This is a genomic window from uncultured Flavonifractor sp. (assembly GCF_944385615.1).
Taxonomy (GTDB): Bacteria; Bacillota; Clostridia; order Oscillospirales; family Oscillospiraceae; genus Flavonifractor.
The window spans coordinates 1-57671 of the sequence record NZ_CALWXV010000003.1 but is presented as its reverse complement, the minus strand read 5'-3'; the positions used below and the strand labels follow the sequence as shown (position 1 = coordinate 57671).

Annotated in this window: 51 protein-coding genes, 1 pseudogene, 1 riboswitch and 1 other annotated feature (1 of these 54 running past the window's edge); of the genes and pseudogenes, 23 read left to right on the top strand and 29 right to left on the bottom strand. The window is 60.0% G+C overall.

Features of this window, described 5'->3' with window-relative positions; translation table 11 throughout:
* From Q0J75_RS01995 to Q0J75_RS01985, 3 genes are all read left to right on the top strand, one after another.
* Positions 1–665, top strand: partial view of an electron transfer flavoprotein subunit alpha/FixB family protein gene (locus Q0J75_RS01995; protein WP_087338814.1) — the 3' portion only. 340 nt of this gene lie to the left of the window's left edge; the window shows 665 of its 1005 coding nt (coding positions 341–1005); its start codon lies beyond the left edge, outside the window; the stop codon is at positions 663–665.
* 135 nt (positions 666–800) lie between these two features.
* Complete coding sequence (locus Q0J75_RS01990; RefSeq protein ID WP_297196275.1) at positions 801–1943, top strand: acyl-CoA dehydrogenase; 1143 nt, start codon at positions 801–803, stop codon at positions 1941–1943.
* A 238-nt stretch (positions 1944–2181) separates the two neighbouring features.
* Positions 2182–2895 (top strand): FadR/GntR family transcriptional regulator, encoded by a 714-nt coding sequence (locus Q0J75_RS01985; protein WP_297196272.1) that lies wholly within the window; start codon positions 2182–2184, stop codon positions 2893–2895.
* 79 nt (positions 2896–2974) lie between these two features.
* Here the strand turns inward: Q0J75_RS01985 and Q0J75_RS01980 are convergent, their stop codons facing one another.
* On the bottom strand, positions 2975–4345 hold the full coding sequence (locus Q0J75_RS01980; protein WP_297196270.1) for a radical SAM protein: 1371 nt from the start codon (positions 4343–4345) through the stop codon (positions 2975–2977).
* A gap of 200 nt (positions 4346–4545) precedes the next feature.
* Positions 4546–5784, bottom strand: a complete 1239-nt coding sequence (dinB, locus tag Q0J75_RS01975) for a DNA polymerase IV (RefSeq protein WP_297196251.1) — start codon at positions 5782–5784, stop codon at positions 4546–4548.
* 168 nt (positions 5785–5952) lie between these two features.
* Here dinB and Q0J75_RS01970 point away from each other — a divergent pair, with 168 nt between their 5' ends.
* Both Q0J75_RS01970 and Q0J75_RS01965 read left to right on the top strand, forming a co-directional pair.
* Positions 5953–6492: an RNA polymerase sigma factor gene (locus Q0J75_RS01970; RefSeq protein WP_297196248.1), complete on the top strand. Its 540-nt coding sequence runs from the start codon at positions 5953–5955 to the stop codon at positions 6490–6492.
* A 5-nt stretch (positions 6493–6497) separates the two neighbouring features.
* Complete coding sequence (locus tag Q0J75_RS01965) at positions 6498–7571, top strand: hypothetical protein (RefSeq protein ID WP_297196246.1); 1074 nt, start codon at positions 6498–6500, stop codon at positions 7569–7571.
* 50 nt (positions 7572–7621) lie between these two features.
* Here the strand turns inward: Q0J75_RS01965 and Q0J75_RS01960 are convergent, their stop codons facing one another.
* A complete protein-coding gene (locus Q0J75_RS01960; RefSeq protein ID WP_297196244.1) occupies positions 7622–8227 on the bottom strand; it encodes an ECF transporter S component in 606 nt (201 codons plus the stop codon).
* 83 nt (positions 8228–8310) lie between these two features.
* Positions 8311–8439: riboswitch (FMN riboswitch) on the bottom strand.
* Positions 8440–8594: 155 nt separating this feature from the next.
* Between Q0J75_RS01960 and Q0J75_RS01955 the strand changes: the two genes are divergently transcribed.
* Positions 8595–9092: an SLOG family protein gene (locus tag Q0J75_RS01955; RefSeq protein WP_297196242.1), complete on the top strand. Its 498-nt coding sequence runs from the start codon at positions 8595–8597 to the stop codon at positions 9090–9092.
* Positions 9093–9137: 45 nt separating this feature from the next.
* Here Q0J75_RS01955 and Q0J75_RS01950 read toward each other — a convergent pair whose 3' ends face one another.
* The 7 genes from Q0J75_RS01950 to Q0J75_RS01920 form a co-directional block, all read right to left on the bottom strand.
* Positions 9138–9692, bottom strand: a complete 555-nt coding sequence (locus tag Q0J75_RS01950; protein ID WP_297196240.1) for a transcriptional regulator — start codon at positions 9690–9692, stop codon at positions 9138–9140.
* 110 nt (positions 9693–9802) lie between these two features.
* The gene (locus tag Q0J75_RS01945) at positions 9803–11413 is read right to left on the bottom strand and encodes a potassium/proton antiporter (RefSeq protein ID WP_297196237.1); all 1611 of its coding nucleotides are present in this window, start codon (positions 11411–11413) and stop codon (positions 9803–9805) included.
* 80 nt (positions 11414–11493) lie between these two features.
* Positions 11494–12366: an ABC transporter permease gene (locus Q0J75_RS01940; RefSeq protein WP_297196235.1), complete on the bottom strand. Its 873-nt coding sequence runs from the start codon at positions 12364–12366 to the stop codon at positions 11494–11496.
* A gap of 4 nt (positions 12367–12370) precedes the next feature.
* Positions 12371–13330: an ABC transporter permease gene (locus tag Q0J75_RS01935; RefSeq protein ID WP_297196233.1), complete on the bottom strand. Its 960-nt coding sequence runs from the start codon at positions 13328–13330 to the stop codon at positions 12371–12373.
* A gap of 98 nt (positions 13331–13428) precedes the next feature.
* Complete coding sequence (locus Q0J75_RS01930; RefSeq protein WP_297196231.1) at positions 13429–15003, bottom strand: ABC transporter substrate-binding protein; 1575 nt, start codon at positions 15001–15003, stop codon at positions 13429–13431.
* A gap of 27 nt (positions 15004–15030) precedes the next feature.
* Positions 15031–16863: a glutamine--fructose-6-phosphate transaminase (isomerizing) gene (glmS, locus tag Q0J75_RS01925; protein ID WP_297196229.1), complete on the bottom strand. Its 1833-nt coding sequence runs from the start codon at positions 16861–16863 to the stop codon at positions 15031–15033.
* Between the two features lie 98 nt (positions 16864–16961).
* Entirely contained in the window at positions 16962–17231 is a 270-nt protein-coding gene (locus Q0J75_RS01920; protein WP_297196227.1) for a YlmC/YmxH family sporulation protein, read from the bottom strand.
* A gap of 131 nt (positions 17232–17362) precedes the next feature.
* Here Q0J75_RS01920 and Q0J75_RS01915 point away from each other — a divergent pair, with 131 nt between their 5' ends.
* From Q0J75_RS01915 to Q0J75_RS01895, 5 genes are all read left to right on the top strand, one after another.
* Positions 17363–18310, top strand: coding sequence for an AEC family transporter (locus tag Q0J75_RS01915; RefSeq protein ID WP_363315695.1), 948 nt, complete (start codon positions 17363–17365; stop codon positions 18308–18310).
* 135 nt (positions 18311–18445) lie between these two features.
* Positions 18446–19798 carry an MATE family efflux transporter gene (locus Q0J75_RS01910; protein ID WP_297196224.1) on the top strand — a complete coding sequence of 451 codons (1353 nt, stop codon included), beginning with the start codon at positions 18446–18448 and terminating at the stop codon, positions 19796–19798.
* A gap of 21 nt (positions 19799–19819) precedes the next feature.
* On the top strand, positions 19820–20674 hold the full coding sequence (locus tag Q0J75_RS01905) for a patatin-like phospholipase family protein (protein WP_297196222.1): 855 nt from the start codon (positions 19820–19822) through the stop codon (positions 20672–20674).
* Positions 20675–20813: 139 nt separating this feature from the next.
* Positions 20814–21422 (top strand): DUF4230 domain-containing protein, encoded by a 609-nt coding sequence (locus Q0J75_RS01900; protein ID WP_297196220.1) that lies wholly within the window; start codon positions 20814–20816, stop codon positions 21420–21422.
* A gap of 13 nt (positions 21423–21435) precedes the next feature.
* Positions 21436–22092: a DUF4230 domain-containing protein gene (locus Q0J75_RS01895; protein WP_297196217.1), complete on the top strand. Its 657-nt coding sequence runs from the start codon at positions 21436–21438 to the stop codon at positions 22090–22092.
* 55 nt (positions 22093–22147) lie between these two features.
* On the opposite strand, the gene Q0J75_RS01890 is transcribed toward Q0J75_RS01895, so the two are convergent.
* Positions 22148–23476, bottom strand: coding sequence for an MATE family efflux transporter (locus tag Q0J75_RS01890; RefSeq protein WP_297196215.1), 1329 nt, complete (start codon positions 23474–23476; stop codon positions 22148–22150).
* A 177-nt stretch (positions 23477–23653) separates the two neighbouring features.
* Between Q0J75_RS01890 and Q0J75_RS01885 the strand changes: the two genes are divergently transcribed.
* Complete coding sequence (locus tag Q0J75_RS01885; protein ID WP_297196214.1) at positions 23654–24838, top strand: M20 family metallopeptidase; 1185 nt, start codon at positions 23654–23656, stop codon at positions 24836–24838.
* A 53-nt stretch (positions 24839–24891) separates the two neighbouring features.
* Here Q0J75_RS01885 and Q0J75_RS01880 read toward each other — a convergent pair whose 3' ends face one another.
* The 5 genes from Q0J75_RS01880 to Q0J75_RS01860 form a co-directional block, all read right to left on the bottom strand.
* Positions 24892–26136 (bottom strand): phosphotransferase, encoded by a 1245-nt coding sequence (locus Q0J75_RS01880; protein ID WP_297196211.1) that lies wholly within the window; start codon positions 26134–26136, stop codon positions 24892–24894.
* A gap of 122 nt (positions 26137–26258) precedes the next feature.
* The gene (locus Q0J75_RS01875; RefSeq protein ID WP_297196209.1) at positions 26259–27071 is read right to left on the bottom strand and encodes a histidinol-phosphatase HisJ family protein; all 813 of its coding nucleotides are present in this window, start codon (positions 27069–27071) and stop codon (positions 26259–26261) included.
* A 95-nt stretch (positions 27072–27166) separates the two neighbouring features.
* Entirely contained in the window at positions 27167–27352 is a 186-nt protein-coding gene (locus Q0J75_RS01870; RefSeq protein WP_297196207.1) for a hypothetical protein, read from the bottom strand.
* 140 nt (positions 27353–27492) lie between these two features.
* On the bottom strand, positions 27493–29340 hold the full coding sequence (locus tag Q0J75_RS01865; protein ID WP_297196205.1) for a family 10 glycosylhydrolase: 1848 nt from the start codon (positions 29338–29340) through the stop codon (positions 27493–27495).
* A 22-nt stretch (positions 29341–29362) separates the two neighbouring features.
* Positions 29363–31150 (bottom strand): ABC-F family ATP-binding cassette domain-containing protein, encoded by a 1788-nt coding sequence (locus Q0J75_RS01860; RefSeq protein ID WP_297196203.1) that lies wholly within the window; start codon positions 31148–31150, stop codon positions 29363–29365.
* Positions 31151–31301: 151 nt separating this feature from the next.
* Between Q0J75_RS01860 and Q0J75_RS01855 the strand changes: the two genes are divergently transcribed.
* The 7 genes from Q0J75_RS01855 (at position 31302) to Q0J75_RS01825 (ending at position 38388) form a co-directional block, all read left to right on the top strand.
* Positions 31302–31691: a GntR family transcriptional regulator gene (locus tag Q0J75_RS01855; protein ID WP_297196201.1), complete on the top strand. Its 390-nt coding sequence runs from the start codon at positions 31302–31304 to the stop codon at positions 31689–31691.
* The gene (locus Q0J75_RS01850) at positions 31688–32503 is read left to right on the top strand and encodes a hypothetical protein (RefSeq protein ID WP_297196200.1); all 816 of its coding nucleotides are present in this window, start codon (positions 31688–31690) and stop codon (positions 32501–32503) included. The genes Q0J75_RS01855 and Q0J75_RS01850 overlap by 4 nt, the downstream gene beginning before the upstream one ends.
* Positions 32490–33017: a hypothetical protein gene (locus Q0J75_RS01845; protein ID WP_297196197.1), complete on the top strand. Its 528-nt coding sequence runs from the start codon at positions 32490–32492 to the stop codon at positions 33015–33017. Before Q0J75_RS01850 ends, Q0J75_RS01845 begins: the two co-directional genes overlap by 14 nt.
* Positions 33010–33756, top strand: a complete 747-nt coding sequence (locus tag Q0J75_RS01840) for an ABC transporter ATP-binding protein (RefSeq protein WP_297196195.1) — start codon at positions 33010–33012, stop codon at positions 33754–33756. The genes Q0J75_RS01845 and Q0J75_RS01840 overlap by 8 nt, the downstream gene beginning before the upstream one ends.
* The gene (locus Q0J75_RS01835; protein ID WP_297196192.1) at positions 33753–35093 is read left to right on the top strand and encodes a hypothetical protein; all 1341 of its coding nucleotides are present in this window, start codon (positions 33753–33755) and stop codon (positions 35091–35093) included. Before Q0J75_RS01840 ends, Q0J75_RS01835 begins: the two co-directional genes overlap by 4 nt.
* Positions 35094–35136: 43 nt before the next feature.
* Positions 35137–35370 (top strand) — a binding site (T-box leader).
* A gap of 80 nt (positions 35371–35450) precedes the next feature.
* Entirely contained in the window at positions 35451–37142 is a 1692-nt protein-coding gene (gene leuA, locus Q0J75_RS01830) for a 2-isopropylmalate synthase (protein WP_297196190.1), read from the top strand.
* 31 nt (positions 37143–37173) lie between these two features.
* Positions 37174–38388, top strand: a complete 1215-nt coding sequence (locus Q0J75_RS01825; protein WP_297196188.1) for a MalY/PatB family protein — start codon at positions 37174–37176, stop codon at positions 38386–38388.
* A 51-nt stretch (positions 38389–38439) separates the two neighbouring features.
* On the opposite strand, the gene Q0J75_RS01820 is transcribed toward Q0J75_RS01825, so the two are convergent.
* The 11 genes from Q0J75_RS01820 to Q0J75_RS01770 all read right to left on the bottom strand — a co-directional run bounded on the left by Q0J75_RS01820 (position 38440) and on the right by Q0J75_RS01770 (position 50146).
* Positions 38440–38823 carry a NifB/NifX family molybdenum-iron cluster-binding protein gene (locus Q0J75_RS01820; protein ID WP_297196186.1) on the bottom strand — a complete coding sequence of 128 codons (384 nt, stop codon included), beginning with the start codon at positions 38821–38823 and terminating at the stop codon, positions 38440–38442.
* A 146-nt stretch (positions 38824–38969) separates the two neighbouring features.
* Positions 38970–40436: a GH25 family lysozyme gene (locus tag Q0J75_RS01815; RefSeq protein WP_297196359.1), complete on the bottom strand. Its 1467-nt coding sequence runs from the start codon at positions 40434–40436 to the stop codon at positions 38970–38972.
* Between the two features lie 223 nt (positions 40437–40659).
* Positions 40660–43167 (bottom strand): ATP-dependent Clp protease ATP-binding subunit, encoded by a 2508-nt coding sequence (locus tag Q0J75_RS01810; RefSeq protein ID WP_297196184.1) that lies wholly within the window; start codon positions 43165–43167, stop codon positions 40660–40662.
* Between the two features lie 127 nt (positions 43168–43294).
* The gene (locus Q0J75_RS01805; RefSeq protein ID WP_297196182.1) at positions 43295–43834 is read right to left on the bottom strand and encodes a CDP-alcohol phosphatidyltransferase family protein; all 540 of its coding nucleotides are present in this window, start codon (positions 43832–43834) and stop codon (positions 43295–43297) included.
* A 39-nt stretch (positions 43835–43873) separates the two neighbouring features.
* Positions 43874–44578, bottom strand: coding sequence for a CvpA family protein (locus tag Q0J75_RS01800; RefSeq protein ID WP_297196179.1), 705 nt, complete (start codon positions 44576–44578; stop codon positions 43874–43876).
* Between the two features lie 16 nt (positions 44579–44594).
* Positions 44595–45827 carry a DUF5711 family protein gene (locus Q0J75_RS01795; RefSeq protein ID WP_297196177.1) on the bottom strand — a complete coding sequence of 411 codons (1233 nt, stop codon included), beginning with the start codon at positions 45825–45827 and terminating at the stop codon, positions 44595–44597.
* Between the two features lie 40 nt (positions 45828–45867).
* The gene (truA, locus tag Q0J75_RS01790) at positions 45868–46617 is read right to left on the bottom strand and encodes a tRNA pseudouridine(38-40) synthase TruA (protein ID WP_297196175.1); all 750 of its coding nucleotides are present in this window, start codon (positions 46615–46617) and stop codon (positions 45868–45870) included.
* A 47-nt stretch (positions 46618–46664) separates the two neighbouring features.
* Positions 46665–47477 carry an energy-coupling factor transporter transmembrane component T family protein gene (locus Q0J75_RS01785; RefSeq protein ID WP_297196173.1) on the bottom strand — a complete coding sequence of 271 codons (813 nt, stop codon included), beginning with the start codon at positions 47475–47477 and terminating at the stop codon, positions 46665–46667.
* 1 nt (position 47478) lies between these two features.
* Complete coding sequence (locus Q0J75_RS01780; RefSeq protein WP_297196171.1) at positions 47479–48345, bottom strand: energy-coupling factor transporter ATPase; 867 nt, start codon at positions 48343–48345, stop codon at positions 47479–47481.
* 36 nt (positions 48346–48381) lie between these two features.
* Positions 48382–49242 (bottom strand): energy-coupling factor transporter ATPase, encoded by an 861-nt coding sequence (locus tag Q0J75_RS01775; RefSeq protein WP_297196169.1) that lies wholly within the window; start codon positions 49240–49242, stop codon positions 48382–48384.
* A 37-nt stretch (positions 49243–49279) separates the two neighbouring features.
* Positions 49280–50146, bottom strand: a complete 867-nt coding sequence (locus Q0J75_RS01770; protein ID WP_297196168.1) for a class I SAM-dependent methyltransferase — start codon at positions 50144–50146, stop codon at positions 49280–49282.
* A gap of 139 nt (positions 50147–50285) precedes the next feature.
* On the opposite strand from Q0J75_RS01770, the gene Q0J75_RS01765 reads away from it, so the two are divergent.
* From Q0J75_RS01765 to Q0J75_RS01750, 4 genes are all read left to right on the top strand, one after another.
* Complete coding sequence (locus tag Q0J75_RS01765; protein WP_297196166.1) at positions 50286–50987, top strand: hypothetical protein; 702 nt, start codon at positions 50286–50288, stop codon at positions 50985–50987.
* A gap of 165 nt (positions 50988–51152) precedes the next feature.
* Positions 51153–53531: a phosphoketolase family protein gene (locus Q0J75_RS01760; protein ID WP_297196357.1), complete on the top strand. Its 2379-nt coding sequence runs from the start codon at positions 51153–51155 to the stop codon at positions 53529–53531.
* Between the two features lie 66 nt (positions 53532–53597).
* Complete coding sequence (locus tag Q0J75_RS01755; protein WP_297196164.1) at positions 53598–53966, top strand: metal-dependent transcriptional regulator; 369 nt, start codon at positions 53598–53600, stop codon at positions 53964–53966.
* The gene (locus Q0J75_RS01750; RefSeq protein WP_297196162.1) at positions 53963–56086 is read left to right on the top strand and encodes an ATP-dependent helicase; all 2124 of its coding nucleotides are present in this window, start codon (positions 53963–53965) and stop codon (positions 56084–56086) included. Before Q0J75_RS01755 ends, Q0J75_RS01750 begins: the two co-directional genes overlap by 4 nt.
* 47 nt (positions 56087–56133) lie before the next feature.
* Here Q0J75_RS01750 and Q0J75_RS01745 read toward each other — a convergent pair whose 3' ends face one another.
* Together Q0J75_RS01745 and Q0J75_RS01740 are read right to left on the bottom strand one after the other, a co-directional pair.
* Positions 56134–56961, bottom strand: coding sequence for a TrmH family RNA methyltransferase (locus tag Q0J75_RS01745; protein ID WP_297196160.1), 828 nt, complete (start codon positions 56959–56961; stop codon positions 56134–56136).
* Between the two features lie 68 nt (positions 56962–57029).
* A pseudogene (locus Q0J75_RS01740) lies at positions 57030–57515 on the bottom strand (O-acetyl-ADP-ribose deacetylase); the annotation flags it as partial.
* Positions 57516–57671: the final 156 nt, after the last annotated feature.

Below are 57671 nucleotides of genomic sequence, written 5' to 3'. Positions count from 1 at the left end.
CCAGCCGCCTGCAAACCGGCCTGACCGCCGACTGCACCGGCTTGGCTATTGACGAGGAGACCGGCTGTGTGGCCTGGACTCGTCCCGCCTTCGGCGGCAACCTGATGGCCACCATCCTGTGCACCGATCACCGGCCCCAGTTGGGCACCGTCCGCCCCGGTGTGTTTAAGAAGCCCGCCGCCGGTGAGGCCAAGGCCGAGATCACCAAGGTGGACTTCTCCTTCCCCGCTGAGGGCATCCGCACCGAGATCCTGGAGGTCATCAAGGAGACCGCCGGCGAGCTGGTGGATCTGGAGGGCGCCGACATTATCGTGGCCGGCGGCCGCGGCGTGGGCAGCGCTGAGGGCTTTGCCCCCGTCCGTGAGCTGGCCGAGGCCCTGGGCGCCACCGTGGGCGCTTCCCGTGCCGCTGTGGACGCGGGCTGGATCTCGCACTCCCATCAGGTGGGCCAGACCGGCAAGACCGTGGGCCCCAAGCTGTACATCGCCTGCGGCATCTCCGGCGCCATCCAGCACCTGGCCGGCATGAGCGCCTCCGATGTGATCGTGGCCATCAACAAGGATGCCGACGCCCCCATCTTTGGTGTGGCCGACTATGGCATCGTGGGTAACCTCTTTGAGGTCCTGCCCGCCCTCACCGCCGAGATCAAGAAGCGCAAGGGCTGATCCAGATTTTCCAAATCACCTATGCGGACCTGGGGCCCAACGTTTGGGCGGCACCTTCTCTTCCCTTCTCCCCCATCCCCTTCCCGCCGGAACCATCCGGGCCGGGCCCGCGCCATTCATAAGGAGTGCTGCGTTATGGATTTTAAGTTTAACGAAGAAGAGCAGGAAATCATTGATATGCTCCATGACTTTGCTGTCAAGGAGGTGGCTCCTCTGGCCGCCGAGATCGACGAGCAGGAGCGTTTCCCTGAGGAGACCTGGCACAAGCTGGCTGACATGGGCATGATGGGCATCGCCTATCCTGAGGAGTACGGCGGCGCCGGTCTGAGCTATCTGACCTATATCGCCTGCTGTGAGGAGCTGGCCAAGCACTGCGCCACCACCTCCGTTATGGTGTCCGCCCACTCCTCCCTGTGCTGCTGGCCCATTGAGCACTTCGGCACCGAGGAGCAGAAGCAGAAGTACCTGCCCGCTCTGTGCTCCGGCGAGAAGCTGGGCGCTTTCGGCCTGACTGAGCCCGGCGCCGGTACCGATGCCGCCATGCAGAAGACCACTGCCGAGGACAAGGGCGACCACTGGCTCATCAACGGCTCCAAGATCTTCATCACCAACGCCGGCTATGCCTCCGTGTTTGTGATTTTCGCCATGACCGACAAGTCCCTGGGCACCAAGGGCATCTCCGCCTTCATCGTGGACCGGGACACCCCGGGCTTCAGCGTAGGCGCCCACGAGAAGAAGATGGGCATCCGGGGCTCTTCCACCTGCGAGCTGATTTTCGATAACTGCAAGGTGCCCAAGGAGAACCTGCTGGGTGAGGTCGGCAAGGGCTTCAAGATCGCCATGATGACCCTGGACGGCGGCCGCATCGGCATCGGCGCCCAGGCGCTGGGCATCGCTCAGGGCTGTATCGATCAGACCGTCAAGTACACCCAGGAGCGCATCCAGTTCGGTAAGCGGATCAGCCAGTTCCAGAACACCCAGTTCCAGCTGGCCGATATGCAGACCAAAGTGGACGCCGCCCGGCTGCTCATCTACCGCGCCGCCCAGGCCAAGCAGGACGGCGAGCCTTACAGCCATCTGGCTGCCATGGGTAAGCTCTTTGCCTCCGAGACTGCCAGCGATGTGACCCGCCGCTGCGTACAGCTGGTGGGCGGCTACGGCTATACCCGTGAGTATCCCTTTGAGCGCATGATGCGCGACGCCAAGATCACCGAGATCTACGAGGGCACCAGTGAGGTCCAGCGTATGGTCATCTCCGGCTGGATGGGCGTCAAATAATTTCCTTTTGTGAATAAACCGCTTGCCCGGTTTATTCTCGCGGACCTGCTCCGCGTATCGTCTTCCTCCATATGTAACGCAGAGACACCGACAAGGCCGATCCATCCTTGCCGGTGTCTCTGTCTTTCTCCCCCTCCCCTTCCGGTTGGTTTCAGTTGTAAGCACACTTGTTTTATGTTATACTTTGCCTTACGCAAGCCATGACGAGATGGCATATTATGCACCTAGGAGAGGCTTCATGAACGAACGATCGGAACGCACCTATGAAAAGGTAGTAAATTATATCCAAAGCGAGATTTGGAAAGGCACTCTTCAGCGGGGAGAGCGGCTGCCGCCGGAGCGGGAACTGGCGGAGCTTCTGGGGGTGAGCCGCAATTCCGTGCGGGAGGCCCTGCGTACCATGAGCCTGATGGGCTTTGTCTCCAGCGTACACGGCGCGGGCAACTTTCTCACCTGCGATCTGGAACAGAATCTCAGTGCCAGCTTCTGTATGATGCTGCTGCTGGGCGAGACCAACTATCTCCAGGTCAGCCAGCTGCGCCGCGGTCTGGAGAGCGAGACCGCCCGCCTGACCGCCAACCGTATCCTGCCCGGACAGGCCGCCCGGTTGATGGAGCTGGCCGTCAAAATGCGGGACGAGACAGACGCGGCCAAAGCCTCCCTTTATGACCAGGAATTTCACAACCTGCTGTGCGAGGCCTCCGGCAATAAGCTGATCCGCTCGGTGTTTGGCGCGATTCGGGCCACTGTCAACGATTTTATCGGCACAGTCTATGTCCGTATCATGGACGACAAAGAACAGGCTGTTCTGCTCCACGACGCCCACATCCAGCTGGCCACCGCCCTGACAAATCACGATGAAATGGGCGCCATCCGGGCTACTTTTACCCATTTTGAAATCGTCAATGCCTCCATTCAAAAATATGAACTGGCAGGCCGCAAGATCCTGTAGCTCTGTCACAACCAGATGTTCCATAAAAATGAGGCCCTGCCGCAACATCGCGACAGGGCCTCATTTTTATGGATGTAAGTTACTTCCCGCTGCACGCGGTGCAGCCGGCACAGCCGGGATGGGACTCCGCCCACAGCTTATCGGCGGTGGGCTTCCAGTTGTCGGCATAGGGATGGGTCTTTTCGGTCAGGTGCTCCACCGTCTCAGGAGACTGGGGATCGGTGGAGTGCGCGCCGGTCTCCTGGACCATCTTCTCGATGCACTCGGGATTCTCCAGCATGGGACAGGGCCGCAGCATGTTGTCGTTGAAGGGCTGGTTGTCATGGTAGGCCATGAACAGCGGAGACTGCAGGCACTCCAGCAGGGTCTTTTCATGAATGTTGCTGTCGGAGTAGTGGATAAATACGCAGGGGTCCACGTCGCCGTTGGCGTTGATGTGCAGGTAACGGCGGCCGCCGGCGATACATCCGCCCACATACTCACCGTCGTTCTGGAAGTCCATGGCAAAGATAGCCTTGGTCTGACGGAAGTGGCGGATGCGGTGATAAATCTCCTCCCGCTGCTCGGGAGTGGGCATCAGCTCGGGCGCGGCGTCGTTGCCCACGGGCATATAGTGGAAGAACCACACAAAGTAGGCGCCCAGGTCGATGATCTTGTCATAGAACTCCTCGCTGGTAATGTCCTTGTAGTTGACGCTGGTGTAGCAGGTGGAAATACCGAAGGGCAGGTGGTGGCTCTTCAGCAGGGCCATGGCGTTGGTGACCTTCTCGTACACACCCTGGCCGCGGCGGCTGTCGTTGGCCTCTTCAAAGCCCTCCAGGCTGATGGCGGGAATAAAGTTCTTCACCCGCAGCAGATCCTGGCAAAATTCCTCGTCAATCAAGGTAGCGTTGGTAAAGGACAGGAAGGCCACGTCATCATGCTTCTCACACAGGGCAATGATGTCCTTCTTACGCACCAGAGGCTCGCCGCCGGTGTAGATGTACATATAGATACCCAGTTCCTTGCCTTGGGTGATGATGGAGTCGATATCGTCAAAGGTCAGGTTCAGCTTGTTGCCATACTCCGCCGCCCAGCAGCCGGTACAGTGCAGGTTACAGGCAGAGGTGGGGTCCAGCAGAATGGCCCATGGAATGTTGCAGCCGTACTTCTCCCGCATCTTCTCCTGCTTGGGCCAGCCCACCAGGTTGGCGTTGACAAAGAAGTTGTTGAACACAGTCTTGAGCACATCGGGATCGGTCTGGGTCCACACCTTCTCGATCAGCTGATGCCAGCAGGAGTTCTTATCGTTGATGGCATTATCAAACGCCTCACGCTGGGTGGTCAGGGTGTCTCCCGAAAATTTATTGACCAGCTCCATGACCTTACTCATGTTGTTCATGGGATCTTTATCCAAATAATCGAACACCTTGGCCAGGCCGTAGCGCTTCAGACTGTCAGGAATCTTCATTCTTTCTTTTCCCCTTTCACGGCATAACAATACCTAGCATTGTGGTCATAATACCGTTTTTGTTGAAAAATGAAAATAGACAAAACCCGAATCCTGTCCAAACTCTATACAAAAACGGCAGTTTGCTTAAAAAGCATTCAGAATCCTTCCGTTGTTTTATATAGTTTTATCCATTTTATTATATGGTATAAAGGATTATGTCACTTGATTGACGGAAGGCGCTGGTCCTCCCGTGTCCCCTCCCCTTCCGAATAAACGGCGGAAGCAATGGAAATGGCCTTCCGGCCATATCTGTCCCGGATGGCATCCATGGCCTTTTCCAGCTTTTCCAGCTTGTCACGGTGGGGAATGGCGCCGGTGGCAAACAGGTCCAGCTGCTCCCCTGCCTCTCCCTCTTCCACTAAATTCTGGGCGGTGATGGTAAGCGCCCGCACCGGTTTATGCTCACCCCAGCAGCCCCGCAGCAGCTCCATGGCTCCCTCGGTCAGATCCCGAGACACATAGGTGGGGGCGGCCAGCTTCTTCTGACGGCAGATATCCTGGAAGGCCGGGTCCCGTACGGTAATTTGTACGGTGGTACACTTCAGACCGTGCTTCCGCAGACGGACCGCCACTTCGTTGGCCAGTTCGGACAGGGCGGTGTGCAGCTCCTCCCACCCCACCAGATTTCTGGGAAAGGTCAGGCCATTGCCCACCGATTTGGGCCCCGGCATCTCCCGGGCGGGGATCACTGGGGCGTGTTCTTTTCCGGTGGCGTAGTCATGAAGGGTAAAGCCACCCTTGCCCAAAATCTGGCCTAAACTCTCCCGATCAAACCGGGCCAGCTCCCCGATGGTGTGTACGCCGTAACCTGCCAGTACCCGGGCCGCCGCCCTGCCCACAAAGAGCAGGTCGGTCACTGGCAGGGGCCACAGCAGATCCTGAAAATTATCCAGTGTAATGACAGTGGTGGCATCCGGTTTTTTATAGTCGCTGCCCATCTTGGCAAACACCTTATTAAAGGAGACTCCAACCGACACAGTGAGGCCCAGCTCCTCCCGGACCACCCGGCGGATCTGGTCAGCCAACGCCTTCTCGTCCCCGCCAAAGAGATGGAGGGTCCCCGTCACATCCAGCCAGCTTTCATCGATGGAGAAGGGCTCCACCAGATCGGTGTACCGCTCATAGATGGCATTGACCTTCTGGGAATACGCCTTATACTTCCAGTGGTGGGCGGGGAGCAGCACCAGGTCGGGACACTTCCGCCGGGCCTGCCAGACGGTCTCGGCCGTCTGGACCCGGTACCCCTTGGCCCGCTCGTTTTTGGCCAGAATGATACCGTGGCGGCTCTCCGGGTCGCCGCACACCGCCACCGGCTTGTCCTTCAACTCTGGATGGTCCAGCAGCTCTACCGAGGCGTAAAAGCAGTTCAAATCACAATGCAGAATCACCCGGTCCATCCACACGCCCTCCTTCCAAAAGGATATGGTCTTTCCTTTTATTATATTCCATTTTCCTCTCGAGGTCAAACACCCGTTCTATTTCAATGCTTCCAGCGGTATCTTCTGCTTGGTATGTGACAAACCGGCGCTGGTCGTGGTACTGTAGAGTGAAAGGGGGTTGGTGAGATGGAGTGGACCATACCGGCAGAAGACCAGGAGGCCCGGCGGATTTATCAGACCTACCACACCCTGGTACTAACGGTGGTAACCCGCATTCTGGATCGGGCAGGTACGCCGGAGGACTGTGAGGAGTGTACTCAGGACGTACTGTGGGAGTTTCTTCAAGGCCCAGACAAGTGGGACCCCGCCCGGGGCAGTGAAAAGACCTATCTGTGCATGCTGGCCCGCAGCCGGGCCAAAAACCGTCGGAAGAAGCTGATGGCTGGAGCCACGGAGCCTCTGGAGGACCACACCCTGGCCTTCACGGTGCCTGACGGCACAGAGCGGGCAGCAGTGCAGGACGGCCTGCGCCGGGCACTGGAAGGACTGACGGCGGAGGAGCGGCGGCTGTTCACCCTGCGGTTTATCTACGAGTGGGGCGGCGGAGAGATTGGCCCGGCTCTGGGGCTATCCCAGAGCGCTGTCACCACCCGGGTAAACCGGCTGCGGAAGAAACTGAAAAAGCTGCTGGCAATCCAGGGCATCTGTATGGATGGAAAGGAGTGAACATCATGCGGTATCATTTGGACGAGCTTTTAGACGCGGAGGATCTGACATGGCTCACCGACGAAGCTATGGCAGCCCCCATGAATAACCGACGGCGTATCTCCTGGAAGTGGCTGGGAACAACAGCGGCCTGTGTGGCCCTCATCCTGTGCCTTGCCAACTATCAGGCCCTGGCAGCGGGGGTAAAGCGGGTTGTGGACTATTTCTCCGGCGTAGGGGCAGTGGAAACGGGGACGGATCTCCGCATCCAGGACGGTGAACTGGAATTTGAGCTTAGTGGCCGCACTTATCTTATCTCCGGGGCCTATGTCCGGGATGGATTTCTGTTTGTTCCATTAGAGGTGGTCTCCAAGTCGGAGGAGCGGCTAAATGACACAACTTATCAAACTCTATATGTCAAAATGGACGCCAGCCAGGACGGGCAAGCCCTGGCCGGCAGCAATCCCTTCGAGGACCTGTCGGACCACGGCTCCTACTCTATGGGGCAGTACACCGCCCTGGAACGGAAACGCATCCTCTTCTCCCCCCTGCGGGAGGAGCAGTATCTGGGCTGGCGCTACCTGCCGGAGGGATATCAGAGTTACGCTCAGGCCGTCTTTACCTATGAGATGGCAGATCCGGACGGCAGTTGTACTTTGTGGGTGGAGGACTACCTGACCAATCAGGTCCGGCAGGTAGAGCTGACTCTGGCTGCCCCACAGAAGGTGTCGGCAATCAGCAGTCAGTACACCGTGGACCAGGTCCAGATCACCGCCCTAGTCTCCCAGGACGGCCGCCGCCTGTCCCTCTACGGCACCATGAACAATCAAGAGGAGTGGTGGAAATCCCTGGTAGAACTACGGGCCGAACCCATCTACGGTGTCCAGTTTATTGGGGCGGACGGGACCTGTTATCAAGGAGTACCCCGCCGTCCAGGGGGCACAGATGGGGCGGGATATCCCCAGGAGATCCTGCTCATCCAGGACACAGGACCCATCACCACCGTGCGTATCCAGCGCATCTACTATGCCTACGACGATATGGACGAGGGGCAGGTGAGCCAGTGGGTAGATCTGAACTGGGTCATTCAACTGTCCTGATCACCGGCTCCCAACAAAAAATGACCGCCTTTCGGCGGTCATTTTTCCGTTTACCGTTTTCCGTGGATCAGGGGAGAAAGAGGCTTATAGATCAGGAAACAGAGCACCGCGTCCAGCAGGCCCTTCAGCAGAGTGAAAGGGGCGTTGAACACGATAAGGCACTCCAGCAGGCCGTTGGTGGAGGGCCGGATGGCCTGATACATGCCGATGATGGTATCGATAGGCATGAAGTTGGCATAAATGGGGTAGGTGATGTAATAGTTCAGTGGGATGGACAGCAGGGCCATGATGACCGCTCCCACCAGGGCGCCCAGCACAGCGGTCTTGCGGGACTTATGGAGCCGATAGATCAGGCCCGCCGGGAACACAAAGCAGGCACCCAACAGGAAGTTGCACAGCTCCCCCGCTCCGCCGGTGGAGGTGATAAGCAGGTGGAGCAGGTTCTTCACCAGGCACACCGCCACACCGTACACCGGACCCAGACCGAAGGCGGCCAGCAAAGCGGGCAGCTCGGACACATCCATTTTCACAAACTCGGGGATAATAGGCAGGGAGAACTCCAGAAACATGAGCACAAAGGCCACAGCGGAGAACATGGCGGTGACCGTAATGGCACGGACATTTGCCCGCCGCCGGGCGGTGACAGAATTGGTCATAACAAAAACACTCCTCATTACCAGATCTGCTGGACGGATCTGCCGTTCAGAGTTCTGCGCAATGGGAGCGTGCCAATGGTTCTACACGTCTTCTTCCATCCAGACTTCGCGCCCTGCGCGTTACTGTCGGTCCCGGAATTCCACCGGGTCGGCCAAAACGGCTCGCGGACTTTACCGCCGATCGGGATTTTCACCCTGCCCTGAAGACAGTTATTCCGTTGTCAGTTCTTATTATACACATTCCGGCACAATTTGCAACTGCTTTCTAAATTTAAAAACAAATGTTCTATTTTCCCGTTGACTTGATGTATGGGATATACTACAATGTCACTATCACAGGCAGCCAATACAGAAAGGGGGGTGCGCCATGCAACGGGAGATCAGTTGCAGCTTTACCGGCCACCGGCCGGAAAAGCTGCCCTGGGGGGAGGATGAGCTGGACCCCCGCTGTCTGGAAATCAAGGCAAAGCTGGTAACGGCGGTGGAGACAGCCTACGAGGCCGGGTGCCGCCATTTCCTGTGCGGCATGGCCCGGGGGGCGGACTTCTACTTCTGTGAGGCGGTGCTGGACCTGCGCCAGCGCCGGCCTGGGGTGACGTTGGAGGCGGTCATTCCCTGTGAGGAGCAGGCCGCCCGCTGGACCGAACGGGACCGGGACCGGTACTATACCCTGGTAGCCGCCTGTGATGGGGAGACTATGGTGCAGCGCCATTATGACAAGGGCTGTATGCTCCGCCGCAACCGCTATCTGGTGGACCACGCCGCCCGGCTCATCGCCATCTATGACGGGATGCTGGGGGGCACCATGTACACCATCAGCTACGCCATGAAGCAAGGGCTGGAGCTGGATATCCTGTATCTGTAAATATGGAGCGGGAAACAGTTTGTTCTGTCTCCCGCTCCATGTTTTTTAAAGCTCTTCCCCCGCCCGGTAGGCCAGCACCACATACTCCCAGTGCTCTTCCGCCTCCGGCCGAAGGGCGCCGTGCTCCTCCAAATACTGCTCCACCAGCTGGGTCAGCTCCATCCGCTGAGCTGTATCCAGATGGAGGGCCCCAAAACGGAGCACGCTGTAATTGCGCACCTCAGGCTCGTCATATCGATACACATTTTCCAGTATACTGCGGAAGGTACTGTCCACCAGATTAGCCGCCAGGGCTTCCCGTTCCCCCTGGAAGGCGTCCTTCCGTCCCAGGCACAGCCGCAGCTTTACATTTCTCATCTGGTAGTAGGTGGTCTTACTTCCATCCCTTCGGGTGCCCTCCTGGGCGGACACCAGCCCCATCTTTACCAGCTTGTTCAGATGGGCGTGGGCTGCACTGGGTGAAAGCTGCATCCGCTCCGCCACACGGTTGGCGGAAAGAGGTCTGGCCACCAGGCGCAGCAAATGTACCATCTCCTGCCGCACTGGATTGAGCATGATCCGAAACTGCTTTTTCTCCACCAAATCAATCGTATCTTCCACCGCTACGCCCCCTTTGCCCCGCGGTCCGTCCTAACTTCTGATTTTATGATAACACTTACCATCTGGTAATGGCAAGAGATTTTCAAACCCTCAGTTCAATTTTTTAGGGGTCAGGCCGACCTGGCGTTCTCCGCCTCACTGACCACCAGCGTATCCCCCTGGTGGAGCACCGTACCACCTTTGGGTACAGCAGTCGTGCCGTCGGCCCGGCGGACCAGCACAATAAGCACCTCTCCCGGCAGATTCAGCTCCCGGATGGTGCGGCCGATCCAGTCCTTATGTTCCTCCACCGGCATCTCCCGCAGGCTGACGCCGCCGTCGTCCTCATAGACCGGGGTGCTCACCACCAGAAGGTCCCCCGCCTGGATCACAGTGCCTCCGTTGGGGATCAGGCTCTCCTCTCCCCGGCGGATGGTGACCACCAAGGCGTCGGCGGGCAGGCTGCACTCCCCTACGGTCCTGCCCTCCCAAGGATGGCCCGCCTCGATGTGGAACCGGGTCAGATGGAGCTGCCGCTCATCCTGATAGTCGTTGAAGGTGCGGCTGATGTTGTCCTCGGTGTCCACCATGTCGAGCCGCCGGGCCACCAAGGGAAGCAGCGAGCCCTGGACCGCCACCGACATCAGGGAGATGCAGAATACAATATGAAACAGATCATAGCCGGTTTCCGCCCCGCTGGCCAGGGCCATGATGGCAAACACGATGGAGGCCGCCCCTCGCAGCCCTGCCCAGGACACCAGCAGGCACTGGCGGAGCTTACACCGGAAGGGGGCCATCAGCAAAAAGACAGCAGCAGGCCGGGCCACAAAGGTAAGGAAGAGAGCGATAGCCACAGCGGGCAGAAGCACACCCGGCAATTGGGTGGGATAGGAGAGCAGGCCCAACAGGAAGAAAATAATGATCTGAGCCAGATCGGTAAGGCCGTCAAAAAAGTGGACCAGAGGCGGCTTGTGGGGAATTTTAGCGTTGCCCAGCAGAATGCCCGCCAAATAGGTCCCCAAATAGCCGTTACCTCCTATGGCAGCGGGCAGGGCGTAGGCCAGCAGGGCGGCAGCCAGCACAAAAATGGAATCCATGCCGTCAGACAGGGTAAGCCGCCGCAGGACAAAGATGGATAAGGCCGCCACCGCCAGCCCCAGCACGATACCAAAGACCAGCTGGGAGAAGATCATCCAGACCAGGTTGCCGCTCTCCCCCACTCCCATCAAAGACAGGGCGATCATGGTCAGCATATAGGATACCGGGTCGTTACTGCCGCTCTCCAACTCCAGCAGCGATGCGGTATGGTAGCGCAGGCCCAGCTTTTTGGAGCGCAGAATGGAGAACACCGAGGCGGCATCGGTGGAGCTGATGACCGCGCCGACGAGAAAGCTGGCCAACGGCGGAAAGCCCAACACAAAATGGCAGAACAGACCGGTCAGCAGCGCGGTCACCGCCACCCCAAGGGTAGAGAGCACCACCGCCCGAGCGGCCACCGGTTTGGCCGCCTCCCAGCGGGTACCAAAGCCGCCGTAAAACATAATAAAAATGAGAGCCACCGAACAGATCTGCTCCGCCGCCTGGAAATCATCAAAGGGGATGCGCAGCAGCCCATCCGACCCGAACAGCATCCCCAGGGCCATAAAGAGCAGCAGAGCGGGCACCCCGGCCTTCTGAGAAAATCGGCTGGCCAGGATGCAGGCTACCAGCACCGCCGCGCACAAAAGTAAGATATTTACCATTTGCTTCTCCCTCCTATTCAAAAAGCTCCGGTCCTGACAGGGCCGGAGCTTAACATGGAACCTACAGAGCGGAAACACAATCACAGCTTGGATTGTTCTCCATGGAACCGTGGGTCCAAAGCGTCCCGCAGGCCGTCCCCGATACCTGCCAGACAGAGCACCGTCAGAATGATACACAGCCCCGGCGGCAGCCACACCCAGGGCCGGCCGGTAAGCACCGTCAGATTGCTGGCATACTGGATCATACTGCCCCAGGAGGCCTGGGGGGTGCGGATGCCAAAGCCCAGAAAGCTGAGGCTGGACTCCGACAGGATGGCCCGCCCCGCCCGCAGGGGGATGGAGCACCACACCGGGGAAATCACATTGGGCAGCACATTGCGCCACAGAATGGTGCCCGTTCTGGCGCCCAGAGCCCGGGCTGCCAGCACATATTCCCGCTCCCGCACCGCCAGGGTGTTGCCGTATACCAGCCGGGCGATGCCGGTCCAGCCCAACAGTCCCAGCACCAGCACGATATTCCCCGCAGACGGCCCCACCACCGTCACCAAACAGAGCACCAGCACGATGCTGGGGAAGGTCTGAAAGATGTCGGCCAGCCGCATGATCCAGAACTCCCAAGCCCCCCGGCGGTAGCCCGCCAGCAGGCCCAGAGGTACCCCCACCACCGCACTGATGGCGGCGGAGGCCAGCCCGATGAACAGGGATACCTGTCCCCCGCTCAGCAGCCGGGCCAGCAGATCCCTACCCACGTCGTCAGTACCAAGCCAGTGCTCTGCCGACGGAGGCGCCCAGAAGCCGGCCTCCAGATCACTGACATTGGGCTCCAGTCCCAGCAGCGGGGGCAGCAGAAAGACCGTCAGCAGTTCCAGACAGAGCACCAGCAGACACACCATAGCCCGCCGGTCCCCCCGAAACCGGGCCCAGGGGCTCCGGTCCAATCGTCTCCCGTCCATGGCCCTACCCCTTTCCATAGCGTACTCTGGGGTCGGCCAGTCCATAGGCCAGATCCAGCAGCAAGTTGGTCAGGAGCACCGCCAGGGCAATCACCACCGTGACCCCCATGACCACGGCGTAGTCCCGGCCCGAAATGCCGGAAAAGAGCAGGCTGCCCATACCTGGCCAGCCAAAGACCTGCTCCACCACCACAGACCCGCCCAGGATGTGGGGAATGTGGCTGAGGATGGTGGTAAGCACCGGGATGAGGGAACAGCGGAAGGCATGGCGTACCATGACTGTCCGGTCGGTAAGGCCTTTGGCCCGGGCGGTACGGATGTAATCCTCTCCCAGGGCCTCCAGGCAGGCTGCCCGGGTCTGCTTTACCAGCTCCCCCACGCTACTCAGGCACACCACCCCGGCTGGGAGGATCAGGTGACGCAACAGATCCCCAATGCCGGAAAACCGCCCGGCTGCGTACATACCATTGGCGGGCAGCCAACCCAAAGTCACCGAAAAGAGAAAGATTCCCGCCAGACAGAGAAAGAATCCGGGCACGCCAAAGCTGATCAAGCTAAGGGCAGAGGCCGCCCGGTTCCAGCCGGACCGGGGCTTCCAGGCGGCCAGCACCCCAAGAGGCAGGGCGATGGCCACCGCCAGCACCACGCCGGTGCCGGTGAGCAGCAGAGAAGGCCCCACCCGCTGGGCAATGAGACCGGCCACCGGCTTACCGTTGGTGTAAGAAGTACCCAAGTCCCCCCGAAGCAGGTCCCACAGCCAGGAGAGGTAACGCTGGGGCAGAGGCCGGTCCAGCCCAAGAGAGGCCGCTAAGGCCGCCCGGTCTGCGTCGGTGGCGCCGCTCCCCTCCCCCATCAGGTCCAGGATGGAGCCCTGGGCCAGGTTGAGCATACAAAATACCAAAATAGTGATCCCAAAAAAGACCGGGATAGCCGTCAACAGGCGACGGCGGAGATATCGTCCCATAGTTTTCGCTTCCTCCTGCACTTCCGGCCCCGGCGGGGGCACGGGCCGCTATGGGCGGCGGCCCTACGGAGGTTTTTTCTATTTGTTTCGGATAGCCATTAGTCTGTCTTCATCCGCCACGCCCAGATATTCTCGTTGGAGAAGCTGGAAGAGGGGTAATCAATGTTGTCCACCGTGGGGGACTGGACATGGAGGGTCCGGCCAAACCACAGAGGAATAAAGGGCCGCTGATCGGCCAGCAGCTCCTGGAGCTTATCCAGCAGCACCTGGCGCTTCTCCCAGCCGGAGGCGGCTCTGATCTGGTCCATATAATAGGTATAGGGCTCCAGGTCGGCAATGTGGAAGATGTTGTTGCTCTCACTGAGACGGCTCCCGGTAAACCACAGCGGAAGGGCGCCGGGGGTATGGCTGGCAATCGCCATGTCGTACTTGCCGTCGGACATACCGGAGAAGAGAGCGGCGGAATCCACCGTCTCAATGGTCACGGTGATCCCCACCTCGGCCAGTTCCTGCTGCATGAGGGCAGCCAGGCCGGAACGGTTGGAGGTACAGGCCAGCGTATAGGTCCGCCCGTCGTAGCCCCCCTGCTCCAGCAGGGTACGGGCCTGATCCACATCCCGGGCCCAGGTGAGGGTACAGGTGTACTCGGTGCCCGGAGTGATATCGGTGGCGGTGGGCTCTCCCAGTCCCTGGGTGGACTGGAGACACAGGGCCTCCTTGTCCAGCGCCAGGTCGATGGCCCGGCGGACCTCCGCACTGGGGATGGTCTCACAGTTGAGCATCAGCTCATAGAAGGTGTTGGGCACCTCTCCCTCCACCACCTCCAGACCGGAGGCTTTGGCGGTCTCGGCGTCCTCCACCGACACATTGCCGCCAAAGGCGTAGTAGTCCAAATCCCCGGAAATCAGGGAGGGCAGCAGGTTGGATTTGTCCATCACCGTAATGACAAGTTGGTCAAAGTCGGGACTGCCCAGCTGATAGTCCCGGTTGACCGCCAGCATCAGCTGGCTGCCGGGGATCTCCTCCACAAACTTGCAGGGCCCGGAGCCGATGGGGGCATCCCACAGGTCCAGCTCCATGATCTGAGCCGGGTCGGTATCCGCCAGCAGATGGCTGGGCAGCACATAGAGTTCCCGGTTTTTGTCCAGCAGGAAGTCTTCCGGGGTGGTGGGACTTTTAAAGGTCAGCTTCAGGGTGTAGTCGTCTACCGCCTCCACGCCCAGAGTCTCCCCTTCCACAGCACAGCCGTTTTCGTCGGTACCTGCCACAACGGAGAAGGTGCCCCGGCCCAGAGCCGGACAGCTGGGATTGGTGATGAGGGCAATGGTATCCGCCCAGTGCTGAGCAGTCACCGGAGTGCCGTCGTGGAAAGCCGCCTTTTCATCCAGGTGAAAGACCACCGCCATGCCGTCGTCGGCACTCTCCCAGCTCGTTGCCCCTCTGGGGTCCAGGGTGCCGTCGGCATGGACATAGGCCAGCCGGTCATAAAGCTTATCACAGATGATGCGGGTGTAGTTGCTGCCCGAAGGGCTGTTGTAGGGCATGAGGGAGTCCCAGGCGTTGGACAGGCCATAGCGTACGGTGACCTGCTCCGCAGTCTGCTCCTCTCCGCCGCAGGCCGCCAGTCCCAGGACCAGAACGGCTGCCATCAGGAATGCGATCAGTCGTCTCATGTCGTTCCTCCGTCTTTTTATTCCGTTTTATTCCACCGTCACCGATTTCGCCAGATTCCTTGGCTTATCAATGTCGCAGCCGCGCTGCAATGCAGTATAATAGGCAAATAACTGCATGGGCACCACCGCCAGAGAGGGCAGGAGCATGGGGTGGGTCTCAGGGATAGAGATCACATCGTCCGCCGTCCGGCTCAGGTCGGCCGCCCGGTCTCGGGTGGTGAGCCCCAACACGTCGGCCCCCCGGCTCTTTACCTCCACAGCATTGCTCACCGTCTTTTCAAACAGGGGCCCGCACCCTGCCAAGGCCACCACCAGAGTCCCCGGCTCAATGAGGGAGATGGTGCCGTGCTTCAACTCCCCAGCGGCGTAGGCCTCCGAGTGGATATAGGAAATCTCCTTCAGCTTCAAAGACCCTTCCAGCCCCACAGCATAGTCCAGATTCCGTCCGATAAAGAACATGGAAGGACGGTTGAAGTACAAAGAGGCAAAATACTGGATGTCCTCCCGGTCCTTCAGAATCTCCTCCAGCTTGTCCGGAACCCGCTGGAGCTCAGACAAAATGGCGTCGTACTCCGTCCGGTCCAGGGTGCCCAGCAGATCGGCACAGTACAGGCCGATGAGGTAAATTACCGCCAGCTGGGTGGAATAGGCTTTTGTGGTGGCTACTGCGATCTCCGGCCCGGCCCAGGTATAGAGCACACTGTCACTTTCCCGGGCAATGGTGGAGCCCACCACGTTGACAATGGACACCACCTTGGCCCCCAGTCGTCGGGCCTCCCGCATGGCGGCCAGGGTGTCGATGGTCTCTCCGGACTGGCTGATGACCAGGGCCAGGGTACGCTCCGACACAATGGGATCGCAGTAGCGGAACTCCGAGGCCAGGGTCACCTCCACCGGCTTGCGCAGCAGCTTCTCCAGGATATACTTGGCCGCCACGCCCACGTGGTAGGAGGAACCGCAGGCGATGATATACAGCCGGTCCATCTCCTCCAGCTCCCGGACTGTGAGCTGCCAGTCGTCCAACACCACCCGCCCGTCTCTGATACGGGGGGACACGGTTTTGCGGATGGCCTCAGGCTGCTCCATGATCTCCTTAATCATGAAGTGCTCATAGCCACCCTTTTCCGCCGCAGAGATCTCCCAGTCCACATGGCGGTGCTCCTTCTCCACCGGACGGAGGTAAGCGTCATACACCCACAGGTGGTCAGCGGTGAGCTCAGCGATCTCCCCGTCGTCCAGCCAGCACACCTCACGGGTATATTTGATGAGGGCTGTGACGTCGCTGGCCAGGTAGTGCGCCCCCGCTCCAAAGCCCAGAATCAGCGGAGAATCCTTTCGGGCAGCGATCAGCCGGTCGGGGCAGTCGGCGCACAGGATGCCCAGCGCATAGGCCCCCCGGATGGTGTGGAGGGTACGCTCCACCGCCTCCAACAGATTGCCCTGGTAATAGTATTCCAGCAGTTGGGCGGCCACCTCCGTGTCGGTGTCGGAGACAAACTGCACCCCCTCCGATTGGAGGAATTCCCGCAGCTCGGCATAGTTTTCAATGATACCGTTGTGGACCACGGCAAACCGGCCATTTTCACTGACCTGAGGGTGGGAATTGACGTCCGACGGGGCGCCGTGGGTGGCCCACCGGGTATGGCCCACGCCAATGGCGCCGTGGAGGATGTTTCCGCCTTGGATCTGGTCGCAGAGCACCTGGAGCCGGCCCTTGGCCTTGGCCACCTGCATGCCCGCCTCTTTTCCATATACTGCCACACCAGCGGAATCATATCCCCGGTACTCCAGCCTGGAAAGGCCGTCCAGCAAAATGGGGGCGGCCTCCTCCCTTCCAACATATCCAACAATCCCGCACATGGCGCTCCTCCTGTGTGTTTGACATACGTGAGATGTGGTACTATAAAATAGAAGTATACCATGGAAGTACTGCTAAAACAATGGCGGAACGGCCGAAATTACCCCCGTTCCCGCCGCTCTCTCTGTCTGACCTGCGCCCCTTCCACCAAAATGGTATCCGCACCGAAACGATGTACCGCCGACCAGGGAAACACCGTATCCGGCTCCCTGCCTAAAAGTCCGAACAGCCGCAGCCGCCCCGGGATCACCAAGGCGGTCACTTTTCCCTCTTCCAAATCTACCATGATATCCCCCACATAGCCCATACGGCTGCCGTCGGTGATGTTGATGATCTCCTTGCAGCGCAGCTCAAATCCCCGGCATTCCATGGAACATTCCCCCTTTTTCCCATCTCTATGCGCCGTCCGGGTTGGCCCATTCCACTTACCCGCCGGTAATCTTGCACCTGACAAGCCGTGGGACTATAATGGAAAACATGTTAGTTCTGGAGGGATCGTTCATGCTGGACAATCTGATTTACTGTCTCAATGGCACCATACCTATTTTTCTGCTCATGCTGCTGGGTGTTCTGTTCCAAAAAATGGGCTTTTTCAGCCAAGCCTTTGCTGACAAGCTCAATAGCTATGTCTTTAAAGTGGGATTGCCTGTCATGATGTTCAAGGACCTGACTGGCTCCGACTTCTTCCAGGTGTGGAACACCTCCTTTGTGGTGTTCTGCTTTTTGGCCACTCTGGCCTCCATTCTGCTCACTGTCCTGCTCAGCCGTATCCTGCGGGAGCCTCCCCTCCGGGGTGAGTTCATTCAGGTGGGCTACCGCAGCAGCGTGGCCCTGCTGGGGGCCGCGTTTCTGGAAAATCTGTATGGCAGCGCCGGTGCCGCCAGCCTCATCATCATTGGGGCGGTACCACTCTACAATGCCGCAGCGGTCACCGTTCTCTCTCTCACCAGCCCCAGCCAGCAGGGTTTGTCCAAGGGGGCGCTGAAAAAGGTGGCCAAGGGTGTTATTACCAACCCCATTATCCTGGGCATCATTGTGGGTCTGGTGTGGACTCTGCTGCGGATTCCCCAGCCCGCCATCCTCACCAAGACGGTGGACAGCATCTCAGCCACCGGCACCCCGTTGGGCTTGATGGCCCTGGGCGCCTCCTTTGACTGGAAAAAGGCCATCGGCCGCCTCAAGCCCGCCCTCTCCGCCACCGCCCTCAAGCTGGTGGTCTTTGTAGCCCTTTTTCTGCCCATCGCTGTGGCCATGGGCTTCCGGGACGACAAGCTGGTGGCAGCCCTTACCATGCTGGGCAGCCCAACCACCGTCAGCTGCTTCGTTATGGCCCGCAACATGGGCCATGAGGGCACCCTCACCTCCAGCACCGTCATGCTCACCACCGGTCTCAGCGCTTTTACCCTGACCCTGTGGCTCTATGTGCTGAAATCCATGGCGCTGATTTAATTGGCTTTTGCTGAAATTGACGGATTATTCCCCGGAGCGGGCGGAAAAAGACGGCGCTTTTCCCTCTTGTAATTTGAGCCAGAGTTACTATACTAGTACGGTGCTCTGATTTCAATTTGGAAAGGATGCCGTCCCATGGAACAACAAGCCTCCCTCCACCGCCGCGCTCCAGGTATTTTATCTCTCACCTGGCCCATTTTTATTGAGCTTCTCCTCCAGATGCTGGTAGGCAACGCCGATCAGGTCATGGTTGGACAATTCGACCCCAACGGCGTAGGTGCCATCGGCAACGCCAACCAGATCACCAATCTGGTGCTGCTGGTCTTTTCGGTCATTTCCACCGCCTCCACCATCCTCATCTCCCGTTATCTGGGGGCGGAGGACCACCGGCGGGTCAACGAGACCTACACCCTCTCCCTGCTGGTCAACGCCATCTTTGGCCTGGCGGTGGGGGCCCTGCTCATCTGCCTGTGCGGCCCCATCTTTTCTCTGATGCAGGTGCCTGCCGAGATTTTTGACAAAAGCTGTCTCTATCTACGCATCATCGGCGGCGGCATGGTGTTCCAGGCTGTCTACCTCACCTTTACCGCCTTCTTCCGCAGCAATCAGATGATGAAGGAGAGCATGATCGTGGCGGTGGTCATGAACCTGCTGAACATCGGCGGCAACGCGGTGCTCATCGGCGGAGCCTTCGGCCTGCCCGCCCTGGGGGTGGCTGGCGCCGCCCTGTCCAGCGATATCTCCCGGGTCATAGGCGTGATTCTGATTGCAGTGCTCTTCCGGCGGAAATTCGGGCCCGTTCTCTCCTTAAAGCTGCTGCGCCCCTTCCCCGCCGACCAGCTGCGGCGGCTGCTGCGCATCGGCATCCCTGCCGGCGGCGAGTCCATCTCCTACAATCTATCCCAGGTGGCGATCCAGTCCATCTGCAATCTGTTCGCCATCTTCGTCATCAACACCCGGGTATATGCCAATATGTTCGCCATGCTCACCTACATGTTTGGCTCGGCCATCTCCCAGGCCGCTCAGGTCATGGTGGCCCATCTGATGGGAGCCGACCGGGTGACCGACGTGGAACGGCTGGTAAAGCGCACCCTGCTCTCCGCTTTGACCATCTCCGGCCTGGTGGCGGTTGTGCTGCTGGTATTCTGCCAGCCTCTGCTCAGCCTCTTCACCAAAGACCCCCAGGTACTGGCCCTGTTCCGAATCATCATGATCATTGAGATCCCCCTGGAGCTGGGCCGGGCGGTGAATATGGTCATGTGCCGGGTCCTCCAGGCCTGCGGTGACATCCGCTTCCCTATCACCATCTGTATCCTCAGCGCCTGGCTCACCGCTGTGGTGGGGGGCTTCGTGCTGGCGGTGCCCCTGGGACTGGGGCTGGCCGGACTGTGGATCGCCATGGCCTGTGACGAGTGCCTGCGGGCGGTGCTCTTCCTTTTTCGGTGGCACAGCCGGGCCTGGTGCCGTAAGAATGTACTGTCCATGTAACACGGAAAGGATGTGGGTTTCATGAAGACCGGGATCGTACTGGAGGGGGGCGCCATCCGTACCATTTTCTCCTCCGGTGTCTGTGACGCTTTGCTCACCGGCGACATCATGACGGATTATGTGATCGGCGTCTCCGCCGGAATCGCCTACGGGGTCAGCTATGTGTCCAAGCAGATCCGCCGCAATCTGGACATCATGGTAAAGTACGTCAATGATAAACGGTATATGGGCATGGGCAACCTGCTCCGCCGGGACAACCGGGCCTATTTCGGTCTGAAATTCGTATATGATACCATTCCCAACGAGCTTATCCCCTTTGATTACGACACCTTCAACGCCTTCCCCGGCGAGGTGGAGGCGGCGGTCACCAATCTGGACACCGGCAAGGAGGAGTATCTGCCGGTGGACCGGGACGACAAGAAATTTGTGATTTTACAAGCCACCTGTGCTCTCCCCTTCCTCTTCCCCATTTTCCACATCGACGGCAAGCCCTGTATGGACGGAGGGGCCGCCGATGCCATTCCCTTTGACCGGGCCTTTGCCAAGGGGTGCGACCGGGTCATTGTGGTGCTTACCCGGGAGCGTAATTTCCGGCGTCAACCGGAAAAGCTCCAGCCCTTGATTGATCGGGTCTATAGAAACTATCCCAACTTCTGCGCCACCATGCGCCGCCGGGCGGAGACCTACAACGCCGCCCGGGAAAAACTCTTTCAGCTGGAGAAGGAGGGCAAAGTTCTGCTCTTTGCCCCCCACAACACCCAAGGCTTTCACCGCACCGAGCGGGATGTGGCCAAGATCCAGGCCCTGTGGCAGGACGGCTACGACGAGGGCATGGCCCGGCTGGACGAGGTGCGGGCTTTTCTGGCGGGACAATAACAGCTTAAACTGGATGGGGTGATGCCGGGCATCACCCCATTTCTCATATGCCGCCGTTTGTTCAAGAAAAGATTGCCATGCGTCCGTTTCTTGAGTATAATGGAAAAAATGATAGAAATAGAAAGTTGAGAGCAGAAATATGGAACATAGAGAGAAAAAACAACCACTTCGGCTCAATCTTCCCATTCCACGCTGGGTGTGGATTGTCCTTGCAATCGCAGTCATCGCGGGCATTTTCGGCACAGTATCCGCCGGAAAACGGAGCAAACAGCCGCCGGAGGTCATCACAGTCTCTACCTTGCAGGAGATCGTCAATGTCAGTGAATTGTCCACCTATACCGCCGTCTATAACGGCATTGCCCAGGTCATGAACGAGGCAGAACCTGAACAGACCGACTATTACGTATCCTACGAGGCCAAAGTCTACGCCGGTATCGACTTTGAGGCCATACAGATCTCGGTGGACGATGAGGCAAAGATGATCTATGTGAAGCTTCCGGAGGTAACCATTACAAAAGTAGACGTGGACATCGCATCCATGGACTTTATCTTCTACAACAACAGCGCCAATACATCTACGGTGTCCCAGGCCGCCTACAAAGCCTGTGAGGCGGACGCCCAGCGAGAAAGCGCCAAGCAGGAGGACATTTATGAATTGGCCCGTCAGAACGCCCGTAACGTCCTGACGGCGCTGATCGATCCGTTGGTGGAACAGGTGGACGCTGAATACGGCCTGTCTGTCTCGTAATGGGGGTTTCTCTATGAAAAAAACAATCCTTTTCTTTCTGGCCGGGGTACTGATGCTTTGTACGGCCTCGTGCGGCAATTCCAACACGGCTTCTGTCCATCTGGAGCCCAAGACCTCCCAGATGAAGGCCATCTGTGAATTGGCGGTTATGGACTGCTACTATCATAACGTGGCAAAATTTGAAGAGGAAAACGCGGAAGGCATCCTGTGGTGGCAGAAGGACAAACACTTTTGGATTGAATACAGCGGCGTGGTGACGCTCGGTATCGACGCTTCACTGGTGAGCGTGGACGTGAAGGATACGGAGGTCACCATCACCATTCCCCAGGCCACCGTTCTGACCTGCACCGTGGACTCCGCTTCTCTATCGGAGGACTCCTTCATCGTGGAACAGGGCTCCGCCAAGGTAGACGCCGACGATGAGATCGTGGCCTTTGCCGCAGCCCAGGCGCAGCTGAAGGAGAACGCCTCCAGCGATACCGCCCTGCTGGCCAGCGCCCAGCAGCGTGCGCAGACCCTGCTAGAGGACTACATCACAAACATCGGCAATGCCGTGGGAAAGGAATACTCCATCAAATGGGTCTACCTGAACACAGAGGAAACGGAGGTCGAGGCAAGCCCGGCCCCTTCGGCGACGGGAACAGTGGAGCCGACACCAACCCCAAACTAATCAAATTTTCAGAGAAACCAGGGGCGCCGCATATTGCGGCGCCCCTGGTTTCTGTTTATTCTGCTGTCTGATCCGGCATATGGCCCATGGGCCGGTAGACAGTGACATACATGGTGAGGATACAGGCCAGTCCGCCCAGCACATTGGAGATGGGCTCGGCCAAAAAGACCCCGCCCGCTCCAAGGCCCACCGCCGGCAGGATCAGGGTCAGCGGAGCCACAATAAAAGCCTTGCGGAGCAGGGAGAAAAAGATAGCGCTTTTGGACCGGCCCAGACCCACAAAAACAGACTGGCCAATAAACTGGAAAGCCATACAGAAGAAGGTGGCAAAGTAGATATGAAAGGCCGGGATACCGGCGGCAATCAGGTCAGGCTCATTATTGAAGATACGGATGAGGGGCTCGGGCAGAAGCATCACCACCACCCAGATGGCCACGGAATAGCTCACTGTCAGCACGGTGGTAAACCGGATTCCCTGCCGCACTCTCCGGTACAGACCGGCGCCGTAGTTGTACCCCAGCACCGGCTGACAGCCGTTGGTGATACCCTGGACCGGCATGGTAATAACCTCCCGGACCGAGTTCACCACCGTCATGACCCCCACGTACAAATCGCCGCTGTAGGCCTCCAGAGTGGCGTTACACAGCACCTGAGCCAGACTGTTGGTCATAGACATGGCAAAGCCGGAGGCGCCCAGGCTAAGGATGCGCTTTACCCGGTCGATCCGGAGCTTGAGCGCAGACAGCCGCAGCTTGAGGATGGCCCTTTTCCCGGTGAGAAACTTCAGCACCCACAGGGCCGAACAGGCTTGGGAGAGCACGGGGGCCAGAGCGGCCCCCCGCACCCCCATATTCAGGCCGAAGATAAAGATGGGGTCCAGAACGATATTGACCACCGCCCCTACCGCCACCGTCACCATACCCATGCGGCTGAAGCCCTGAGCATTGATAAAGGGGTTCATGCCCAGGCCGATCATGACAAAGAGCGTACCCAGGATGTAGATGGTAAGATAATCATTTGCATAGGGGAAGGTGACGTCGCTGGCCCCGAACAGATAGAGGATGGGCCGCCGGAAGGCAAGGCACAGCACGGTGAGGGCTGTACCAAACAGGAGCAGCAGGGTAAAGGAGTTGCCCATAATATGCTCGGCCTCCTCCTGTTCTCCCCTGCCCCGGCAGATAGAGCACAGAGGTGCGCCCCCCATGCCACACAGGTTGGCAAAGCCCATCAGGATGGAGATGATGGGCAGGCACAGACCCAGCCCCGTCATGGCCAGATGGCCGGGCAGACGGCCCAGGTACATCCGGTCCACCACATTATACAGGATGTTGATGAGCTGGGCCACCGTCATAGGTACTGCCATATAGATGATATTTCGGGCCATGCCGCCTTTGGAAAAATCGTTTTGGTTCCGGGCTTCCGTGGCCGGTCACCTCTTCTCTTGCAATTTCATGGGATTTGGAGTATATCTATAGAGAACCTGGCGTCCATCGTTCTGGCAGGACGCGCGTGCATATTTGATAATTATACTACATCGTAAAAATAGGAGCAAGGAAAGGGTATGATTTCTTTGACACTGTTGGAGCAGGCACAGGGGCTGGCGCCTCAGCTGAGGGCTATGAAAGACGACCTTCACCGCCACCCGGAGCTGAGCTTTCAGGAGGTACGCACCACTGCCCTTTTGAAGGAAAAGTTGACCGCGCTGGGGCTGGAGCTGATTGACCTGTGCATGGACACCGGTGTGGTGGCTCTGCTACGGGGAAACCGTCCCGGGCGAACGGTGGCCCTCCGGGCCGACATTGACGCCATTGCCCAGCAGGAGGCCGCCCACGACGGGGCGGTATCCCAGTGCGACGGGCTCATGCACGGCTGCGGCCACGACTTCCATACCGTGGGGCTCTATGGCGCGGCCACTCTGCTGGCCCAGCGCAAAAAGCAGCTGACAGGCAACGTGGTCTTCCTCTTCCAGCCTGCCGAGGAGGTAACCCAGGGGGCCCAGGCCATGCTGGACCACGGTCTGTGGGACAAGCTGCCCGCCAAGCCAGACTGTCTTTTCGGTCTGCACAACCGGCCCGAGCTGCCCGCCGGGCAGATTGCCGTGATGGAAGGTCCGGTGATGTCGGGCAAAAGCCACTTTGTCATCACGCTCCACGGCATTTCTGGCCACGGCGGGTCCCCTCATAAGTGTACCGATGTGATCGTGGCCGGAGCTGCGGTGGTCAACGCCCTCCAAACAGTGGTCAGCCGCAACACCGATCCGCTGGAAAGTCTGGTGTGCTCGGTGCTGTCCGTTCACGCCGGTACCCCGGACAACTTTGTCCCCGATGTGCTCACCATGACCGGCAGCATCCGGGCCCACTCCGCCGCCGCCCACCGCCACGCGGAACAGCGGCTGAAGGAGCTGACCCTGGGGGTGTCCGCCGCCTATGGCTGCACTGCCGAGGTGGAGTTCCACCCCGGCGTCCCCGCCACCGTCAACTCTTCCGAGATGACCGCTCTGGCCCGAAAAGCCGCGCTCTCCCTGGTTGACCCGGCCAACGTGGTCTCCCCCGCCCCCGACATGGGCTCGGAGGACTTCGCCGTCTTCGGTCAGGAGGTCCCCGCCTTCTTCTACTGGCTGGGCTCCGGCTACCCCGGCCAGGCCAATCCCTGCTGGCATAATGAGCACTTCCGCACCAATGATGACGCCCTGCCTCTGGCCGCTGCCCTGCTGGCCCAGTCCGCCCTGGTAGGTCTGGAGGCCTGACTCCCATCCATAGAAAAACGTCCCCCGGATCGAATCCGGGGGACGTTCTGTTTTCAGCGCAGGATAGGGGGCCGAATGTCCAGCTGGCGGGTCAGGTAGAGTTTGGCGCAGGTCTGGATACGGCTCAGCAACTGCGCCACACTGGTGAGGCTGTTTCGGGTGAGCAGCAAGCTCTTGGCGGTGGCGTAATACAGCTGCATGGCGTGGTGCCGGGCCACCGGGTCGCTGATGATCTTGAACTCGGCCACATCGGAGCCGTGAATGGCCAGGGTCAGGGAAATCAGGGCGGCGTAGCCCACCGCGTCGGCCAGCAGACCGTCCAGGAAGCGTTCCCGAAAGCCCTGCTGCCGGCGGTATTCCGCCTTGGCATAGCCGTCCCACAGGGTCCCAAAGGTCTGGCGATAGGACTGGAAAAGCTGCTCTATGGTGTCCAGCAGGTAGTGGCGGAACCGCTCCTCCTCATTCGCACCGGAGAGGGGGTGGAAAAAGGAGGCTGCATAGACGCTGAGCGTGTTGCCCACAAAATAGCCCAGATCGTAGGCGCAGGGACCAGCAAAGGTGTACTCCATGTCGATGACCTTCATCCGGTCTCCGTCGATAAAGATATTGCCTGGGTGGAGGTCGGAGTGAATGAGGGCCTCCCCGTGGCTCATATACCGGTGGCGCAGCAGGTAGGTCTCCGTCTGCACCGCCGGCTCCTCCAGCCCGGCCCGCAGGTGCATCGTCTCAGGGGCGGGCGCAAAGGGCGAGCGGTGGAGCATGCTCCACTCCTCCATGACCCGGCGCATACCGCTGTTGGTAAAGGTTTGGGCCAGCTCCCGGAACTTCTCCCGGGACAGGTAAAATTCCGAGGTGAAAAAGGCAATGGATGCCATGAATGCACCGCAATTCCGCCCCAGCTCAGGAAAGATCTCCCCCCGGGCCAGTCCGCTGCGGCAGGGGTGGAGGTAGGACACGTCCTCCATGGCGAACACATTGTTTTCCCGATCCACCCAGTAGACCTCAGGAACATACTGGGGCACAATGGCCCGGCGCAGCCGCAGGCTGGCCGCCTCCAGCTGATTGCGGGAGGGCGGGAGACAGTAGCTGGACTCCCGGGCGGAGCGGATGTTCTCCTGTCCCTGCTTGACGATGATGGACCGCCTGGGGTTGCTGACCTGGAAGATGTCGTTGATCAGTCCCGCCGAATCTTCCCCCTGCTCACCGATGACACGGATCTTCAGGGGGCCTTCCTCCACAAAGGACGGATCATGGGCGCGCAGATAGTCCGGCAGATTTTCTCTGGTCAGGATTAGCATGGCGGCAGTCCTCTCCTTCCCCACAAGGACAGCATTGGCAGGATACCAAAAGTATACCCCGCCCCGCCCCAAATGGAAAGCGACATCCTTGCCCCCACCCTGTCATTTTTTGCTCCCGCCGGTCAGAGGGCGTGGAAGCAGGGGGTGCGGCGGCGGTAGGTGCACACCCACCGGAAGCCGCAGGCCTCCAGCAGGGCCAGGGCCTGTGGGAAGCCCGCCCCAATATAGCGGGCCTGGTGGGCGTCGGAGCCCAGCGTGATGATCTGGCCCCCCAGATCCCGGTAGAGCTTGAGCAGCCACTGCCAGCCCTCCACCGTGGTACCCTGGGTGGTGTTGAGCTCAATGCCCCGGCCTGAGTCAATGACCTGCCGCAGCAGAGCAGCCAGCCGGTCCTCCCAGGGCTTCAGGGTCAGCTGGTACTCCGCCGGCAGATAGCGCAGGGGGTAGATGATATGGCCCAGCACGTCGTAGCTGTCTGTGACGGCCAGCTCCTCCATCTGGCGGATATAGTCCTCCAGGATGGCCGCCGCTCCCTGGCGGCTGGTGCAGGCCTTGGCCGCCGTGTAGATGCCGATGCCCCCATAGGACAGGCTGGTGGAGTGGAGGGAACCGATGACAAAATCCAGCTGAGGCAGGCCTAGGCACCGGTCCACCGCCTGGGTGTCCACTGTACTGTTGCCCACCTCGATGCCCACCCGCAGCTCCACCTGACCGGCCAGCCGATTGCGCAGCCGCCGCCACTGCATGAGCACCAGTTCAAAGTCATAGCTGGTGGGCAGGCGGTTGCCCTGCTGGTCCAGCAGATTCCAGTGCTCGGTCATGCACAGCTCCGCCACGCCGGCCGCCTGGGCTGCCCGGGCATTCTCCATCAGCGTGGATTTGCTGTCTCCCGAGATATAGGTATGGGTATGATAGTCCGAAACATAACGCAGCATAACGTTCCCTTTCTTTTCAGTAGATTCTCTCGCTTAATTATAACCTGCCGCCGGAAAAAAGCAAGGCGGCGGGAGTTTCTCCCGCCGCCAAACCGTCACCGGACCGCACCCATGGCGCTCAACTGGCGGACAACCGCTCCGCACAGCTCATTATAGTACTTCAGATAATCTTTCTTTGCCTGCCGTTCCCGGCACTTCTGCCGCTGAAACTCCGCCCAGCGGGCACAGTTCTTGTGACAGCCTTCGCAATAGTTGGAACAGGTCTGTTGACATGGAATCATTGTGGAAACCACCTTTCTTGCCCAACCGGTCCATTCCGGCAGGGCCGACGCATCATCGTGCGCCTGATGCTTCCATTGTACCTGTCTCCCACCGCTCATTCCATCAGGTTTTGGGAAAACCTGCGTAAATTTTTGATCTGCTACAGCCAGACTTCCCCCTGGCTGGTCTTTTTATAGTCGTGGGTCACCGAAGCCTCCAGAATCTCCCCATAGGCCCAATGGGTCCGGGATACGTCAGTAAAAGGCAGCGCCGCCTCCCGCTCCCCTGCTTCCCGGCCCATGGCCTTGTTGAGGATCTTCACCGCCTCAGCCCGGGTCACGCTGCGCTCGGGCTGGAACGTTCCGTCACTGCCGCCGGTAATCCATCCCTGGGCGGCCGCAAAGGAAATCTCCCGGGCCGCCCAGTATCCGTTGGATACGTCTGGAAAGGGGTGGCTGCCGCCGGTGACCACAAAAAAGGAGGTCACCATCTTCACCAGTTCCGCCCGGCTCACCGCCTGGGTGGGCCGGAAGGTGCCATCGCCATAGCCCCGGACGATGCCGTATTTCTGGGCAAAGTGAACGTAGGAGCTATACCAGTCGCCGGGGCTTACATCGGAAAAGCCGCCGGTACCCTCCTCCCAAGTGTAAAGGTTTTTTCCTTCCCCATCAACCGTCAATCTGGCCAACAGTGTGACCGCCTCTCCCCGGGTCAGGCTGCTCTCGGGATGAAATTGTCCGGCACTGCCCTGGACATAGGCCATGTGCTCCTCCGTATTCAAAAACACCTCTTGCTCAGAATGATAAAATTCTCGGTAAAGAGCCTGTAATTGGGTGTTTTCCGCCAAAAACTGATAGCGGAAGTGGACTTCACCGTCCACCTGAGGAATAGTTTCATTGAGAGCCAGCTGCCGGCGGATGGCCTCCACCCCATGCCAAGGGCTGCTGGGGTCAGTATTTCCTGCCTGGTAGTCGGCCATTCCTATGTAAAGGGAAACTCCTGTACCCTTTACCGTGTCCGCCCACCACTTGACGATGGTTTCATAGTCCATGCTGCTGTGGCCAATGTACCAGTAGACCTGGGGGCAGATGTAGTCGATCCAGCCCTCTTTGACCCATTTCCGGCTGTCGGCGTAGGAGGCGTAATAGCTCTCAAAGCCGCCGGTGGTATTGGAGCCCTGAGACTGGCTGCTCCTGTCGGCCCACACGCCGGAGGGGCTGATGCCGTAGGACAGCTCCGGGTCAATGGCGTGGAGCCGCTCCCCCAGCGCCTTCACCAGCTGGTTCACATTGTCCCGCCGCCAGTCCCCCACATCGGAAAAATTGGAGCCATATTGGGCGTAGGTGTCGCCATCGTCAAAGTTGGCGCCGGGATAAAAGTAGTCGTCCAGATGGATGCCGTCAATGTCGTAGTTCCGGGCCAGCTCCTCGGCGCTCTGGATGATGTACTCCCGCACGTCGGGCAGGCCGGGGTCAAAGTAGTATTTGCCGTCGTACTCCACAACCCAGTCCGGGTGGACCTTGGCCGGGTGGTCGGCAGTCAGGCTGTCGTACTCCGACTGTCCTCCCTTGGTCACCCGGAAGGGGTTGATCCAGGCGTGGAGTTCCAGCCCCAGGGCGTGGGCCTGCTCCACCCAGTATTCCAGCGGGTCAAAGCCATCTGCCGGGGCCTGGCCCTGCCGTCCGGTCAGGTCGGCACTCCAGGGGTAGTAGTTGGAGGGATAGAGGGCGTCGGCGGAAGGCCGCACCTGAAGGATGACGGCAGTCATCCCCAGGTCGGCGCAGGTCTGCAAGATTTTGTCCGCATCCGCTTTCAGCACCGCCGGGTCGGTGGTGGCCTTGCTGGGGTAGTCCAGCCGGTACACCGTGCTCACCCACACCGCCCGGAACTGGTCCGGGTTCTTGGCCTCTCCCTGCCCGGCGCTGGTCTGGGTACGGATGGTCATCCCCACCAGCACCAAGGCGCAGATAAGCACAGCGGCCACCGCAAGTTTCCAAAGTTTTGTCATGTAGTTCTCCTTTACAGGGGTTCTAGTTCTCCTGGGCGGCGATCCGCTCCGCCAGGTCGTTGAGGTAGACCCACCGGTCCATCTTCTCCTCCAGAGCAGCCTCCAGCTCGGCCTGCTTGGCCTGGAGCTCCTGGAGGGCCACATAGTCGGTGGCCTTGGCTGCCTGCTCCGCCTGGACCTGGGCGATCTGTTCCTCCAGGGCGGCGATATCGCCGTCGATGGTCTCAAACTCCCGCTGTTCCTTGTAGCTGAATTTCAGCTTTTTAGGAGCGGCTGGGCGCGCTTTCTCCTTTTCCGGGGCGGGGGCCTTGGGGGCCTTGGCCTTCTCCTCCGCCTTCTGTGCCACCAGATATTCGGTGTAGCCGCCAGGGTAACCCTTCACGGCGTCATCTCCCTCCACAGCAAACACCCGCCGCACCACCCGGTCCAGGAAGTACCGGTCGTGGGACACCGCCACTACCGCCCCGGGGAAGGAGTCCAGATAATCCTCCAGAATGGACAGGGTCTGGATATCCAGGTCGTTGGTGGGCTCGTCCAGCAGCAGCACGTTGGGGGCTGCTGCCAGCACGGCCAGCAGATAAAGCCGCCGCTTCTCTCCGCCGGACAGCTTACAGATGGGGGACCACTGGACCTCTGCCGGGAAGAGGAACTGCTCCAACAGCTGAGAGGCGGTGAGCATCCCATCCGCTGTCTCGATGTTATTGCCAATCTCCTTCACATAGTCGATGACCCGCACATCCCCGTCCATATCGGGCACCTCCTGCCGGAAGTAGCCGAAGCGGACAGTCTCCCCCACCTCCACAACGCCGGAGTCGAGGGCCAGAGCCCCCGCCATCAGATTGAGCAGGGTGGATTTCCCGCTGCCGTTGGAGCCCACGATGCCGACGCGGTCATCCCGCAGCAGCATACAGCTAAAGTCCCGGACTACCGTCCGGTCCCCGAAGGTCTTGGTGACCTCCCGCAGCTCCACCGTCTTTTTCCCTAGACGGCTGGCCCGTGCGGTGAGTTCCAAGGTGCTTTTTTCCGCCGGGCCGGTCTGGGCCTTCAAGGCCTCATACCGTTCCAGCCGCTCCCGGCTCTTGGTACCCCGTGCGGTGGGGCCCTGCATCACCCACTGGTACTCCCGGCGGAGAATGGCCTGACGCTTGCGCTCGCTGGCTTTTTCGCTCTCCAACCGGGCCGCCTTCCGCTCCAGATACTTGTCATAGTTGCCCTCATAGGTGTAAAGGTTTCCCCCTTCTACCTCTACCATGGTAGTGACAATGCGCTCCAGAAAGTACCGGTCGTGGGTGACCATCACCAAGGCACCCTTCCAGCGCCTCAGCACGTCCTCCAGCCAGTTGACCATCCTGTCGTCCAGGTGGTTGGTGGGCTCGTCCAGCAGCAGTACGTCACAGGGCCGGGCCAGCACCGCCGCCAGCGCCACCCGGCGGCGCTCCCCGCCGGACAGCTCCCCCACCCGCTGGTCAAACCGGGACACCCCCAGCTGGTTCAGGATGGTCTTGGCCTCGTACTCTGCCAGAGTACGGTCCTCCCCCTCCAACCCCAGCAGCACCTGCTCCAGCACCGTGTGCTCCTTGGGGAATACCGGATTCTGGGGCAGGTAGGACAGCCGCACATTGGGGTCGGGCCGGACGATACCCCCGTCGGGCTCCTCCGCCCCGGCCAGCAGCCGGAGCAGAGTAGACTTGCCGCAGCCGTTGACCCCGATGATCCCCACCTTGTCCCCCGGCTCCACATAAAAGGATACCCCGTCCAGCAGGACGCGGGTCCCATAGGTTTTGGTCAGTTGTTCCGCCGATAACAGCATAAGATTCCCTCGCTTTACTTCTATCTTGTATAGTATAGCTGAAACTGTCGAAAAAGAAAAGGGCTGGAGGCACTTGACAGAAAACCGTATTACTCCTATAATACAGTTGGAAAGTGTATTATTGTTATAATACAGTTGGGAGGTGAGGGTTATGTGCGGCTTTGAGGGCTTCGTCCCGGTGGACGGCCTGCCCATCTATCTGCAAATCGTCCGCTATGTGGAGCGGGGGGTGGTGGCGGGGTCCATCGCCCACGGCGACGAGCTGCCCTCCCGCCGGACCCTGTCGGCCCAGCTGGGGGTGAACCCCAACACGGTACAGAAGGCCTACCGGATGTTGGAGGAGGAGGGGCTCATCACCTCCCGCTCGGGGGCCAAAAGTGAAGTGTGCGCCCCGCCGGACTTGGTGGCGGCCCTCCGGTCCAAACTGCTGGAGCAGGAGATTACCGCCTTTGTGCGCTCCCTGCGGCAGTCCGGATTGGAGAAGGAGGCCGCGCTGGAGCTGATCGACCGTCTGTGGGAGCAAAAGGAGGAGAGTGTATGAGACAATACATCAGTCTGATGATGGTGGCCGCCCGGTCCCGGCTGTGGCAAGTGCTGCTCATCACCGCCGGGACCTGTGCCGCCGAGGTTCTGCTGTTTCAGCGCCATCTGGCGGCCATCAGCGGCCAGCAATGGCAAGACCTTTACAGCGCCCTCAACAACTCCCATTTCCTGTTGGTCTTTGCCGGGGGAATGGTGTTGGTGTGTCTGTCCCTGGCCTCCTTCGGGATGGAGCGGGGCGGCAGCAAGCTGGGCTACACCCTGCGCCGCCTGCCCTGTGGGGAGGCGCGGGCCACCCTTGTCTTTGCCCTTCACCACTTCCTCTGTCTGCTGATTTTCTGGAGCGGACAGATGGTGACAGCTTGGGTGCTGGTGGACCGATTTCTCAACACCCCGTCCGCCTCTTCTGTTGATTACGCCTTCCTGTATTCCCCCCTGTTGCTCTTTTACGACTGCGACCTGATCCACGGCATTCTGCCGGGTGCGGACTGGCCCATCTACATCCGCAATGTGGTAATGCTGGCGGCCCTGGCCATGTCGGCGGCCACCTGTTCCTACCACTGGCGGCGGGGGGCCAGGCCCTTCACCATTCTCCCCCTGGCCGCCTTTGTGGGGCTGACTTTCCCCGCCTCTGCCGGGATGTTCAGTCTGCTCGGCCCGGGAGACAGCCTGCCCGCCTCCCTGCCCAACCTCTATAGCAATTCGGATGCAACTGTTCTGTTGTGGGGGATTTTCCATCTGTTTATCATCCTGATCGTTCTGTGCTCCACAACCTACAACCTGCTGAGGAGGGATCCTTATGTGGATGTTTGAGGACTACTATCCATTGGGGTTTCCCGGCCAAAACGCCTTCCGGCTCACCCTGGGAGGACTGGGGGCCGCCTTCGGGCTGGGGTTTCTCCGGTTCCTTTCTACCTATCACGCAGCCAGAGGGGAGCTCTATCAGACCGAACTCGTGAATAACAGGGTGGTGCGGACCCTCATTGACGGCGCTATGATCGCCCCATTTCCCACCCTGCTGGATGGGGTCTCCCTGTTCCTGGTGCTGGTGGCCCTCTGCCTGGTGGGCGCCATCTTTCTCCACTACAGCTGGCACTGGATGGGGGGCCGCAGTATCTACCGCATGAGACTGCTCCCCCACCGCCGGGAACTGTGGCGGCGGGTGTTGACCATTCCCCTGGCCGGGCTGGCCGCCTGTGTGATCCTGTGGGGGCTGCTGCTCCTGCTGTGCGCTCTGTACTACCGCTTTGCAACACCGGAGGGGCATCTGCCCATAAACTGCTGGGGCACATTGCCCTTTACCTGGATGGGAGGTTACCATGCTTGAACTGAAACAGGTCCGCAAAAAATATATGGGCTCCACACTGGCCCTGGACGACGTGTCCCTGACCATCTGCCCCGGGGAGATCGTGGGACTGTTCGGGGAGAACGGAGCGGGCAAGACCACCCTGCTCAAGTGCGTGCTGGGACTTATCCCCTTTCAGGGGGAGATCACCCTGGACGGCGCGCCTGTCAGCCGAACCAACATCGCCCGCCTGTCCTTCGCCACCTGTGAGCACTCCTTCTTCCCCAATCTAACCGCCGGGGAGCACAAGCGCTTTCTCATGGACCAGTTCCCCACTTTTCGGGAGAAGCGGTTCCACGCCCTGCTGGACTTCTTCGAGCTGCCCGCCCACAAGGCCATCCGCAGTTTTTCCACCGGCCAGAAAAACCAGTTTGAGGTCATTCTGGCCCTGAGCCAGGGGGCGGATTACATCCTTATGGATGAACCTTTCGCGGGCAACGACATCTTCAACCGGGAGGACTTTTACAAGGTGCTGCTGGGCATTCTGGAGCCCAGCGAGACCATCCTGCTGTCCACCCACCTGCTGGAGGAGGTACAGCACTTCATCAGCCGTGCGGTGCTCCTGCGTAAGGGCCAGCTGGTGGGGGATGCCTCCACCCTGGATCTGGAGGAGCAGGGCAAGAGTTTGATGGACTATGTGAAGGAGACCTACCACTACCAGGCCGACCGGGTCAGCAAAGCCCTGGACGAGCTCACCGGTAAGGAGGAGGGATCGTCATGAGGAGCGCGCTGGCTGTCCTGCTGGCCCTGACGGTGGCCTTTTTCGGCCTGTTGGGCTGGTCCAACGCCCAGCTTCACCAGGATGCCTACGATGTGACAACCACCTCCACCACCCTGGCGGGGGACCCGGCCCAGGCCGCCGGCATCCAGGTCACCAGCTATTTTGACGATCGGGGCCATCTCTTCTGGTCCAGCTCCTATCCGGCGAACGCCCCCCAGGAAGCCCAGACCCGCTATGGCTTTTCCCAGACCCAATGGGAGGAGAATTGGGATTATGAGTTTGGCTCTTTTGAGATCAGTCTCCAATCTGTCGGACGGTACAGCAGTTCCTCCCTGGAGGACCTCGTCACCCCTTCTTTTCTGTCTCTTCTGAAGGAAGTCCAAGACGACTACCCACAAGTCACCACCGACCAGCAGACCATTCCCCTGTCCCACTATACCGACCATATTCCCCTGTACGTATCCCAGTATCTCCCCGGCAGTTCTCTTTTCCTTGAGGTGACAGACCGCCAGCTGACAGAACTTTTGGAAGACTATTTCTTCTTCCCGGTGCCGGAAGGGCTGACCGCCACCATCTCCCTGGAGACCGATGAGGAGGGCGCACTCCAGGGCTACAACTTCTTTTTGGATGACGATGACTGCTACCTGTCCAGCCAGTATGCTGTCCGAGGTGACACCGTCCTCTTTGCCCTGATTCCCGGCAAGGTACTGGACCCCAGCCATATTCCCGGAGGCTGGGGGGTGTACGCTCTCACCGGCTCTACCCCTGAGGATCTGTCTCTGACTACCGTCTACTCAGTCCCCAATGGCGGCCAGGTACTCCAATTTTTTGAGGGTCAGGAGGGAGACGACGACCTTTACCTGTTGACGGTGGAACAGGATGTGCTCTATCTGACCCAGCTGGACGGCCAGAGCCTTCAGCCTGTCCTCCATCTCCCCCTCTTCCCCTGGGCGGAAGAGAGGGACTTGGACGGTACGGTGTGGACGGAGGCTGGACTGGCGGTCTTCTCCAACGACGGGCCCTTTGTGATGCTGGTCCCAGATGGGGCAAACAGCTGGCGGATTGATTTTGAGGGCAATATAGAGCGTCAGAATGATCTGGGCTGCTTCCTGAACATGGATGGCACCACCTCCCTGCTCTATGACGGGGAGCGGCTGGCCGTGACCGGCTCCTACTGGCAGGAAGGGCTCTCCCGCAACGTTCTGTTCCTGGCGGTGTATGATCGGGATGGGCTGGCCTATCTGGGTACCTACCCCACCAGCCTGCCCGGCCAGGTGGGCAATCTCTATCAGCTCTCCCCTTCCCATGTGCTCTCCTGGGCGGAAACTGACTCTTGACAAAACCGGCGGGTTCGGCTAGAATGGGTAACAATCAAATCCCAAACAGGCAATGATGGGAAGAAGGCACGTGCCGTCCCCCTCAGAGAACCGGTGGTTGGTGCGAACCGGCGGAGGAAAGCGTGCGGATACTGATCCCGGAGCCGCCTGCCTGAAGCAATCCGTAGGGCAGGCCGTGACGGCCACGTTACAGGCCGGGGCCTTGTTGGAGGCCGTGAGCGTCCGTCGGTGACGGCGGGCGGAAGCAGGGTGGTACCGCGTATTTTACGCCCCTGACCATAATCTGGTCAGGGGCGTTTTCTTATGCAAAGCTGGCGTATCAAGTTTGAAACCCTGACCCAAGGAGGAAATTTTACCATGAAACCCGCACAGGAAAAGTACATCCCCTTTGTTCCCCTCAAAATGGAAAAGCGCGCCTGGCCTGACAAGGAACTGAAGGCGCCCCCCATCTGGTGCTCTGTGGACCTGCGGGACGGCAACCAGGCCCTGATCGACCCCATGAACGTAGAGGAAAAGCTGGAGCTTTTCCACACCCTGGTGGACATTGGGGTGAAGGAGATCGAGGTGGGCTTCCCCTCCGCCTCCGAAACCGAATATGAGTTTATCCGTACTCTGATCGAAGGGGGCCACATTCCCGACGACGTCACCATCCAGGTGCTGGTCCAGGCCAGAGAGCACCTGATCCGCAAGACCTTTGAGGCCATCGACGGGGCCAAGCACGTCATCTTCCACTTCTACAACTCCACCTCCACCCTCCAGCGGAAGGTGGTGTTCCATACCGACGTGGCGGGGGTCACCCAGATTGCCGTGGACGCCGCCCACCTGATCCGGGAGCTGAGCCAGCCCGCCATCGACAAGGGCATGGACCTGCGCTATCAGTACTCCCCCGAGTCCTTTATGGGCACCGAGATGGACGCCGCCGTGGAGATCTGCCAGGCGGTCATTGAGGCCATTGGCGCCACTCCCGACAAAAAGATCATCCTCAATCTGCCCACCACGGTGGAAAACTGTATGCCCAACTACTTTGCCGATGAGATCGAGTATTTCATCTCCAACCTGCCCAGCCGGGAGTGCGCCATCATCTCCCTGCATCCCCACAACGACCGGGGCGAGGGCGTGGCCACCGCCGAGATGGGCCTGCTGGCAGGGGCCGAGCGGGTGGAGGCCACCCTCTTCGGCAATGGCGAGCGCACCGGCAATGTGGATATGGTCACACTGGCCCTCAACCTGTATACCCAGGGCGTGGACCCCAAGCTGGACTTCTCCAACATCAACCACATCCGGGACGTGTATGAGAAGGTTACCAAGATGAAGATCGGCGAGCGGCAGCCCTATGTGGGCGAGCTGGTGTTCACCGCCTTCTCCGGCTCCCATCAGGACGCCATCAACAAGGGCACCCGCTATATGGAGGAGAGCGGCACCGAGTACTGGGAGGTGCCCTATCTGCCCATCGATCCCGCCGATGTGGGCCGCCAGTACGAACCCATTATCCGCATCAACTCCCAGTCCGGCAAGGGCGGCGCCGCCTTCGTCATGCAGCACTCCTTCGGCTTTGACCTGCCCAAGGCCATGCACCCCGAGTTCGGCCACATCGTCCAGGTGGAGACCGACCGGGTGGGCAAGGAGCTCAAACCGGAGGCCATCTATCAGCTTTTCAAGACCCACTATATCGATGCGGTAAAGCCCTACGAAATGGTGCGCCACTCCTTTGCCGAGTTCACCGACGAGGAGGGTCATTCCCACGTCACCTTCGCCGGCACCCTGCGCCATACCGACACGGTATTCCAGGTCCAGGGCTCAGGCAACGGCCCCATCGATGCCTTCTTCAACGCCATCCACGGCCAGAAGATGGACCGCTTCACCTTTGTGGACTACAAAGAGCACGCCATCAAGCAGGGCTCTGACTCCCAGGCTGTGGCCTACATCCACCTTCAGGACCAGGATGGAAAGGACTGGTTCGGCGTGGGCATGAGCCACAACATCAATCTGGCCCCCCTGAAGGGTATCCTGTCCGCCATCAACCGGGCAGTCAGCCACGACGCAGAGTAATCCCTCCCCGGCTTACAAGGAGGTCATTCCCTTGAAGTACGATTTTATATCAATTATTGACCGCCGGGGCAAAGACGCCCTGGCGGTGGAGAGCATCGGCAAACAGGTTTGGGGCAACGAGCCCGCCGCCCCCAAAGAGGGCTTTGACCCTATCCCCATGTGGGTGGCCGACATGAATTTCCCCACCTGCCCGGCTGTTCCCGCCGCCATTATTGAGCGGGCCAAACACCCCCTCTACGGCTATTTCCGCCCCAGCGACGTCTATTATGACGCCATCCTCCGGTGGCAGACGGAGCGCAACGGTTTTTGTGATCTGGAGCGGGAATATATCGGCTATGAAAACGGCGTCCACGGCTGTGTCACCAGTGCAGTACAGACCCTCTCCTCCCCCGGGGACAAAATCCTGCTCCACAGCCCTACCTATGTGGGCTTTGCCGCCGATGTGGAGGGTCTGGGCCGCACATCGGTGTACAGTCCTTTGAAGAAAGACGCCAACGGCGTGTGGCGGATGGACTACGCGGATATGGACGCCAAGCTGAAGGCGAACAACATCCATCTGGCTATTTTCTGTTCACCACACAACCCTTGCGGCAGGGTATGGGAGCGCTGGGAGCTGGAGAAGGCCATGGAGGTCTTTGAGGCCAACCAGTGTCTTGTCATCAGCGATGAGATCTGGGCAGACCTCACCTACACCGGCCACCAGCATATCCCAACCCTGATGGTCAACGACTGGGCTCGAGAGCATACGGTAGCGGTATATGCCCCCTCCAAGACCTTCAACCTGGCAGGCTTGGTGGGCAGCTACCATATCATCTACAATCAGTATTTGCGGGACCGGGTCACTGCCTGCGGCGACCGCACTCACTACAATGAGATGAATGTGCTGAGTATGCACGCGCTCATCGGGGCGTATTCGGACGAGGGCCGTGCATGGGTGGCCGAGCTGCTTCAGGTGCTGGAAAACAACTGCAAGTATGCCTGTGAGCACATCTGGAACCACTACGACGGCGTGGAAGTATCCATGCCCCAGGGTACCTATATGCTCTTTCTGGACTGTACCGAGTGGTGCGCCAGGCACGGCAAGAGCATTGATGCGTTAATAAAGGCTGGATGGGACGTGGGCGTAGGCTGGCAGGACGGCCGCAGATTCCAGGGCCCCTGCCACATCCGCATGAACTTGGCCTCTCCCCTCTCCCGGATTCAGGAGGTCTTTGCCAGACTGGACAAATACGTATTCATCGACTGAGAACAGAGCGCCCCGCCGGCTGTGTGCCGGCGGGGCGCTTTTGGTTGTTTTTTATTCGTGATGACCGCCGCAGTGGTGCTCGTGGTGGTGCTCATGGTCATGGTCGTGGTGCTGGCACACCGCGCCGGTGGATTTCAACTCCCCCTTCAGGTACTGCTCCACCGCCGTCCGGGCATCCCCCTGGACCCCCGTGACGATCTGGATGTTCCGCTCCCCAAACAGAGATACGGCGTGGGCGCCCATGCCGCCGGCAATGACCACCTCGACCCCCATATCCCCCAGAAAACCGGGCAGGAAACCAGGCTTGTGCTCCGGGTTTTGAACCAGCTCTTCTCCCATAATCTTCCCGTCCACGGCGGTATAAATGCGGAAGTGCTCACAGTGGCCAAAGTGGCCCCCCACTTCCGTCCCAACGCTGGCAACCGCGATCTTCATACTGCGTCTCTCCTTTTCTGCATCTGCCCATTACCGGCATATGCCATTTATGATGGTTCCATCATACTCTCATTTCTGTTATATGTCAATCACCCTTATAAGCAAAAGCCTGCCGCATATCACATTGCGGCAGGCTTCCGTTTTCTTTAAGTAAGGTCGGTCAGGCAGATATTCAGGTCCACCCGGCCCTCAATGCCGTCCACCGAGCCGTTGCTGGAGTACTGCCACATATCATAGTAGTACCGGAAGCTGGTGGGGGTCCAGTTATAGGTGTAGTGGGCCAGCCAGAAGGGATAGTCCTGTAGCTGGGAGAGATCATAGCCCTTGCTGACCATGTTGGGATTGCCGTAGGTCATGGCCTGGTAGCCCGCCGCTTCGACCACCTCACAGAAGGCTTTGGTGCAGTTGATGATGGCCTGGTTGCTCATGTTGTAAGTACGGCTGCTGCTGTCGTTGACATACTCCCAGTCAAAGACCACGGGATAGGTCACATCATAGCCCCGGATCCACTCCAGGGTCTGATAGGCCTCCTCCCTGGCCTCCGCCTCATTGACGGCCTGGGAGAAGAAGTATACCCCTACGTCAAGACCCGCCGCCGTGGCGTTCTCAATGTTATACTGGAAATAGGGGTCGGCCATAATGTTGCCCACGGTATAGCCCCGATAGCCCGCCCGGATGATGGCAAAGTCCACACCGGCGGCGGCCACCTTCTCCCAGTCGATCTCTCCCTGGTGGGAGGATACATCGATGCCTACATAGCTGGGCGTCCCTCCTACATAGGTCAAAAAGCCATCCTCATTGACCACAAAGGCATTGCTATCATAGGGATTGGCCGGAATGGGCAGGGGCGTCGGGGTAGGCTCCGGGGTTGGGGTGGGGGTGGGAGTCGGCTCCGGAGAGGGCTCCGGTTTCTCACTTGGGGTAGGCGTGGGGGGCACCGTGGGAGTTGGAGTAGGAGTGGGGGTAGGAGTCGGCGTCGGAGTGGGTTCCGGTTCCGGCTGGCTGTTCTGGTCATAGCGTGCCAGCACTGCCGCCGCCTCCGCCCGGGTGGCCTGCCCAGTGGGATCAAAGCGGTTGCCCGGCTTGCCACTAAGGATCTCGTCCTCCTTGGCCCAGTCCACCGCGTCCTTTGCCCAGGCGGAGATCTGATCTGCGTCCGCATAGCCGGAGGAGGCGGAGGCCGCCGGGCTGCCGGTATAGCGCCATAAAATAGTGGCCATCTGCTCCCGGGTGACCGGATCGTTGGTACCAAAGGTCTGGCTGCTGTAACCGGTTATGTAGCCATTCTTTTGCGCCCACACAATGGCGTCAGAATACCAGGTGTCGTTGTCCGTATCAGTAAAGTTGTCCTGCCCTGTCACCGCCGGACTGCCTGCCAAACGGTAGAGCACGGTGGCCAGCATGGCCCGGCTCATAGATTGATCGGGGGCAAACAGGTTGGCGGAAACACCGCCCATCCATCCTTGATCCGATACATAGGTTACCGCGTCAGCGTACCATGCATCGGGGACAACGTCTGTAAAATCGCTCTTTGTGCCAGCCGCGTGGACGGGCAGAGGAAGGACCGCCGCCAGCAGCGCGCCGGCCAGCAGTCTGGATGCCGTTTTTTTCATTTTCACCATGGGTTTTCCTTTCTGTTTTCCTGTTTCGCGGCACTGCCGCTGGATGCGATTATGTATAGCATAACAGAAAACCATGGTTTCGACAAGTTTCCTGCCTATTTTTTCGGAAAATTATCTGCTTTCTTTCGAAAAAGAAGCAAAATATACAAAACAGCCCTGGGAACACGTCCCAGGGCTGTTAAAACTTATGTCAACTTTTCTTGCTTGGGATCGCTCACTCCGCAGTGATGACCGCCTTTTCCCCGTCGGAGGTGGCATGGATGGCTACAACGGGGTGGAGATAGCTGTCGATGAGCTTGGTGGCGATGTCGTCCTCCAGGTCCTTCTGGATCTGGCGGCGCAGGTTGCGGGCGCCGTAGGTCTGGGAGTAGGACTGTTTGACCAGATGATCCAGCAGGGCGTCGTCCCAGGTGAAGGTAATGCCCTTCTCCTTCAGGGTGTCCCGCAGTTCGCCCAGCATGATGGAGGCGATGGCCTTGAAGTTGTCCTCGGTGAGCTTGTTGAAGTAGACGATCTCGTCCACCCGGTTGATAAACTCCGGCCGCAGGAAAGACTCCAGAGCCTTCATGGCCCGCTCTCTCCCCTGCTGGTCGGCGGTGCGGCCAAAGCCCACGCTGCCGGCAGAGGTGCGGGCGTCGCTGCCCGCATTGGAGGTCATGACGATGACAGTGTTCTCAAAGTTCACGTTGCGGCCCTGGGCGTCGGTGATGTGGCCGTCGTCCAGGATCTGAAGCAGGATGTTGAGCACGTCGGGGTGGGCCTTCTCGATCTCGTCAAAGAGAATGACACAATAGGGCTTGCGGCGCACCTTCTCGGTAAGCTGACCCGCCTCGTCATAGCCCACATAGCCGGGAGGAGAGCCGATGATCCGGCTGACGGCAAACTTCTCCATAAACTCCGACATATCCAGACGGATCAGGGACTCGGGAGAATGGAACATATCCATGGCCAGCCGCTTGACCAGCTCGGTCTTGCCCACGCCGGTGGAGCCCACAAAGATGAAGGATACCGGCTTGCGCTTGGATGCAATACCTACACGGCCACGGCGCACGGCGGCGGCCACGGCGTGGACCGCCTCGTCCTGACCGATCAGGTGCTCCCTCAGCCGGTCCTCCAGCTTGGCCAGCCGCTCATACTCCGCCTCCTGGATCTGGCTGGCGGGGATCTTGGTCCACAGCTCAATGACCCGGGCCAGATGAGACACCGTCAGCGGAGGCGCGCTCTGGGCGTCCAGCTTGTTCAGCTCATCCTGGAGCTGGATCTCCCGGCTCTTGATGACCGCTAACCGCTCATAGTCCCGGCTGCTGCCCTGGTCGGCCATCAGCTTCTCCCGCTCCTCAGCCAGGTTGTCCAGCTCCTTGCGGAAGTTGGCCTGCCGGCGCTCATTGGCCCCCAGGGCCTCAGTGGTGGCGGGGTTGCCCATCAGGGCGTCGTGTTCGGCGGTCAGCTTGTTCAGCTCCCGGCGAATCTCGCTCTGGCGGCCCTCGTTGTTCTTCAGGGCGGTCTGGCGCTTATAATCCCGGTCGTTGGCCTCCACCATCAGATTCTCCCGCTCCTGACCCAGAGCCTCCAGCTCCTTCTTCACCTCTACCTCCCGGGCCAGGGACTTATTGTGGAGGTTTACATCGGAACAGGCCTCGTCGATGAGATCAATGGCCTTGTCGGGCAGATAGCGGTCGGTGATGTACCGCTCGCTCATAGTTACCGCCAGACGGCACATTTCGGGAGAGATAGACACAAAATGGTACTTTTCATAGTATGGAGCGATACCCTGGAGGATCTTTACGCTGTCCTCAATGGAGGGTTCCTCCACGATCACCGGCTGGAACCGCCGCTCCAGAGCGGAGTCCTTCTCAATGTATTTGCGGTACTCGGTGAGGGTGGTGGCGCCGATGACCTGGATCTCTCCCCGGCTCAGGGCGGGCTTGAGGATATTGGCGGCGTTCATGGAGCCCTCGGCGTCCCCCGCCCCCACAATATTGTGGACCTCGTCAATGACCAGGATAATGTTGCCCAGCTTCTTGATCTCTTCAATGAGGCCCTTCATCCGGCTTTCAAACTGGCCCCGGAACTGGGTGCCGGCCACCAGGGCAGTGAGGTCCAGCAGGTAGACCTCCTTATCCAGCAGTTTATAGGGCACATCCCGCTGGTAGATCTTCTGTGCCAGGCCCTCGGCAATGGCGGTCTTGCCCACGCCGGGCTCACCGATGAGACAGGGGTTATTCTTCTGCCGGCGGTTGAGGATCTGGATGGTGCGCTGGATCTCCTCGTCCCGGCCAATGATCTTATCCAGCTTGCCGTCGGCTGCCTTTTGGGTCAGGGAGATACAGTAATTCTCCAAAAATTTCCGTTTAGGGGGCTTCTCTCCCTTCTTCTCCCGCTCGCCCCGCTCCGCGCGGCTGTTATCCCGCTCCGGGGGCTGGTTCTGAGGGTTCTGAGCGCCGCCGAACAGCTTGTTCAGGAAGGGGAAGGTGGCGGTCTTGCCCTCATCCTCCTCGTCCTGCTCGCCATCCTCCGTGGGGACCAGGCCTTCCATGCCCTCAGCCCCGCCGAAGGCGGACATCATCTCATTGGTGAGGCCCTCCAGGTCCTCATCGGTAATGCCCATCTTCTGCATCATATCTTCCACGGGCTTGATGCCCATTTCCTTGGCGCACTTGAGGCACAGCCCTTCACTCTTGGTGGCGCCGTTCTCAATCTTCTGGATGAAAATGACTGCCACATTCTTGTGACATCTGGAACAAAGTGTGGGTTGCATATTTGTTTCAGCTCCTTTGGCGGGGAAGGCCCCAGCTGGGTCTCCTCCCCGGAGAGATGATTCTAATCCGAAATTATGAACTGGGTATGAATCAGGCCGGCTTTCTTTCCCGCAGCGCCGAGTAAAACTGAATGATATACCCGGCCAGGGCGGCCAGAGTCAGCGCCAGCGCCCCGCCGATCAGGCCGGTGCTCCATGCTCTGGGGATATTGGGGAAAAGCACCAGTCCGCCGCACACCAGGAAAAACACCCCGGTGGACAGCTTGCCCAGCCAGTTGGCTGAGATCACATCCCCCAGCTTGCGGTACATGAGATAGCCGCCAATGGCCATACACAGCTCCTTGCAGAAAAAGACCACCACCGCCCACAGGGGAATCACTTCGTCCACCGTGATGCAGATAATTACTGTAAAGGTCATCAGCTTGTCCGCCATGGGGTCCAGAATCCGCCCCAGCTTGCTGATCTGGTTGAAGTGCCGGGCGATCCATCCGTCTGCGATATCCGTGAGAAAAGCCACCAGATAGATCAGCGCGGCCCATAGATGGGCGTTGGGAGCGGGCTGGAAAAACACCACCGCAAAGACCGGCACCAAAATCAGCCGGAACATGGATAGAAGATTGGGGACTGTCATGTTTGCTTCACCTGATTTTCTCTCTTTGGAAATGGGCCCTTACAGGCCGAAGAGCAGGGACATGGGGTTCGTGGTCATGAAAAATTTCAGCAGTACGGTGTGTTCCACCGTCTCCGCCGGGATGAGATTGCCCATGAACTGAATGACCCAGGCGGCAATAAACAGGATGATACAGCCTTGCAGCAGACCTGCCGCCCCGCCCAGCAGGTGGTTGAGCTGGTGGAGCACCGGCAGCCGGGCCACCAGATTGAGGGTGCGGCTCACCCACTTCCACAAAATGAGGATGACCACAAAGCCGATCATATAGATGATCCTGTAGGCCACCGACTGGGCCACGGTCGCGGCTACTTTGGCGGCGGCGCTGGCGGCCACCTCGGTCATGCCGTTTTCCACCGCCTGATTGACGCTGTCAATCAGGCCCTCGTACAGCCCCATATCCCGCAGCGCGTCCAGCACGCCGGACAACGGCACTTCCTCCGGCACTGTGGCCACGCCGCCTTGGTCGGTAATATACTGCGTATGCTGGATGGACTGGTTGAGCTGTTCCTCAATGGCGGCGGCAAAACGGGGCTCCAGAGCATCGGCCACCATGGGAGACAAAGCCCCCGCCACCAAGCTGGCCCCGATAAAGGCCACTCCCACCCCCAGCAGGCCGCACAGGGTAAGGACCAACCCCCGGCGGGCGCCCAGCACCACAAAGGCTGCCAGGATTGCCAAGATAATCAATTCAAAGATGATTGCCATAGGTTACCTCCGGATACTATTGGGGCAGATAGATCCGCGCCGTGTCGTTGTTAATAAGCATGGCGCTGCCGTCGGTACGCTGGAGCACCTTGCGGGCACTCTGCGTACCGTCCAGCGTATGGTACACATTCAGTTCCTGGTCATAGATATCCAGCCGGTCGGCAGTGAGCACCCCAACATAGCGCCCCGCAGCGGAGATGGAGAGCACCTGTTCCTCCAGGGCCAGAACAGCCTGCTCCTCCCCGTTGCGGTCCACCACCACCAGTTCAGCCGTACTGCCCGCCCGGTATTTGCCCAGCAGCAGCACCGCCGTACCGTCTCCATCCAAGGAAAAGCCCTTCAGGTAGCGGCCGGCATAGGAATAGCTGCCCGTCAAAGCGCCGGTATCATCCAAGTGGTAGACACTGTTCTCTCCCAGCGCCCATATGCCGTAGCCATCCCAGCTCATCTTCAGAATGACCTCGCTCCCCACCGGGGTGCTGACCTGGGGCACCGCCTCTTCCGTGGAGGTACCTGTGGTGGGATAGAGCTCCACCTGACTGCCGAAGGTTCCGTTGGTCAGTCCCATGGTAAGCAGGGCCACCGTCTGGTTGTCCGGCGAAAGAGCAACGTCCATCACAAACCGCTCGGACAACTTGATCTGCATGACCTCTCCAAACTGGTCATTGTACACAGTGATGATTCCCTTTGTGCCGCTGACGCGGGTCAGGACCACCATCCAGTCGTTTTCGTTCACATCGGCCGACAGAAGCTCCTCCCCTTCCGCCAGTTCCAGAGAAAAAGCCTCCTCCCGGTTCCGACAGACCAAAAGCGTCCGCCCACCGGCGTCATAGGCCAGGGCGGTGTGTCCGGCCGCTTCGGCCACCGGATGCTCCATGGTAACGGTATGGTCCACATATACCTGGCCGCTGGCCGAATAGAGCCGCACTCCGGTGGTGGAGCACACCAGCAAATCGCCGTCCAGGCTGGCAAAGGTACTGGTCCCGTCCCCATCAAAGGGAAAGGACTCAGCCTGTCCGCTATCGCCCCGCTCCAGCGTCCGATAGGAAAACCATCGCTTGATAAAGTCAAAATTCAGCTTGTCATAGTTGACCACCAGTACCACCGCGCCCAGCACCAAAACCACGGTGAGCAGAAAGGCCAGCAGCCGTTTCAGGCGATTGGTCACCCGCTCCGGTCTGCCGGTCTGGCGGCCCCCCTTGATCTCCTCCAGTCTATGCACCTTACCGGAATTTATGTGTTGAGGCATTGCGGTACCTCCTGATCTCCTCGTCTTCGTGGGCTGTCCTTTACAGCACGTCCTCGTTGTACCACAGCTTGGTCATGTATAACCCCCCGGCGGGCACGGTTGGTCCGGCGGCGGTCCGGTTTTTGTTCTCCAGAATGGCGGGCACATCGTCGGGGGAAAATTTCCCCTCGGCAGCGTACACGCAGGTGCCCACCATAGCCCGTACCATGTTGTACAAAAAGCCGTCGGCGCACACCTTGCACTGGATCATGACCCCGTCCCGGGTAATGGTAAAATAGTGGACGGTCCGTACCGTGGTGCGGGTCTCCGTCCCCACGCTGCGGACGGCGGCAAAGTCGTGGGTGCCCACAAAGTGGGAGGCCGCCCGCTGCATGATGGTCTCGTCCAGGTGTTTGGGATAAAACCAGGCCCGATTCACATAAAAGGCGTTGCGGATGTGGGAGTTGTAGATGCGGTAGGTGTACTCCTTCTTCAAGCAGGAGCCGATGGCGTTGAACTCGTCCGGCACCTCGGTGGCCTTTACCACCACAATATCATCGGGCAGCCGGGTATTCACCGCCAGAGGCAGCCGGTCACAGGGGATACGGGAGGTGGTGCGGAAATTGGCCACATAGGTCTCGGCGTGGACGCCTGCGTCGGTGCGGCCCGCGCCGGTACATTTCACCGGATGTCCCACCACAGTAGCCAATGCTTTTTCCAGGGTCTCAGCCACTGTGACGGCGTTTTTCTGCACCTGCCAGCCATGGTAGGCCGTCCCCACATACATCAATCTTAACGCAATATTTCTCATAAATTGTTCAGTAAACCTTAAAAATAAATAAAATTTTACCGTTCCGGTCACCAGCCGAAGTGCCCCAGCACCCCGATACCCACGCACAGGGCCAGGGAAAGCAGCAAGGCAACCAAGTCAACGCCGGTCAGCTTCAGCTGCCGCAGCCGGGTACGTCCGCTGCCACCGTGATAACAGCGGCACTCCATAGCCACCGCCAGCTCGTCGGCCCGCCGGAAGGCAGAGATGAACAGGGGCACCAGCAGGGGCACCAATGCCTTGGCCTTCTGGACCAGGTTGCCTGTATCAAAGTCCGCCCCTCTGGCCTTCTGGGCCGACATGATCTTATCCGTCTCCTCGATGAGGGTAGGGATAAACCGCAGAGCGATGGACATCATCATAGCCAGCTCATGGATAGGCACCCGGATGGCCTTCAGGGGGCTGAGCAGCTTTTCCAGTCCATCGGTGAGCATAATGGGCGAGGTGGTGTAGGTCAGCAGGAAGGTGCAGGTAATGAGCATCATGATCCGCAGGATCATGAACACCGCCGCCCGGACACCCTCAGCGTAGATGGTGAGCACCCAGACCGACACCAGCGGTTCTCCCTGGCCGGGGGTGAAGAACAGGTTCAGGATGGCAGTAATCAGAATGATGATAAAAATGGGCCGCATCCCCCGCAGGATGCTCTTCAATCCCACCTTGGAAATGGCAATGAGGGCGGCTAACACCACGATCAGAATGGCATAGCTTACCACATTGGCCGCCAGAAACAGGGCCACGATATAGGCCACGGTGCCGATCAGCTTGATCCGTGGGTCCAGCCGGTGGAGGATGGTCTTTCCAGGGAAATACTGGCCCAGGGTAATATCCTTCAGCGCCATATTATCTTCCCCCTTCCCGGTTCAGAGCCGTCAGGATAGCGTCTCTGGCCTGCTCAATGGTATAGACCGAGGGGTCGATATCCACGCCCATGGCCCGCAGCCGGTGGAACACCCGGGTCATAGCGGGCACCCCCAGGCCGATGCGCTCCAGCTCATCCCCGTGGGCAAAGACCTCCCGAGGTGTACCAGAAAAGGGAATCTTTCCGTCGTTGACCACTACGATGCGGTCCACCGTCCGGGCCATCTCCTCCATGGAGTGGGAGACGATGATGATGGTGGCGTTCTTGGCCTGGTGGTAGTCGTGGATATTGCCCAGAATGGACTCCACCCCCACCGGGTCCAGTCCGGCGGTGGGCTCGTCCAGAATGAGCACCGAGGGCTCCATGGCAATGACTCCGGCAATGGCCACCCGGCGCTTCTGGCCGCCGGACAGCTCAAAGGGAGACTTTTCCAGTGTCTCCTCCTTCAGCCCTACAAATCGGGCGGCCTCCCGCACCCGGCGGTCAATCTCGTCGGTGTCCAGGCCCATGTTGCCCGGCCCGAAGGCGATATCCTTATAAACAGTCTCCTCAAAGAGCTGGTACTCCGGGTACTGGAACACCAGCCCCACCTGAAAGCGGGTGCGGCGGGTGCGCTCCTTGCTCTCCCAGATGTCCCTGCCCTCAAAGAGCACTTTTCCGGAGGTGGGCTTCAAAAGCCCGTTGAGATGCTGGATCAAGGTGGATTTTCCCGAGCCGGTATGGCCGATGATGCCCAGGTACTCCCCGCGATAGGCGGTAAAGTCCACGTCCACCAGAGCCCCGTGCTCAAAGGGGGTGCCGGCGGAGTAAATATGGCTCAGGTGCTCCGTCTGAATGATCGGTTCCAATTGGCTTCCTTCCTTTATTACAATGGTGCATTCCCCTTACGGGGTAACGCCCTGGTTCAGCAGATCGTACAGGGTCTTGGCGCACTCCTCGTCGCTGAGGGCGTCCAGAGGCACCTCCACCCCCGCCTTCCGCAGTTCCCACAAGAGCTCTGTGGTCTCAGGGACAGTGAGTCCCACCGCCTTCAGCTCCTCCACCCGGCAGAACACCTCTTTGGGGGCGCCGTCGGCAATGACCTTGCCCTTGGACATGACCACCAGCCGGGCGGCCTGGGCGGCCTCGTCCATGTGGTGGGTAATGAGCACCACCGTCACCCCAGAGGTACGGTTGAGGGACTTGATGGTCTTTAACACCTCCGCCCGGCCGATGGGGTCCAGCATAGCGGTAGGCTCGTCCAGCACGATACACCGGGGCTGCATGGCGATGACCCCGGCGATGGCCACCCGCTGCTTCTGGCCGCCGGAGAGCAGATGGGGGGCGTGCTCCCGGTATTCGTACATCCCCACCGCCTTGAGGGCGTCGTCCACACGTTGGCGGATCTCCGCCGGCGGCACCCCCAGGTTCTCCGGGGCGAAGGCCACGTCCTCCTCCACCACATTGGCAACGATCTGGTTGTCCGGGTTTTGAAACACCATGCCCACCGTGCGGCGGATGTCCAGCAGCCTGTCCTCGTCGGCGGTGTCCATACCATCCACATACACCTTACCCCCGGAGGGCAGCAAAATGGCATTGAGATGTTTGGCCAGGGTGGATTTGCCCGAACCATTGTGGCCCAGCACCGCCACGAAGGTGCCCTCCTGGATCTGGAGGTCTACCCCGTCCAGCACCACAGGAGTGGGGCCCTCTTCCTCGTCATAGCGGAAGTGCAGATCCTGCGTTTTCAAAATGGGATTGCTCATAGTATACTACCTCGTTTATCATGAAAGACAGCGCATATTATGACGACGCCGTCCACCGCCCGGTGGCCCCGCAGGGCAGGGCCAGACCGGTGGCGGTCACCGGAAGGCCCAGCTCCTGGCTGTCGGTGTGTCCGCCGTACTTCCGGGCCACCAGGGTCTCCAGCAGATAGGTGAGTACCGAGGGGGCCAGGCCGGTGGTATAAGAGTTGATGAGGAAAAACAGGGGGTTGTCCGATAGCACTCCGGTGACCAGCTCCACAAAGGGGAAGAGATTTTCCTCCAGCTTCCAGATCTCACCGGAGGGCCCCCGTCCATAGGAGGGGGGGGCCATGATGACGGCGTCGTACTTCCGGCCCCGACGGATCTCCCGCTCCACAAATTTGCCGCAATCATCCACGATCCAGCGGATGGGGGCGTCGGACAGGCCGGAGGAGGCCGCATTCTCCCTGGCCCAGCTCACCATACCCTTGGCGGCGTCCACATGGCACACGCTGGCCCCCGCGGCGGCGCAGGCCACGCTGGCCCCGCCGGTGTAAGCAAACAGGTTGAGCACGCTGATGGGCCGCCCGGCGGTACGGATGCGCTCCATGGCAAAGTTCCAGTTGGCGGCCTGCTCTGGGAACAGGCCGGTGTGCTTGAAGTTCATGGGCTTGATATTAAAGGTAAGTTCCTGGTAGCCCAGGGTCCAACGGGGCGGCAGGTCCTTTTTTACCCACTGGCCCCCGCCGGTGGAGGATCGCTGATACCGGGCGTCGTATTTTCGCCATCCGGGATGCCTTCCCTCCGGTCGCCAGATGGCCTGAGGGTCGGGGCGCACCAGGATATGCTTTCCCCAGCGCTCCAGCCGCTCTCCCCCGCCGCAGTCCAGCAGTTCATAGTCCTTCCATCCGTCCGAGATCCACATAGTCTCCCTCCCGGTTATTCTTGTCATAATCATCCTATTATATCATCGCCCCCGGATAGAGTCAACGAGAAGAAAGAATTGTGTTATGGGGAAAACTGTGATAAAATACCTATGAATTTGTGGAAATGAGGTGTCCGTTATGAGCGACACAGAGCTTCAGTTTCGTACCGCTACCTTCGGCGGGTTTCAGAAGCAGGATGTACTGAGTTATATCGAATCCTCCAATCAGGCCCATGCTGAGAAGATGGAGCAGCTCCAGCGGCAGCGGGATGAGCTGGCCCGGGAACGGGAGCAGCTTTCCGGTCAGGCCGCCCAGGCCAAAGCCCAGGCGGAACAGCTGGCCCGGGAAAAGGAACAGCTGGCCGGCCAGCTGGACAAGGCCAACCAGGAGATCGACCGGTTGCGCCACAGTCTGGAGGGGCAAAAGACCCAGCTGGAACAGGTGGTGGCTCAGTTGGCCGACGTACAGGCCCGATTGGACCGGGCTGAACCCGACGCCACAGCCTATCAGCAGGTCAAGGACCGTACCGCCGGTATTGAGCTGGAGGCCCACTGCCGCGCTCAGGAAGTTCAGAAGGCGGCGGAGGAGCGGGTTCAGCGGATCCACACCGATGTGGAGCAGTGGCTCCATAAGGTGAAGGCAGGTTATGACCTGCTGCGGGCCGATATGGACTCTGCCATCGCCCGTACCGGTCAGGAGCTGGACAAGGTACATCAGATCCTGGATCAGCTGTCCGCCAATTTCAACGGTCAGGAGGAGCACCTGCTCAAGCTGTCTCAGGACTGCGCCTCTGAGTTCGCGCCTCCGGCCCCCGAGCCCCTGCCGCTGAACGAGAAATAAGCCTCCGCCCGCCGGGCGGATCTGGGAACGGGAACCGGCTTGGTTCCCGTTCCCCGTTTTTCCCCTTCCGTCCGTTGGGCTAAGAGATCTTCTGGGAAGGAGTGTATCCCTTTGTCCAAGTCCTCCGGGACCCGTACCAAGGTCACCGTCAAAACCTCGGCCCGTATGTCCAAAAAAGGTCCCCTCACCCCTGACGTCCTGCGAAAGCTGGATGCCTGGTGGCGGGCCTCCAACTATCTGGCCACCGGTCAGCTCTATCTGCGGAACAATCCCCTGCTCCGCTCCCCCCTGAAGCCGGAGCATCTGAAGCACGCTCCGGTGGGCCACTGGGGCACGGTACCCGGCCAGAACTTTATCTACACCCATCTGAACCGGGTCATCACCAAATACGACCTGAACATGATCTATATCTGCGGCCCCGGCCATGGCGGCAGCGCCGTGGTGGCCCAGACCTATCTGGAGGGAACCTATAGTGAGGTCTACCCCAACGTGAGCCAGGATGAGGAGGGGATGCGCCGGCTGTTCCAGCAGTTCTCCTTCCCCGGCGGCGTGGGCAGCCACTGCGCCCCCGATACCCCAGGCTCCATCAACGAAGGAGGCGAGCTGGGCTATTCCCTGGCCCACGCTTTCGGCGCGGTGATGGACAACCCCACCCTGATCGCCGCCTGTGTGGTGGGAGACGGAGAAGCGGAGACCGCCCCCCTGGCCGCCGCCTGGCACGGCAACAAGTTTCTGGACCCGGTGGGCGACGGGGCGGTGCTTCCCATTCTCCACCTGAACGGCTACAAAAACGCCACCCCTTCCCTGTTTGCCCGGGTCTCCTCTGAGGAGGTGGAGGACTTCTTCAAGGGCTGCGGCTGGACCCCCCGGTTTGTGGAGGGGGATGACCCGGCCCAGATGCACCAGAAAATGGCCGCCGCCCTAGACTGGGCGGTGCGGGAAATCCAGCGCATTCAGGAAAGCGCCCGCTCCTTTGGAGAGACGGAGCGGCCCCGGTGGCCCATGGTGGTATTCCGTTCCCCCAAGGGTTGGACCTGTCCCAAGGAGGTGGACGGGGTGGCTCTGGAGGGTACCAGTCGGGTCCACCAGCTGCCCCTGGCGGTGGATGAGGCCCACCCCCAACAGCTGCCCCTGCTGGAGGCGTGGCTGCGCAGCTATCATCCCGAGGAACTCTTTGATGAGGCGGGGGCGCTGATTCCTTCCCTGCGGGCCATGGCCCCCCAGGGGGAGCGGCGGATGGGCTCCAACCCACACGCCAATGGCGGCCTTCTGCTGCGGGACCTGCGCACCCCCGACTTCTCCAAGTACGCCGTGACGGTTCCCGCCCCCGGTGAAGCTGAGGCGGAGGATATGGCCGAGCTGGGCAAATACGTCAAGGATGTGCTCAAGCTCAACCAGAAGGCCAAAAACTTCCGCATCTTTTCCCCCGACGAAACCATAAGCAACAAGCTGTGGGCCGCCTTAGAGGCCAGCGACCGCCGCTGGAACGCCGACCGGCTGCCCTCCGACCAGGGGCTCTCCTCCAGCGGGCGTATTCTGGATGGGATGCTGTCCGAGCACATGTGTCAGGGCTGGCTGGAGGGCTACCTGCTCACCGGCCGCCACGGGTTTCTCAACAGCTATGAAGCCTTCATCCGCATTGTGGACTCCATGGTGAGCCAGTACGCCAAGTGGCTCAAGGTGGCGGGCCAGCTACCCTGGCGGCAGGACATCGCCTCTCTCAACTATGTGCTCTCCTCCAATGTATGGGAGCAGGACCAGAACGGCTTCACCCACCAAGACCCGGGCTTTCTGGACCATGTAGCCAACAAAAAAGCCGATGTGGTCCGGCTCTACCTGCCTCCCGACGCCAACTGCCTGCTCAGTGTGTTTGACCACTGTATCAAAAGCCGCAACTATATCAACGTCATGATTACCTCCAAGCATCCCCGGCCCCAGTGGCTCACCATGGATGAGGCCATCAAGCACTGCACCCATGGCATTGGGATCTGGCAGTGGGCCTCCAACGACCAGGGGGCGGAGCCCGACGCAGTACTGGCCTGCTGCGGCGAGACTCCCACTCTGGAGACCTTGGCCGCCGTCACCATCCTGCGGCGCTACCTGCCCGAGCTGAAGGTGCGGGTGGTCAACGTGGTGGACCTGATGAAGCTCCAGCCCCACACCGAGCACCCCCACGGTCTCACCGATGAGGACTATGACGTGCTCTTTACCGTGAACAAGCCCATCATCTTTGCCTTCCACGGCTATGCCACCCTGGTCCACGAGCTGACTTACCGGCGGCACAACAAAAATCTCCACGTCCGGGGCTACAAGGAGGAGGGCGGACTCACCACCCCCTTTGACATGCGGGTACAGAACAATATCGACCGGTTTGACCTGGTCATCGACACCGTCAAGCGCCTGCCCCAGTTGGGCAACCGGGGGGCCTTTCTCATTCAGTTAATGAAAGACAAGCTGGTGGAGCACCGGCAGTATATCACTGCCCACGGTCAGGATCTGCCCGAGATCCGGGACTGGAAATGGAACGGCGGAGCGGGCATCTGAGCGCCTTGCCAAACAGGCGGCGCTGTGCTACCCTTATAAAAATGCACAGACGGGAAGGAGCAAACTATGAACATCTACGAATCCTCGGAAAATTATCTGGAGGCCATTCTCAGCCTGCGGGAGCAGCACGGCATGGTGCGCTCCATCGACATTGCCAACCAACTCCACTTTTCCAAGCCCAGTGTCAGCGTGGCCATGAAGAAGCTGCGGGAGAGCGGCTATATTGAGATGGACAAGGACGGCCTGATCTCCCTGCTCCCCGCCGGAGAGGAGATCGCCCGGCGCATCTACGAGCGCCACCAGCTGCTCACCCAGTTCTTCATCCGTCTGGGGGTCAGCCCCGAGGTGGCCGCCGCCGACGCCTGTAAGGTGGAGCATGATCTGAGCGACGAAACCTTCCAGAAAATCAAGGCCCACGCCCTGGGCAAGGCATGACCTTCGACCAATTCCAAGCCGCCTATGGTCTGTGTCTGGACCCCCAGCAGCAGGCCGCCGTCCAGGCTGTGGACGGCCCGGTACTGCTGCTGGCGGTACCGGGCAGCGGCAAAACCACCGTACTTGTAACCCGCATCGGCTATCTGGTGCTGGGGCTGGGGGTGGCCCCCGAGTCCATCCTCACTATGACCTACACCGTTTCCGCCGCCCGGGATATGAAGGGACGCTTTGCCGCCCTCTTCGGCCCGGAGCTGGCCGACCGGCTGGCCTTTCGCACCATCAACGGGGTGTGCAGCTCGGTGATCCGCCGCTGTGAGCGGCTGGTGGGCCAGCAGGCCTTTTCTCTGCTGGAGGACACCGGGCGGCAGGCCGCCCTCATCGGGGAGATCTGCCGGAGTTTGAGCCGCGAGTATATCCCCGAGGCCACCATCAAGGCCATCCAGACCGCCATCACCTATGTAAAAAACCGACTGCCCGGCCAGACCGACCTGAGCCAGATCGAGGTGGAGGGGGTGGACTTCCCCGCCGTCTATCAGGCCTACAACCAGGCTCTCCGGCAGCGGAGGCTGATGGACTACGACGACCAACTGGGCTACGCCTTCCAGATTTTGCGGAGATACCCGCAGATTCTGGGCGAATGGCAGAATCGCTACCCATACCTGTGCGTGGACGAGGCTCAGGATACTTCCCAAATCCAGCACGCCATCATCCGGCTGCTGGCGGGGCAGCAGGTCCAGCTCTTTCTGGTGGGAGATGAGGACCAGAGCATCTACGGTTTCCGGGCGGCTTGCCCTCAGGCCCTTCACACCTTTGAGATCACCTACCCGGGGGCCAAGGTACTGCTGCTGGAGCAGAACTACCGCTCCACCCGGCCCATTGTGGCGTCAGCTGACCGGTTCATCCGTCAAAACCACAACCGGCGGCCCAAGCAGATGAGAGCCGCCGGAGGCGACGGTCCCATTCCCCGTGCCGTGGAGGTATACGACCGGCAACGTCAATACCAGTATCTGGCCAAGGTAGCCCAGGACTGTACTCGGGAGACGGCGGTACTCTACCGGGACAACGACAGCGCCCTCCCCCTTATTGACCTGCTGGAGCGCTCCGGTATTCCCTACCGCTGCCGCCAGGTGGACAGCGGCTTTTTCACCCACCGAATTGTTCGGGACATTACCAACGTGATCCGGCTGGCCCAGGACCCCCGGGACGGGGCATTGTTTCTGGAGCTTTACTACAAGCTGGGGGCGGGAGTGAGCAAGGTGGCCGCTGAGGAGGCGGTGCGCCGGTGTACCCCAGAAGGGCCCACCCTGCTGGAGCTGCTGGCCGGGTCCCCTACCCTGTCCCCCTGGAGCAAGCGCCAGTGCCGGGGGCTTCAGACCCACCTGGACCACTTGCTGGAGGAAAGAGCGGACAAGGCGGTGTACCGCATTGTTCATTTTATGGGCTATGGAGATTACTTGGAGGAACGGGGTATGGACGCCAACAAGGCACAGATCCTGGAGGCCCTGGGAGCCAGTGAGGCGACCCCCGCCGGGCTGCTGGTCCGGCTGACTACCCTGGAGGAACTGGTACGCCGTGGCTCTTCTCAGCCGGATTGCCCCTTCATTCTGTCCACCATCCACTCCAGCAAGGGGCTGGAATATGACCGGGTGATCCTGATGGACGTAGCCGACGGTCTGCTGCCCAAGCTCTCCCCTTCTACCCGAGGGGGCCAGACCGTGGAGGATGAAGAGGCTCTGGAGGAGGAACGGCGGCTGTTCTATGTGGCCATGACACGGGCCCGGAAAGAGCTGTGGGTCATGCGGTTCCGCAGGCCGGAGCTGTTCTCCAGCTTTTCCGCCGTTCTGTTTCCCCAGCAGGAGCCTCAGAAAAAATCCCCCACCCGAAAGGCACCACCCAAACCAGACCCGGCGGCTCTGGCCGCCCAGCTGGCCGCCGCCGCCAAAGACTATATCCCCGGCGCTCAGGTGTGTCACGCCCGCTTCGGGCCTGGGGTACTCACCGCCCGGGAGGGGGACCGGATCACAGTTCGCTTCGAGGACGGCACTGTAAAGTTTTTCTCCCTGCCAACTGCGTTGGGGATGGGGCAGTTCACCCTGGAGGGCCACCGGCTTTTCCCCTGAATCAAAAGGGTCTGTTGCAAACTCATGCAACAGACCCTTTCTTATTTTCACTGCGCTCTGAGTTCCCAGAAGGCCACTGCACTGGCCGCCGCCACATTGAGGGAGTCCACCCCATGGGACATGGGGATGCACACAGTATAGTCACACCCGGCGATGGTGTGGTCCGACAGACCGTCCCCCTCGGTACCCAGCACAATGGCCAGCTTCTCCTCCTGCCGCAGCCGGGGGTCCTCAATGCTGAGAGCGGTGTCACTGAGCGCCATGGCCACCGTCTTGAACCCCAGGGCACGGAGCCGCTCCAGTCCCGGCTGGGGCCACTGGGAGGGGTCCTCCCCGATGCGGGTCCAGGGAATTTGGAACACCGTGCCCATACTCACCCGGGCCGCACGCCGGTACAGAGGGTCACAGCAGGTGGGGGTGACCAGCACTGCGTCCATGTGGAGGGCGGCGGCAGAGCGGAAGATGGCCCCCACGTTGGTGGAATCCACGATGCCCTCCAGCACCGCTACCCGCCGGGCGTTGGTACACAGTTCCTCCACACTGGGCAGCACCGGCCGCCGCATGGCGCACAGCACTCCGCGGGTCACCTCATAGCCGGTGAGTCCCTCCAGCACCGCCCGATCTGCTGTGTAAAGGGGCAAACCCTCACAGCGTTCCACCACTTCTTTGGCGGGGCCGTCGATCTTTTTCCGCTCCATCAGCAGGGACAGGGGCTCATATCCCGCATCTAGGGCTCGCAAAATCACCTTGAGGCTCTCGGCAATAAAAATCCCCTTTTCCGGCTCCAGCCGGTTGCGCAGCTGGGCCTCGGTGAGCCGGGCGTAGCAGTCCAGCTGTGGGTCGGAATAGTCTGTGATCTCAATGATATTGGCCATGGCGTTCTCCTGCTTTCTCTTCTCTCGGTCCCTGCTCTCCAGCCGGGTTACTCCTGATCCAGCCGGGCCAGCACTTGCTGTCCCAGATGGAAGGTGGCGGCGTCATAGGCCACCAGATAGACCGTCATATTCGCCCCTGCAAACCGGCGGATACTGGTCATAGCTACCTCCAGCGCCTCCTCCTTGGGGTAGTGATATACCCCGGCGGAAATCAGTGGAAAAGCCACCGTTTTACAGTCTTTCTCTTTCGCCAGGGCCAGGCTGTTGCGGTAGCAGGCGGTGAGCAGCTCCCGCTCGCTGTGGCTCCCGCCGTGCCACACCGGACCTACGGTATGGATCACATACTTACAGGGCAGATCATACCCGCCGGTGAGCTTGGCCTCTCCGGTAGGGCATCCCCCCAGCGTACGGCACTCGGCCAGCAGCTGAGGCCCCGCTGCCCGGTGAATACAGCCGTCCACTCCGCCGCCGCCCAGCAGACTGCTGTTGGCGGCATTGACAATGGCGTCCACCTGTAACGTGGTAATATCCCCTTGGATCAGTTCCAGCGTCATAGTGCTCCCTCCCTGCGTTTCAAGTAATTACGGCACAAGCAACTTTACTCAAGAGGAGGCCGCTTAAAAGCGGCCTCCTCTCAGCCTGTCGAGAAACCCGGTTTATGCATCAAGCATAAGCCGGGTTTCTGGCGTATAGAGGCCAAAGAAGTACAA

Bases quoted from the DNA above. Each gene is read 5' to 3' on its own strand.
- Q0J75_RS01990 (WP_297196275.1), top strand. From the start codon at position 801: ATGGATTTTAAGTTTAACGAAGAAGAGCAGGAAATCATTGATATGCTC.
- Q0J75_RS01985 (WP_297196272.1), top strand. From the start codon at position 2,182: ATGAACGAACGATCGGAACGCACCTATGAAAAGGTAGTAAATTATATC.
- Q0J75_RS01980 (WP_297196270.1), bottom strand. From the start codon at position 4,345: ATGAAGATTCCTGACAGTCTGAAGCGCTACGGCCTGGCCAAGGTGTTC.
- dinB (WP_297196251.1), bottom strand. From the start codon at position 5,784: ATGGACCGGGTGATTCTGCATTGTGATTTGAACTGCTTTTACGCCTCG.
- Q0J75_RS01970 (WP_297196248.1), top strand. From the start codon at position 5,953: ATGGAGTGGACCATACCGGCAGAAGACCAGGAGGCCCGGCGGATTTAT.
- Q0J75_RS01965 (WP_297196246.1), top strand. From the start codon at position 6,498: ATGCGGTATCATTTGGACGAGCTTTTAGACGCGGAGGATCTGACATGG.
- Q0J75_RS01960 (WP_297196244.1), bottom strand. From the start codon at position 8,227: ATGACCAATTCTGTCACCGCCCGGCGGCGGGCAAATGTCCGTGCCATT.
- Q0J75_RS01955 (WP_297196242.1), top strand. From the start codon at position 8,595: ATGCAACGGGAGATCAGTTGCAGCTTTACCGGCCACCGGCCGGAAAAG.
- Q0J75_RS01945 (WP_297196237.1), bottom strand. From the start codon at position 11,413: ATGGTAAATATCTTACTTTTGTGCGCGGCGGTGCTGGTAGCCTGCATC.
- Q0J75_RS01940 (WP_297196235.1), bottom strand. From the start codon at position 12,366: ATGGACGGGAGACGATTGGACCGGAGCCCCTGGGCCCGGTTTCGGGGG.
- Q0J75_RS01935 (WP_297196233.1), bottom strand. From the start codon at position 13,330: ATGGGACGATATCTCCGCCGTCGCCTGTTGACGGCTATCCCGGTCTTT.
- Q0J75_RS01930 (WP_297196231.1), bottom strand. From the start codon at position 15,003: ATGAGACGACTGATCGCATTCCTGATGGCAGCCGTTCTGGTCCTGGGA.
- glmS (WP_297196229.1), bottom strand. From the start codon at position 16,863: ATGTGCGGGATTGTTGGATATGTTGGAAGGGAGGAGGCCGCCCCCATT.
- Q0J75_RS01920 (WP_297196227.1), bottom strand. From the start codon at position 17,231: ATGGAATGCCGGGGATTTGAGCTGCGCTGCAAGGAGATCATCAACATC.
- Q0J75_RS01915 (WP_363315695.1), top strand. From the start codon at position 17,363: ATGCTGGACAATCTGATTTACTGTCTCAATGGCACCATACCTATTTTT.
- Q0J75_RS01910 (WP_297196224.1), top strand. From the start codon at position 18,446: ATGGAACAACAAGCCTCCCTCCACCGCCGCGCTCCAGGTATTTTATCT.
- Q0J75_RS01905 (WP_297196222.1), top strand. From the start codon at position 19,820: ATGAAGACCGGGATCGTACTGGAGGGGGGCGCCATCCGTACCATTTTC.
- Q0J75_RS01900 (WP_297196220.1), top strand. From the start codon at position 20,814: ATGGAACATAGAGAGAAAAAACAACCACTTCGGCTCAATCTTCCCATT.
- Q0J75_RS01895 (WP_297196217.1), top strand. From the start codon at position 21,436: ATGAAAAAAACAATCCTTTTCTTTCTGGCCGGGGTACTGATGCTTTGT.
- Q0J75_RS01890 (WP_297196215.1), bottom strand. From the start codon at position 23,476: ATGGCCCGAAATATCATCTATATGGCAGTACCTATGACGGTGGCCCAG.
- Q0J75_RS01885 (WP_297196214.1), top strand. From the start codon at position 23,654: ATGATTTCTTTGACACTGTTGGAGCAGGCACAGGGGCTGGCGCCTCAG.
- Q0J75_RS01880 (WP_297196211.1), bottom strand. From the start codon at position 26,136: ATGCTAATCCTGACCAGAGAAAATCTGCCGGACTATCTGCGCGCCCAT.
- Q0J75_RS01875 (WP_297196209.1), bottom strand. From the start codon at position 27,071: ATGCTGCGTTATGTTTCGGACTATCATACCCATACCTATATCTCGGGA.
- Q0J75_RS01870 (WP_297196207.1), bottom strand. From the start codon at position 27,352: ATGATTCCATGTCAACAGACCTGTTCCAACTATTGCGAAGGCTGTCAC.
- Q0J75_RS01865 (WP_297196205.1), bottom strand. From the start codon at position 29,340: ATGACAAAACTTTGGAAACTTGCGGTGGCCGCTGTGCTTATCTGCGCC.
- Q0J75_RS01860 (WP_297196203.1), bottom strand. From the start codon at position 31,150: ATGCTGTTATCGGCGGAACAACTGACCAAAACCTATGGGACCCGCGTC.
- Q0J75_RS01855 (WP_297196201.1), top strand. From the start codon at position 31,302: ATGTGCGGCTTTGAGGGCTTCGTCCCGGTGGACGGCCTGCCCATCTAT.
- Q0J75_RS01850 (WP_297196200.1), top strand. From the start codon at position 31,688: ATGAGACAATACATCAGTCTGATGATGGTGGCCGCCCGGTCCCGGCTG.
- Q0J75_RS01845 (WP_297196197.1), top strand. From the start codon at position 32,490: ATGTGGATGTTTGAGGACTACTATCCATTGGGGTTTCCCGGCCAAAAC.
- Q0J75_RS01840 (WP_297196195.1), top strand. From the start codon at position 33,010: ATGCTTGAACTGAAACAGGTCCGCAAAAAATATATGGGCTCCACACTG.
- Q0J75_RS01835 (WP_297196192.1), top strand. From the start codon at position 33,753: ATGAGGAGCGCGCTGGCTGTCCTGCTGGCCCTGACGGTGGCCTTTTTC.
- leuA (WP_297196190.1), top strand. From the start codon at position 35,451: ATGAAACCCGCACAGGAAAAGTACATCCCCTTTGTTCCCCTCAAAATG.
- Q0J75_RS01820 (WP_297196186.1), bottom strand. From the start codon at position 38,823: ATGAAGATCGCGGTTGCCAGCGTTGGGACGGAAGTGGGGGGCCACTTT.
- Q0J75_RS01815 (WP_297196359.1), bottom strand. From the start codon at position 40,436: ATGAAAAAAACGGCATCCAGACTGCTGGCCGGCGCGCTGCTGGCGGCG.
- Q0J75_RS01805 (WP_297196182.1), bottom strand. From the start codon at position 43,834: ATGACAGTCCCCAATCTTCTATCCATGTTCCGGCTGATTTTGGTGCCG.
- Q0J75_RS01800 (WP_297196179.1), bottom strand. From the start codon at position 44,578: ATGGCAATCATCTTTGAATTGATTATCTTGGCAATCCTGGCAGCCTTT.
- Q0J75_RS01795 (WP_297196177.1), bottom strand. From the start codon at position 45,827: ATGCCTCAACACATAAATTCCGGTAAGGTGCATAGACTGGAGGAGATC.
- truA (WP_297196175.1), bottom strand. From the start codon at position 46,617: ATGAGAAATATTGCGTTAAGATTGATGTATGTGGGGACGGCCTACCAT.
- Q0J75_RS01785 (WP_297196173.1), bottom strand. From the start codon at position 47,477: ATGGCGCTGAAGGATATTACCCTGGGCCAGTATTTCCCTGGAAAGACC.
- Q0J75_RS01775 (WP_297196169.1), bottom strand. From the start codon at position 49,242: ATGAGCAATCCCATTTTGAAAACGCAGGATCTGCACTTCCGCTATGAC.
- Q0J75_RS01770 (WP_297196168.1), bottom strand. From the start codon at position 50,146: ATGTGGATCTCGGACGGATGGAAGGACTATGAACTGCTGGACTGCGGC.
- Q0J75_RS01765 (WP_297196166.1), top strand. From the start codon at position 50,286: ATGAGCGACACAGAGCTTCAGTTTCGTACCGCTACCTTCGGCGGGTTT.
- Q0J75_RS01760 (WP_297196357.1), top strand. From the start codon at position 51,153: ATGTCCAAAAAAGGTCCCCTCACCCCTGACGTCCTGCGAAAGCTGGAT.
- Q0J75_RS01755 (WP_297196164.1), top strand. From the start codon at position 53,598: ATGAACATCTACGAATCCTCGGAAAATTATCTGGAGGCCATTCTCAGC.
- Q0J75_RS01750 (WP_297196162.1), top strand. From the start codon at position 53,963: ATGACCTTCGACCAATTCCAAGCCGCCTATGGTCTGTGTCTGGACCCC.
- Q0J75_RS01745 (WP_297196160.1), bottom strand. From the start codon at position 56,961: ATGGCCAATATCATTGAGATCACAGACTATTCCGACCCACAGCTGGAC.